Origin of the sequence: Plectonema cf. radiosum LEGE 06105 (assembly GCF_015207665.1) — a bacterium.
Classification (GTDB): Bacteria; Cyanobacteriota; Cyanobacteriia; order Cyanobacteriales; family Nostocaceae; genus Rivularia; species Rivularia radiosa_A.
In genome coordinates this window covers 1-57,671 of sequence record NZ_JADEWL010000028.1, presented here as the reverse complement: position 1 = coordinate 57,671, position 57,671 = coordinate 1, and the positions used below count along the sequence as shown (strand labels likewise).

At 37.3% G+C, this 57,671-nt stretch carries 41 protein-coding genes, 1 tRNA gene, 2 pseudogenes and 1 CRISPR repeat array; of the genes and pseudogenes, 10 read left to right on the top strand and 34 right to left on the bottom strand.

Annotation, left to right across the window (positions count from 1 at the left end; all coding sequences use genetic code 11):
• Window positions 1-3: 3 nt before the first annotated feature.
• Entirely contained in the window at window positions 4-4,086 is a 4,083-nt protein-coding gene (locus IQ247_RS11425; protein ID WP_193919991.1) for a substrate-binding domain-containing protein, read from the top strand.
• A gap of 302 nt (window positions 4,087-4,388) precedes the next feature.
• On the opposite strand, the gene IQ247_RS11420 is transcribed toward IQ247_RS11425, so the two are convergent.
• Together IQ247_RS11420 and IQ247_RS11415 are read right to left on the bottom strand one after the other, a co-directional pair.
• A complete protein-coding gene (locus tag IQ247_RS11420) occupies window positions 4,389-4,916 on the bottom strand; it encodes a hypothetical protein (RefSeq protein WP_193919989.1) in 528 nt (175 codons plus the stop codon).
• 88 nt (window positions 4,917-5,004) lie between these two features.
• Window positions 5,005-6,612 carry an adenylate/guanylate cyclase domain-containing protein gene (locus IQ247_RS11415; protein WP_193919987.1) on the bottom strand — a complete coding sequence of 536 codons (1,608 nt, stop codon included), beginning with the start codon at window positions 6,610-6,612 and terminating at the stop codon, window positions 5,005-5,007.
• A 398-nt stretch (window positions 6,613-7,010) separates the two neighbouring features.
• Here IQ247_RS11415 and IQ247_RS11410 point away from each other — a divergent pair, with 398 nt between their 5' ends.
• Window positions 7,011-8,513, top strand: coding sequence for a VanZ family protein (locus IQ247_RS11410; RefSeq protein WP_193919985.1), 1,503 nt, complete (start codon window positions 7,011-7,013; stop codon window positions 8,511-8,513).
• A gap of 23 nt (window positions 8,514-8,536) precedes the next feature.
• Here the strand turns inward: IQ247_RS11410 and ylqF are convergent, their stop codons facing one another.
• A complete protein-coding gene (ylqF, locus tag IQ247_RS11405) occupies window positions 8,537-9,427 on the bottom strand; it encodes a ribosome biogenesis GTPase YlqF (RefSeq protein ID WP_193919983.1) in 891 nt (296 codons plus the stop codon).
• A gap of 107 nt (window positions 9,428-9,534) precedes the next feature.
• Entirely contained in the window at window positions 9,535-9,915 is a 381-nt protein-coding gene (locus IQ247_RS11400; protein WP_193919981.1) for a VOC family protein, read from the bottom strand.
• A gap of 168 nt (window positions 9,916-10,083) precedes the next feature.
• Here IQ247_RS11400 and IQ247_RS11395 point away from each other — a divergent pair, with 168 nt between their 5' ends.
• The 3 genes from IQ247_RS11395 to IQ247_RS11385 all read left to right on the top strand — a co-directional run bounded on the left by IQ247_RS11395 (window position 10,084) and on the right by IQ247_RS11385 (window position 13,627).
• On the top strand, window positions 10,084-11,226 hold the full coding sequence (locus IQ247_RS11395; protein WP_193920000.1) for an AAA-like domain-containing protein: 1,143 nt from the start codon (window positions 10,084-10,086) through the stop codon (window positions 11,224-11,226).
• Between the two features lie 261 nt (window positions 11,227-11,487).
• Window positions 11,488-12,570: a class I fructose-bisphosphate aldolase gene (locus tag IQ247_RS11390; RefSeq protein ID WP_193919979.1), complete on the top strand. Its 1,083-nt coding sequence runs from the start codon at window positions 11,488-11,490 to the stop codon at window positions 12,568-12,570.
• A 349-nt stretch (window positions 12,571-12,919) separates the two neighbouring features.
• On the top strand, window positions 12,920-13,627 hold the full coding sequence (locus IQ247_RS11385) for a CAP domain-containing protein (protein WP_228059654.1): 708 nt from the start codon (window positions 12,920-12,922) through the stop codon (window positions 13,625-13,627).
• A gap of 64 nt (window positions 13,628-13,691) precedes the next feature.
• On the opposite strand, the gene IQ247_RS11380 is transcribed toward IQ247_RS11385, so the two are convergent.
• A complete protein-coding gene (locus IQ247_RS11380; RefSeq protein WP_193919977.1) occupies window positions 13,692-15,323 on the bottom strand; it encodes a sensor histidine kinase in 1,632 nt (543 codons plus the stop codon).
• Between the two features lie 214 nt (window positions 15,324-15,537).
• Here IQ247_RS11380 and IQ247_RS11375 point away from each other — a divergent pair, with 214 nt between their 5' ends.
• Entirely contained in the window at window positions 15,538-16,707 is a 1,170-nt protein-coding gene (locus IQ247_RS11375) for a pyridoxal phosphate-dependent aminotransferase (RefSeq protein WP_193919975.1), read from the top strand.
• A gap of 356 nt (window positions 16,708-17,063) precedes the next feature.
• On the opposite strand, the gene IQ247_RS11365 is transcribed toward IQ247_RS11375, so the two are convergent.
• Together IQ247_RS11365 and IQ247_RS11360 are read right to left on the bottom strand one after the other, a co-directional pair.
• Entirely contained in the window at window positions 17,064-17,546 is a 483-nt protein-coding gene (locus IQ247_RS11365; protein ID WP_193919971.1) for an AAC(3)-I family aminoglycoside N-acetyltransferase, read from the bottom strand.
• A 307-nt stretch (window positions 17,547-17,853) separates the two neighbouring features.
• Complete coding sequence (locus tag IQ247_RS11360) at window positions 17,854-19,053, bottom strand: glycosyltransferase (protein WP_193919969.1); 1,200 nt, start codon at window positions 19,051-19,053, stop codon at window positions 17,854-17,856.
• A 370-nt stretch (window positions 19,054-19,423) separates the two neighbouring features.
• Between IQ247_RS11360 and IQ247_RS11355 the strand changes: the two are divergent.
• Window positions 19,424-20,809: pseudogene (locus IQ247_RS11355) on the top strand (IS701 family transposase).
• A 342-nt stretch (window positions 20,810-21,151) separates the two neighbouring features.
• A CRISPR array of direct repeats spans window positions 21,152-23,348; the repeat unit is 37 nt; unit sequence GTTTCAATCCCTAATAGGGATTAGTTTGAATTGCAAT.
• A gap of 263 nt (window positions 23,349-23,611) precedes the next feature.
• Here the strand turns inward: IQ247_RS11355 and cas2 are convergent.
• From cas2 to cas3, 12 genes and pseudogenes are all read right to left on the bottom strand, one after another.
• Window positions 23,612-23,884, bottom strand: a complete 273-nt coding sequence (gene cas2 / locus IQ247_RS11350) for a CRISPR-associated endonuclease Cas2 (protein ID WP_193919967.1) — start codon at window positions 23,882-23,884, stop codon at window positions 23,612-23,614.
• 84 nt (window positions 23,885-23,968) lie between these two features.
• Window positions 23,969-24,973 carry a type I-D CRISPR-associated endonuclease Cas1d gene (cas1d, locus tag IQ247_RS11345; RefSeq protein WP_193919957.1) on the bottom strand — a complete coding sequence of 335 codons (1,005 nt, stop codon included), beginning with the start codon at window positions 24,971-24,973 and terminating at the stop codon, window positions 23,969-23,971.
• A 102-nt stretch (window positions 24,974-25,075) separates the two neighbouring features.
• A complete protein-coding gene (gene cas4 / locus IQ247_RS11340) occupies window positions 25,076-25,669 on the bottom strand; it encodes a CRISPR-associated protein Cas4 (RefSeq protein WP_193919955.1) in 594 nt (197 codons plus the stop codon).
• A gap of 339 nt (window positions 25,670-26,008) precedes the next feature.
• A complete protein-coding gene (cas6, locus tag IQ247_RS11335; RefSeq protein WP_193919953.1) occupies window positions 26,009-26,851 on the bottom strand; it encodes a CRISPR-associated endoribonuclease Cas6 in 843 nt (280 codons plus the stop codon).
• A 216-nt stretch (window positions 26,852-27,067) separates the two neighbouring features.
• Window positions 27,068-27,784 (bottom strand): type I-D CRISPR-associated protein Cas5/Csc1, encoded by a 717-nt coding sequence (cas5d, locus tag IQ247_RS11330; RefSeq protein WP_193919951.1) that lies wholly within the window; start codon window positions 27,782-27,784, stop codon window positions 27,068-27,070.
• A gap of 80 nt (window positions 27,785-27,864) precedes the next feature.
• Complete coding sequence (gene cas7d, locus IQ247_RS11325; RefSeq protein ID WP_193919949.1) at window positions 27,865-28,902, bottom strand: type I-D CRISPR-associated protein Cas7/Csc2; 1,038 nt, start codon at window positions 28,900-28,902, stop codon at window positions 27,865-27,867.
• 112 nt (window positions 28,903-29,014) lie between these two features.
• Window positions 29,015-32,371 (bottom strand): type I-D CRISPR-associated protein Cas10d/Csc3, encoded by a 3,357-nt coding sequence (cas10d, locus tag IQ247_RS11320; protein WP_193919947.1) that lies wholly within the window; start codon window positions 32,369-32,371, stop codon window positions 29,015-29,017.
• 17 nt (window positions 32,372-32,388) lie between these two features.
• Window positions 32,389-32,922, bottom strand: a pseudogene (locus tag IQ247_RS11315) (PDDEXK nuclease domain-containing protein).
• 154 nt (window positions 32,923-33,076) lie between these two features.
• Entirely contained in the window at window positions 33,077-33,436 is a 360-nt protein-coding gene (locus IQ247_RS11305; protein ID WP_193919945.1) for a DUF5615 family PIN-like protein, read from the bottom strand.
• A gap of 3 nt (window positions 33,437-33,439) precedes the next feature.
• Window positions 33,440-33,685, bottom strand: a complete 246-nt coding sequence (locus IQ247_RS11300; protein WP_193919943.1) for a DUF433 domain-containing protein — start codon at window positions 33,683-33,685, stop codon at window positions 33,440-33,442.
• Between the two features lie 13 nt (window positions 33,686-33,698).
• The gene (locus IQ247_RS11295) at window positions 33,699-33,926 is read right to left on the bottom strand and encodes a hypothetical protein (RefSeq protein ID WP_228059653.1); all 228 of its coding nucleotides are present in this window, start codon (window positions 33,924-33,926) and stop codon (window positions 33,699-33,701) included.
• 313 nt (window positions 33,927-34,239) lie between these two features.
• Entirely contained in the window at window positions 34,240-36,417 is a 2,178-nt protein-coding gene (gene cas3, locus IQ247_RS11290) for a type I-D CRISPR-associated helicase Cas3' (protein ID WP_193919939.1), read from the bottom strand.
• Between the two features lie 108 nt (window positions 36,418-36,525).
• On the opposite strand from cas3, the gene IQ247_RS11285 reads away from it, so the two are divergent.
• Complete coding sequence (locus tag IQ247_RS11285) at window positions 36,526-37,392, top strand: WYL domain-containing protein (protein ID WP_193919937.1); 867 nt, start codon at window positions 36,526-36,528, stop codon at window positions 37,390-37,392.
• A gap of 290 nt (window positions 37,393-37,682) precedes the next feature.
• Here the strand turns inward: IQ247_RS11285 and IQ247_RS11280 are convergent, their stop codons facing one another.
• The gene (locus IQ247_RS11280) at window positions 37,683-38,549 is read right to left on the bottom strand and encodes a fructosamine kinase family protein (protein ID WP_193919996.1); all 867 of its coding nucleotides are present in this window, start codon (window positions 38,547-38,549) and stop codon (window positions 37,683-37,685) included.
• Between the two features lie 281 nt (window positions 38,550-38,830).
• On the bottom strand, window positions 38,831-40,120 hold the full coding sequence (locus tag IQ247_RS11275) for a M16 family metallopeptidase (RefSeq protein WP_193919935.1): 1,290 nt from the start codon (window positions 40,118-40,120) through the stop codon (window positions 38,831-38,833).
• A gap of 320 nt (window positions 40,121-40,440) precedes the next feature.
• Between IQ247_RS11275 and crtD the strand changes: the two genes are divergently transcribed.
• Window positions 40,441-41,940: a C-3',4' desaturase CrtD gene (gene crtD / locus IQ247_RS11270; protein ID WP_193919933.1), complete on the top strand. Its 1,500-nt coding sequence runs from the start codon at window positions 40,441-40,443 to the stop codon at window positions 41,938-41,940.
• A 275-nt stretch (window positions 41,941-42,215) separates the two neighbouring features.
• Here the strand turns inward: crtD and IQ247_RS32525 are convergent, their stop codons facing one another.
• The 5 genes from IQ247_RS32525 to hslO form a co-directional block, all read right to left on the bottom strand.
• Window positions 42,216-42,941 (bottom strand): hypothetical protein, encoded by a 726-nt coding sequence (locus IQ247_RS32525; RefSeq protein ID WP_228059652.1) that lies wholly within the window; start codon window positions 42,939-42,941, stop codon window positions 42,216-42,218.
• Window positions 42,942-43,171: 230 nt separating this feature from the next.
• Entirely contained in the window at window positions 43,172-43,615 is a 444-nt protein-coding gene (locus IQ247_RS32520; protein WP_228059651.1) for a hypothetical protein, read from the bottom strand.
• A 54-nt stretch (window positions 43,616-43,669) separates the two neighbouring features.
• On the bottom strand, window positions 43,670-44,518 hold the full coding sequence (locus IQ247_RS11260; RefSeq protein WP_193919931.1) for a hypothetical protein: 849 nt from the start codon (window positions 44,516-44,518) through the stop codon (window positions 43,670-43,672).
• Window positions 44,519-44,810: 292 nt separating this feature from the next.
• Window positions 44,811-46,877 carry a chromosome segregation ATPase gene (locus IQ247_RS11255; protein WP_193919929.1) on the bottom strand — a complete coding sequence of 689 codons (2,067 nt, stop codon included), beginning with the start codon at window positions 46,875-46,877 and terminating at the stop codon, window positions 44,811-44,813.
• A gap of 178 nt (window positions 46,878-47,055) precedes the next feature.
• Window positions 47,056-47,961 carry an Hsp33 family molecular chaperone HslO gene (gene hslO, locus IQ247_RS11250; protein ID WP_193919927.1) on the bottom strand — a complete coding sequence of 302 codons (906 nt, stop codon included), beginning with the start codon at window positions 47,959-47,961 and terminating at the stop codon, window positions 47,056-47,058.
• A 194-nt stretch (window positions 47,962-48,155) separates the two neighbouring features.
• On the opposite strand from hslO, the gene IQ247_RS11245 reads away from it, so the two are divergent.
• Window positions 48,156-48,548: a hypothetical protein gene (locus IQ247_RS11245; protein WP_193919925.1), complete on the top strand. Its 393-nt coding sequence runs from the start codon at window positions 48,156-48,158 to the stop codon at window positions 48,546-48,548.
• A 117-nt stretch (window positions 48,549-48,665) separates the two neighbouring features.
• Here IQ247_RS11245 and nblB read toward each other — a convergent pair whose 3' ends face one another.
• From nblB to glyQ, 8 genes are all read right to left on the bottom strand, one after another.
• On the bottom strand, window positions 48,666-49,319 hold the full coding sequence (nblB, locus tag IQ247_RS11240; protein WP_193919923.1) for a phycobilisome degradation protein NblB: 654 nt from the start codon (window positions 49,317-49,319) through the stop codon (window positions 48,666-48,668).
• Between the two features lie 133 nt (window positions 49,320-49,452).
• Window positions 49,453-49,917 carry a CBS domain-containing protein gene (locus IQ247_RS11235; RefSeq protein ID WP_193919921.1) on the bottom strand — a complete coding sequence of 155 codons (465 nt, stop codon included), beginning with the start codon at window positions 49,915-49,917 and terminating at the stop codon, window positions 49,453-49,455.
• Window positions 49,918-50,028: 111 nt separating this feature from the next.
• Complete coding sequence (locus tag IQ247_RS11230) at window positions 50,029-51,072, bottom strand: M42 family metallopeptidase (RefSeq protein ID WP_193919919.1); 1,044 nt, start codon at window positions 51,070-51,072, stop codon at window positions 50,029-50,031.
• Between the two features lie 240 nt (window positions 51,073-51,312).
• Window positions 51,313-52,344: an SGNH/GDSL hydrolase family protein gene (locus tag IQ247_RS11225; RefSeq protein ID WP_193919917.1), complete on the bottom strand. Its 1,032-nt coding sequence runs from the start codon at window positions 52,342-52,344 to the stop codon at window positions 51,313-51,315.
• A 199-nt stretch (window positions 52,345-52,543) separates the two neighbouring features.
• Window positions 52,544-52,630, bottom strand: a tRNA-Ser gene (locus IQ247_RS11220).
• A gap of 72 nt (window positions 52,631-52,702) precedes the next feature.
• Window positions 52,703-55,087 (bottom strand): ComEC/Rec2 family competence protein, encoded by a 2,385-nt coding sequence (locus IQ247_RS11215; RefSeq protein ID WP_193919915.1) that lies wholly within the window; start codon window positions 55,085-55,087, stop codon window positions 52,703-52,705.
• Between the two features lie 126 nt (window positions 55,088-55,213).
• Complete coding sequence (locus IQ247_RS11210; protein ID WP_193919913.1) at window positions 55,214-55,693, bottom strand: DUF4079 domain-containing protein; 480 nt, start codon at window positions 55,691-55,693, stop codon at window positions 55,214-55,216.
• A gap of 719 nt (window positions 55,694-56,412) precedes the next feature.
• The gene (gene glyQ / locus IQ247_RS11205) at window positions 56,413-57,291 is read right to left on the bottom strand and encodes a glycine--tRNA ligase subunit alpha (RefSeq protein ID WP_193919994.1); all 879 of its coding nucleotides are present in this window, start codon (window positions 57,289-57,291) and stop codon (window positions 56,413-56,415) included.
• Window positions 57,292-57,671: the final 380 nt, after the last annotated feature.

Sequence of the window (57,671 nt, the reverse complement as noted above, 5' to 3'; positions counted from 1 at the left end):
CATATGTGGCATAAACAAAAAAGCAAAAATCCAATAGTTCGTTTGGCTTTATTACTAGCGTTGACATCAACACCAGTAATGATTAATTTTCTCAAATCGGACTATGTAGTGGCACAATCAGCAACTGAAACTCCATCTTTTGGGCTACCAACTGCGGTACCTCAAGGGACTACAATTCGGGTAGATGGTTCTACTAGCATGAGCGGAGCGAATCAAGCATTAAAACAGCGTTTTGAGAAAGAGTATTCCGGTACCAACGTTGAACTTGCTAGTAATGGAACTGATGATGCACTCAAAGCTTTACAAGAAGGTAAGATAGATATTGCCGCGATTGGACGCGGTTTAACCGCCGAAGAAGAACAACAGGGTTTAGAACAGCAACGTTTACGACGAGAAAAAATTGCGATCGTTGTTGGTAAGGATAATCCTTTTAAAGGCGATTTAACCAATCAACAGTTTACCAGAATTTATCGCGGAGAAATCACCGACTGGTCGGAACTCGGCGCACCTTCAGGTAAAATTCGGGTTGTTGATCGTCCCGATATTAGCGATACTCGCCAAGCTTTTCGCAACTATCCACTTTTCCAGGGCAATTTATTTAAAACTGGTTCTAATGCGATTCAATTAGTTAGCGATGATCCAGCCGAAGTTGTCAAGGAATTGGGTAATGATGGCATCGGTTTTGTGTTAGCCAATCAGGTATCGAAACTAGATAATGTGCGTATTTTAAGTATGCACAAAACTTTACCAGATGATGCCAGATATCCTTACTCGCAACCCCTAGTTTACGTTTTCCGGAGAAATCCCTCAGAAGCAGTGAAAAACTTTGTTGGTTTTGCAACAGCAGCACCAGGGCAGGAAGCTTTACAAGCAGCTAGAGAACAAGAAGCCTTCTCGGTTGCTCAAACTGTTGCTCAAGCAATTTCCGGTGATGCAAATACCACAGCTACAATTACTCCGGGTGCAGTAACAACTCCGGGAAATACTCAAGCTACTACTGATAACACTACTAATAACAACAGTACAGCAACCGGAGATGTGGGAAACGCAACCAATACATCCACTTCCAGTAGCGTTAATAATAACAACCAAGCATTTGTACCGGGAGAGAACGCGGGTGTTTCTACTGAAGCTGCTGAAGCAAGAACAATACCTTGGTGGTGGATTTTATTTCCTGTGGGAGTTCTCGGTGCATTGCTGCTGTGGTGGTTGTTGGGAAGACGCAGGTCTCAGGAAGATGATACTGTTGCTAGGGGTGTATTACCAGACAATTCTCCCCCTCCCTTCACTCCCCAGACTACAAGTGCGAGCAGTGCTGTAGCAGAACCGATTGCAACTACACCTGTTGAACCTAGTACGTCAGGGATGAATACAGCAGGATTGGGGTTAGGAGCATTGGGAATCGCTGGATTAGGAGCCGCAGCAGCTTCGAGAAATCAGCAAGATACATCTGAAGTTGAATCTAGTTCCGAATTGTCTTTGGATACACCGGATTTACAACAACCGGATATTCCCGATACTGGATTAGATTTAGAAGCACCAGCTGCTGTGGTTAATAGTTCTTATCATTCATTACCGCGAATTTCTACCCCAATTGACGAGGAAATACCGCCGACACAGCCAGATAATACGGCTGAGGTTGATAATGTTGATCATAATGTTTCTGCTCAAGAATTACCGAGTAGTTCCACAAGTAACTGGTTGGGTAATTTTGCTCTTGGTGGTGCGGCTGCGGCTGGTGCGGCTAGAATCAAATCGAAACTAACTGGTAAGGATGTTTCAGAATCAGCCGTTGATGAAACATTGCCTTCTGATAATTCGGCTGTTGTAGGAGATCAAGCCGCAGAAGTTGAGCCAAGAACTGAGTATTCTCAATTACCAGATGTTTGGCAGACACCGGAAACTGAACAACCGTCAGGTCTAACAGAAGTATCGGTAAATGATGAGACTCTTGATAATAGTAATCTTACGGAAGAGAATCAAGAAACTTTACCTGCCGATTTGTGGGGAAATCCGGAAACCGAGCAATCCACATCTTTTCCTACAGGTGTTGTAGCTGGTGGAGCAGCAGCATTAGGAGGGATTGCCGCAGTCAGTTCGGGATTGTGGAATAATCAACAAACATCCGATGACGATAATCACAATTTACAAGTAGATCAAGAAACTTCACCTGCGGATTTGTGGGAAGAACCCCAAACCGAACAATCTGCATCTTTTCCTACAGATGTTGTAGAAGCGTCTGTAAATGATAATAATATCGAAGAAAGTAATATTACTGAAGTAAATCAAGAAACTTCACCTGCGGATTTGTGGGAAGAACCCCAAACCGAACAATCTACATCTTTTCCTACAGATGTTGCAGAAGCGTCTGTAAATGATAATAATATCGAAGAAAGTAATATTACTGAAGTAAATCAAGAAACTTCACCTGCGGATTTGTGGGAAGAACCCCAAACCGAACAATCTGCATCTTTTCCTACAGATGTTGTAGCAGCATCTGTAAATGATAATACTATCGAAGAGAGTAATATTACTGAAGTAAATCAAGAAACTTCACCTGCGGATTTGTGGGAAGAACCCCAAACCGAACAATCTGCATCTTTTCCTACAGATGTTGCAGAAGCATCTGTAAATGATAATAATATCGAAGAAAGTAATATTACTGAAGTAAATCAAGAAACTTCACCTGCGGATTTGTGGGAAGAACCCCAAACCGAACAATCTACATCTTTTCCTACAGATGTTGTAGCAGCAGGAGCCGCAGCATTAGGAGGAATTGCCGCAGTCAGTTCGGGGTTGTGGAATAATCAAGAGACATCGGAGAACGATAATAACAATGTAGAAGCACAAGTAGATCAAGAAACTTTACCAGCGGATTTGTGGGAAGACTCCCAAACCGAAAAACCCCAAACCGATCAGCAAGAAAATCTACCAAACATAACCGATATTAGCGATCGCGATCAAGAACAGCTGCAAGTAACCGAAGAAGCGCAATTATCGACTCCCGATTTACCTGAAGTTCGCATTATAGGTTTCAACGAGCAGTCAGCAGATGCTCAAATAACACCACCCCAAGAGCAAAAGCGAACTGATGCCGATGGTTTACCAAATGTTTGGATAACCCAACCGACAACCCCAACAGAAACAGTCTCCGAAGAAGAATCGCAGCAACCATCCGAAGAACAAATTACACAATTTGGTATTTCGTCTAACTCCGAGGATAACCCTGCATCTGCGGTTGCTGCTACGGTATTAGGAGCGGGTGCATTTGCGCTTGGTTCTCAAATGCTTGATGACAATGAAGAATCTCAAGAGCAAGATGAAAATCCCGCAATTAGCGAGCCTTCAGCATCTCAATTATCCTTTAGTGAAGATGTTGCTTTAGATCGAATCGCAGACGAAGCCGAAGTTGATGTAGATGTAGATACTAAAATGTCTTCATCCGAGCCAGATTTAGATGAAGCAGATACAGCATGGGACAGAATCTACGGTATCCATCATCAGGGGGGTACGGGAGTACCCGGTGAAAGCAATATATTGTTAGCAAGTCGTACTCCTAAATGGGCTTATGCTTCTTGGAATATTTCTGCTGATTCTAGAGAAGCAATGCAACATCTAGGTGCGACTCAATTAGTATTGCGACTGTATGATGTAACCAATGTTGACTTGAGTTATCAAGATGCTAAATTAGTTCAACAGTACGAATGTGAAACTACAGTTAGTCATCGTTACGTAGCTATACCCAATACCGATCGCGATTATATTGCTGAAATCGGTTATTTAACCAAAGACAAAGAATGGTCATTAATATCGCGATCGCCAATTGTCCGAGTATTTAGTCGTCCCCATAAAGACTTCTGGTTTGAAGCGGATGCAGAACTAATCATTCATGGTGCCACTGAACCCGGTTCAACTGTAACTATTGAAGGACAAAATATCAAAGTCAAGCAAGATGGTACTTTCCATCTACGGGTTCCCTTTACCGAAAGCACAATTAACTACTTGATTACCGCTGTTGCACCAAATAGTGAAGAAGCGAGAACTATTCATATGCAATTTTCCCAGAAGGAACCGAAGAATAGTTAGGAGTTGGGAGTTAGGAGTTAGGAGTTGGGAGTTAGGAGTTAGGAATTAGGAGTTAGGAGTTTTGAGTTTTGAGTTAGGAATTTTGAGCTATTAGGACTTACGCAACCGGCACAATTTTTTGCAACGGGTGTGTAGTTTAGAATAAATTTGAACGTAGCGATAAGACTTAACTACGCACCAACCAACGATTGTGACACGCAGCCTTAGTCCTGGTTTTGAATTAACTAATTTTGCTATTCATCCTCACACGCCTATGCGGTGGGGATGAATAGCGACGGGCGCGAGATTCCAACGCCCCTTTTTTAACCGGATAATTCCCAAGATTGATGACAAGTCCAACTAGCATCAGAATGTCGCTGATAAAAACGCAATTCCCATGTTACTGATGCTCGATGATTAATTGTTTGTTTTGCGATTTTTTTCAACTGTTCTTGTTGTTTCGCTGGGAATTCGTAAGCAAGACTTAAATGCAGCCAATTTTTTAAGCGTAAATCTTGATTGCGAGTCGGAGATTTAGCTGTTTTAGCAAAATCAATAACTAATTGCTTTAACATCGGTGAATATAATTCTAAACCATGCCATTCAGGTTTAAATGTTATATTCAAGACGCTAATTTCTGGATTGGTAAATTTTAATAAAGCCTGATTTAAAGCTTTGATATAAATAGGAATAGATGTTAACTCATCTTCAAAAAATCCGGTTAAAGTACAGTGAGGCATATATTTATGAGCTGCATTTTTACCGCATTCAATTTCACTGATTTCAAAATACAATTCCAACTGCGAATTTAATTCACCAACTGGACAAGCATAAACAATAAATTTTTCCATTTACTGATAATTGTATGTCATAAACGACACGCTTCACTGATAACTGATAACTGATAACTGATAACTGATAACTGATAACTGTCAACTGTCAACTGTTACGATTTTGATAAACTTTAATTAATCGATCAATACCTTTAAAGCGATATTTCCCCATTGGTTGAAACATATGAGGTTTGGAAAGCAGTTGGTAAGTCTGTTCGCTAACGACACATTCACCGGGATTGCAAACTCCTTCCATACGTGATGCTAAATTAATTGTTGCACCCAAAGCTGTGTACTCTACTCTTTGGGAACTACCGACATCACCGACTACAGCTTTACCACTGTTGATAGCAATTCTTAATTCTAATGGTTCTTGCCAAAAATGATTGAAATTTAAGTTTTCTAAGCGCGTTAACATTCCCATTGCAGCTGCTACAGCTCTATCTGCATGGTCTGCTTGCGGTTCTGGTGCGCCGAAAAATGCCATAATACAATCGCCTATATATTTATCCAAAGTACCACCGCAAGCAAATACTTCTTGCAACATTTCTTCAAATAATTTATTGAGTAATTCAGCGATTTCTGAAGGGGTAAAACGTTCCGACATTGGTGTAAATCCCACAACATCGGCAAATAAAATGCTAATTTCGCATTCTTTTGGAGGTAAACGTCCGTCGGGTAAAGTTCCCAAAGCTATCAACTGTTGTACAACCGCTGGTGAGTGATAGCGTTCCAATCTTTGGCGGATTATTTCTTCACTTTTAAGCTTTTCTAATAATAGCCAACGTTGGACACTAGAAGAAACTAAATTTCCTAAAGTTGAAAAGAAACTTAAATCTTCCGAACCTTCTTTTACCCAATGATAAGAAGAAAAACTGGCATCAGCATACAGTACACCTACAACCTTGTTTTCATCCCATAAAGGTACTGCGATCGCGCTGCGAATTCCCTTGAGAAAAACACTGTGTTCTTCAGCAAATCGTTCATCTTGATGAGTATCTGCTGATTGGATGGCAACTTTTTCTGCAAATACTTGCTGACATATACTCTGACTGATCCAGCTATCATCAGCCATTAATTGCTGTTTATGATTAACATTTCTAGTTGCAGCATTCATTAATATCAATTTACCGCAACTTTGGACATCTATTAACAGTGCCAAACGGTCAATACTATTAAGATAACGAAATACAACTTGCTGTACTTGAGAAAATATTTCTTCGATAGAAGTAGCCCCGGATAGATTTTTAGCTATATCTACCAAATCCTTAAGACGAGCGATTGTTTTATCCTTATTGCTGATATTACCATCTTTACTATCAGCATCTATCCATTGCTCTTGTAATTGTTTAACATTGCGAAGTATTGTTTTACCTTCAGAAAAATCTGTATATTTACTCGCAATTACTTGAGGAGGAAGGCTCAAAAGCACCACCAGAGAAATATCTCCGACCCAGATTATATCACCATCAGAAATTACAGTAGGGGAAGTTACGGGTTGTTCATTTAATATTGTACCGTTTTTGCTACCCAAATCTTCTATGATCCACAGGCCATTCTTCCTTTTAGTAAAACGGGTATGACTGCGAGAAACACCCCTAAAAGGTAGACATAGATTACATTCTTGCAACCTACCAACGATAAAAATATCTTGATCTACCGTCACCTTTTTTTGGGTATTTCCCCGTTGGAGAAGCAGTTTCAACTCGATCATGGCTGGGCTTAATTAATTCTCGAAGCAAGGATTAAACGGGTACAGAAAACCGGATACTACCGTCAAATCTTTAAAAATGAGGTTTATACAGCAATGTTAAAACCAACACATTTCATTTATGACACTGCATACGGTACTCCGACAACTATAACTCTTGTACGAGAAATCATTTAATTAAGGTTTTAGGGATTCAGTAATCGAGGGGGGATTTGACTTCCCCCTCCCGCGCGTTTAACTCCGTTTGCGTTTGGTTTACAAGCTACGGGAAAATTGTAGAATCACTCAAAGGAGAGTACAATCGATAGAACCGTTATTCAATAGTCGATTATTGGGTGTATTTTTACCTGAAAGCAAAGTTAAAATTAACGCATTCTTAACTATTTCTTTATCAAACATAAATGAAACGTCACTATACTTCTTCTTTACCTTCAAACTTAAATCAACGCAGAATTCCGATATTTTTGATTCTAGTCATTTTCAGTGTCTTAGCAGTATTAATAGCAACTCTCTATCCGTTTAACTTTTCATTACCAGATAGTGTTTCACGGCGAGAATTAGTTGATAGTTTTGATAACAATAGTTTTTTTAAAGACCAAGTAAATAATGTTTTGTTATTTTTACCTTTAGGATTTGGCTTGACAGGTTTATTGCAAAAAAGAAAATTTAAATTAGCTTCACAGATTATTACGGTAATTTTAGCTAGTGCGGGTTTATCTTTAACAGTCGAATTACTACAAATATTATTACCTTCAAGAGCGCCAACACCTGCGGATATTTTTAATAATACTTGCGGGGGATTTTTAGGATTAATTGGTTTTTATGTGTGGAATTCTCAAAGTTTCAAAGCTATATTACAAAAAGTTGAAACTAGTGAAGCGAGTAACTCACGTAGCAAAATAACCTTATTTTTTACAGGTTACATCATCCTGACATTTTTAATTACAATTCCTTGGCAAGCTACAACTAATTTAAGTGGTTGGAATTCTAATTTTCCATTAATTCTAGGCAACGAGACAACTGCTGATAGAGGTTGGGAAGGTTATATTTCCGAGCTTAATATTACCAATCAAGCTTTTACCAAAAATGAAGTAAACCAAATTTTTTCTCCAGGTAATAATTTTCTTCGTGGAGAAAATTCTCTGCTTGCTTCCTATGAATTTACCGGAAAAGCTCCATATCGAGATCGAACGGGGAAACAGCCGGATTTACAATGGTATGGGGAATCAACAATTCAAAATGAAAAAGGAGTTTTATTAAGTCCTAACCATTGGCTAAAAACAGCAACTCCCGTTACCTCATTGAGCGAAAGTATCAGAAAAACTTCCTCTTTTACTATTAGCACTACAGTTAATAGTAGTAAAAAAGAACAAACTGGACCAGCGCGAATTATCTCGCTTTCTCAGGATTCTTATCTTCGTAATTTTACCTTGGGACAACAAGGAAGCGACTTAGTATTTCGGGTTAGAACTCCTCTTACCGGCGCAAATGCTTCTGATGTAAAACTTGAAGTTCCTCATATCTTTGACGATTTAAAACCCCATCAAATAGTTATCACCTACTCAAAATCATTGCTAACAATTTATGTGGATAAAGTCGCTAATATTCATACATTAAATTTACTCGACCTCATACCCAAAGAAAAAAGATTTTTCTATTACGGACTCACATTTATTCCTTTAGGACTCTGCTTAGCGTTGTTAACAGCATTAGCCAAAAGAAAATTAAATTTTTACCGTTGGCTGCTTCCCACGGGAATATTATTACCTTCCTTGATATTAGAAGGAATTTTGGTACAGGAAAGCGGTAAAAGTATTAGTCCAAAAAACTTATTTCTCGGTATATTATTTACAGCCGGTACAATGCTAATCTTGAAAGTAAGAACAATCAACAATGAACAGTGAAAAGTTAACAATACCGATAATTGTTAATTAATAATTGATTCTGGAAGTTCTAAAGGAAATTGTCCTAAAAGTCCTTTACGAAAATCGTTTAAAATATGTCTGGCACTACGTTCTACATCACCTTGATATTTATGTTCGGCTAAAGCGTACAGGTATTCTTCCCCGCTGTATGGTGTTGATTCGAGGTTGTAGCGCGACAAAAAAGGATTTTCTGGTAATATATCGGCAGCGGTTTCCTGTAACTCCCCGACTAAATCGACGAATGCTGCTGCTACTTTTTGATTGTCGTAGGATGCTTCCCCAATATCGTCGCAAATCGCTAATTTTAAAGCTACTTCCTGATTGTCTAACCTCAGAGGTATAATACCAGGAGCATCTAATAATTCTAATTCTTTGGAAATTCTTACCCACCGTAGAGAACGAGTTACACCGGCACGAGCTGCACTTTGTACTATACGTCTTCCCAACAAACGATTTATCAAAGCTGATTTTCCCACATTCGGAAAACCGATAACTACAGCACGGATCGGACGAGGTAACATTCCCCGCTCTTTACGTCGTTGATTAACCGCACTTCCAGCTGATTGTGCTGCTTTAGAAACAGCAATTATGCCTTTTCCTTCTTGAGCATTAGTATAAAAGGGAATTTCATGGTGGGTTCTGAAGTAATCACTCCACAATTCCCTAGCTTCTGGCGAAATCATATCTAACCGATTGAGTATCAACAACCGAGCTTTATTTCCTATCCATTCAGAAACTTGGGGATGATGAGTGGATATGGGAATTCGAGCATCTCTTACTTCTAAGACTACATCAACTAGCTTGAGTTGTTCTTTAAGTTGTCTTTCAGCTTTAGCAATATGACCAGGATACCATTGAATTAGATTTAATTTATAGTTTTGAGTTATAGCCATTATTTTTGTTCGTTAACTAAATATAGTAATTAAATTAAATTATATAGCGTTATAATAATCTGCATCTAAATAAATAAGATAGAAATTCAACCTTTGACCTTTTACCTTTAACCTGTTTTATGGGACTGATGTAAAATAATTCGATTTCCATCAATATCATAAGCGTAAATTTCTCTACCGTGAGAAGTATTGATAATTTCACCAAAAGGTGGATGACCTAATTTTTCGAGGTGATACATTACACTTTCTAAATCATTTACTTCCAAACATAAACTCATATAACTTCGGAAAGAATCATTGAATTCGGAAGTGTGGGATAGTTTGGGTTGAAAAATGCCTAATTTCAAGCTAGAAAGTTCAAATTCCGCGTAAACATTAGGAATATAGTTAGTAGGATTTTGACTCAGAAATTTTAGATAAAAATCAACTAATTTTTCCAAATTAACAGTTGCGATCGCGACAAATGCATTAGTATATTGAAAAGACATATCAGTGTATAGGTTCAAGGTTCAAGGTTATAGCTCAAAGGTTTAAGGCAAGTTAATATTTTTTGCTCAAATTTAATTGTTTGGTTTCAACTTTTCTACTTTACAATTTTTAAGACCATAAATACAGATTTCAATTGTGTAAATCAATGACTTATATAAACGATGTTGATGATTCCAAAGAGGAGCAATTATCAGTATCAAGTTGGTGGGAGCTTAGAAAATGATGCTGGTAGTTATGTGATACGTCAAGCTGATAAAGAGTTATATCAAGCTTTAAAAGCTGGAGAGTTTTGCTACGTGCTTAACTCTCGACAAATGGGTAAGTCTTCCATGATAGTACGCACTAGTAACATATTAAGACAAGAAAGATATCAATTTACTACTATCGATCTAAGTTGTGTTAGTAGTGAACAAATTAGTCGTACTCAATGGTACAAAGGGATTATTGCTCAATTGTGGCGAGGATTTAACTTAAAAGAAAATAACTTAAAATCTTGGTGGCAGAAAGAAAAAGATTTTTCTGTACTTGAGCGCTTGAGTCATTTTATTCAAGATGTGCTATTAGTTCAATTTCCCAAAGATAAAATAATCATTTTTATTGATGAAATTGATAGTATTCTAAATCTAGATTTTCCTGTAGATGATTTATTTGCTTTAATTTGCTTTTGTTATCACCAAAGAGCCTTAAACCCGGAGTATTATCGTCTAACTTTTGCTCTGTTTGGAGTAGCTACACCCAGGGATTTAATTGCCGATAGAAACTTGACTTTATTTAATATTGGCAAGTCGATACAGTTACAGGGATTTAATTTACGAGAAGCGCAACCTTTAGTTAAAGGATTAGAAAATAAAGTAAGCAATCCCCAAGCAATTTTAAAAGAAATATTAGCTTGGACAAACGGACAACCATTCCTGACTCAAAAGCTTTGTCAAATAATCAGAAATGACGAATTTATGCTTATAAAATCAGAAAATGAAGCTAAACTTAAACTTGATAGTTTAATCAAAAGCAAAATTATTCATAACTGGAAATGCCAAGACGAACCCGAACATCTACGAACAATACAAAATAGAATTATTCAACAACCAAAAGCGGAAATATTACTCGGTATCTATCAACAAATTTTGCAAAGTTTAGCGATTGAAACAGATATTAATATCGAACAAACAGAATTATTTTTATCTGGTTTAGTTATCAAAAGAAATAATTTATTCAAAGTAAAGAACCGGATTTACGCAAAAGTCTTTAATTTAAACTGGATAGCAAAAACATTAAATCAATTAAATAAAAATAATCCCGTCATCCTATGAAATGTAGCACAAGTTGTTGACAGCAAAAAAGTATTCACCTACCCTGAGTTAGCCCAGAAGATTATCGATTCAAAAACCGCCCAGATACGTCCAATAGCAAAAAAGTTTATTATTATAGAGCGATATGAAAATATTTGTCAAGATAGGCATTTATACGACGAACTAAAAAAATCAAAAAATGGTTATTGTCAAACTTTCGATATACATTCATTCCCCTTAGCATAGCTACCATCAAAGATGTAACTCAATAAATAAAATATCATGACTAACATCAAATCTGTACCCGATTTTATCGAATCTCTGTTAGGTAACGAAGCCAAAGACTTACTTACCTACAAAGCAAAAGTTCCTCAAAATATGCTACACCTACCGGGAAGCGATTTTGTTGATAGAGTCTGGAGTCTAAGCGATAGAAACCCCCAAGTATTACGTAATCTGCAAGCAATGTACTCCACAGGAAGACTTGCTAATACAGGTTATCTATCAATTTTACCTGTAGACCAAGGTATCGAACATTCCGCAGGGGCTTCCTTTGCTCCCAACCCGATGTACTTCGATCCGGAAAATATTGTTAAACTAGCCATCGAAGCTGGTTGTAATGCTGTCGCTTCAACTTTGGGAGTTTTGGCAATAGTTTCCCGTAAATATGCTCACAAAATTCCTTTTATTGTAAAAATAAATCACAACGAATTACTGAGTGTTCCTAATAACTATGACCAAGTTATGTTTGGTGATGTAGAACAAGCTTGGAATTTAGGTGCTGCTGCTGTCGGTGCCACCATATACTTTGGTTCTGACAATTCAACTAGACAAATTCAAGAAGTAAGCAAAGCTTTTAAACGCGCTCACGAGTTGGGAATGGTAACTATATTATGGTGCTATCTGCGTAATAATGCTTTCAAACAAGATAAAGATTATCATCTCTCTGCTGATTTATCATCCCAAGCCAATCATTTGGGTGTAACCATCGAGGCTGACATTATCAAGCAAAAATTACCCGAAAATAACAACGGATACGGTGCAGTCACGAAGGCGATCGCCAAAACCTATGGTAAAACCCATGATAAAGTTTATACCGAATTAACCACAGACCATCCTATCGATTTAACTCGCTATCAAGTACTTAATTGTTACTGTGGACGTGCCGGTTTAATTAATTCCGGTGGTGCAGCGGGTGAAAACGACTTTGCAGAAGCAATACGTACCGCTATCATTAACAAACGTGCTGGTGGTACTGGGTTAATTTCCGGACGCAAGGCTTTTCAAAGGCCCTTCGCTGAAGGTGTGAAATTATTCCACGCTATTCAGGATGTTTACTTAAGTAAAGATGTGACTGTGGCTTAGTTTTTTACATTAATCCCCCCTAGTAAAGGGGGGATGCAGGAATTTAATTTTTCTAAGCATTTAATATCAAAAGTTATATAACTGAGCAATAAATCTATAAATAACCAAGGCTTGACTACTTAGCGATACAAGTAGGGAGCGAGATGCTCCAAGTAGAGAGTCTGGATTAATAGACATCTCCGAAAAAGAATGTAGAGACGCGAAATTTCGCGTCTCTACAAGGTTTCTGGATGACGCATAATTAATTTCCACCAGATGTCTAATAAAAATATTTATCGGAAAAGCAGCCAATAGGCTTAATACATCGTAAAGTTTTGTACTTGCAATCAGAGATTTTCGAGTAAAATTTATGACAAGTAACAAAACTATTTTTAATAATCAGCTTTTACACAGACTAATGAAAACTAAAAAGAAAACTGGGGCATGGTGGAAATATGTTCTTTTATTTACATTACTGTTAACATTTAGACCAGTTACATATTTTATCAGACAAGCACAAAATGGTTATCCAGTAGACCCAAATTACTTTTGGACTGAATTTTCACCATTTGGGTTATTCCAACATTGTTACAACGGTAACGGTGGCAAGGATTGGAAAATTGGTGAATGTAAAGTAACAGTTTTGAATGCAGATAAATTACGTAGTTTACCAGAATTAAGCAAGTTTGCACTCAAAGTTGTAAATAGAGACCGTAACATAAATAATTTATCATTGTTGCAAGAAGATTCCTTACTTTCTCAAACAGCACAACTTCATGCACAAGATATGCTTTTGAGAGGATATTTTAGTCATTATTCTCCCGAAGGAAAAACTCCCCGTCAGCGTTATTTAGCAGCGGGAGGTAATTCTCGCTTAGGAGTTGGAGAAAACATTGCTAAAGGCACCGTCAAAGGTTTAGCGTTAACTTATGGTCAAACAGAAAAATGGCAGCGTGGTTGGATGTACAGTGACGGACATCGTGCTAATATCCTGACTTCCCAGTACAAAAAATTTGGTTACGGTATTGCGGCTGGTGCTGATGGACGGATTTACGCAGTGCAAATGTTTGCTGATTAACAAATGAAAATATGAAGAGATTATAACCTCTATTCTGTTACCCCTCTTCATAACTGAAATTTTGTTATTGAGTTATCGGAATTTCAATTACAAATTCCGTTCCTTGTCCCAGTATTGAATTAAAAGATAATTTGCCGTTATGTTTGCCAACTATAATTTTATAAGCAATAGATAAACCCAATCCAGTTCCCTTACCAACTGGTTTGGTTGTAAAAAATGGATCGAATAATTTTGAACTTATTTCTTCTGCTATTCCACAACCATTATCAGTAATCCGAATGATTATATGCTCACGATCAGATAATTCCGTACTAATACAAATTTGAGGAATAAAAGATTGATTATTTTTATTATTTATTTTCGTTTCTAAAGCATCAATAGCATTAGAAATAATACTCATCAAAGCTTGATTTAATTGACCAGGATAACATTTAACTAATGGAAGTTGATTATATTGTTTAATAATGGTAATTTCCGGATAATTTGCTTTTGACTGCAAACTATGTTGCAGAATCATCAAAGTACTATTGATACCTTCATGAATATCTACCTGTTTAAAATCCGCTTCATCGAGACGAGAAAAATTACGCAGAGACACCACAATATTTTGAATGCGTTGGGTACCTACTTTTATTGACTGATAAATTTTAAAGATATCTTCCTTGATAAAATCAAATTCTACAGCTTGGATTAGGTTTTTAATTTCTATGGGAGGAGAAGGAAAGTATTTTTGATAAAGCTCTAAAACTTGTAATAAATTTTGAGCATATTGCTCCGCAAACCCAATATTTCCATCAATAAAAGTCACAGGATTATTAATTTCGTGAGCGACACCTCCAACTAACTGACCCAAACCAGACATTTTTTCCGTATGAATTAGCTGCATTTGAGTATCCTGAAGTTGTTTTAAAGTTTCTTGTATATGAATATTTTTATAGCTTAATTCTTGGGTTCTTTCTTCTACTCTAAGTTCCAGTTGCTGATTAGTTTTTTGTAAAGCAGCTTCAGCCATTTGACGCTGTTTTAAATACTGATTTAATAACCCTAGAACTATTAACCATGCTGGAATCAACATCACCAAACTAAAACCCGAAAAAAAACTGGTAAATAATAACTCTTTGCGATACATAATCACTTTTTCACTAACTTGTTTGGAGATAGCAAGATTGATTTTTTTAACCCCATCATTATATTTTTCTTTTTCAGCTTGATATTGATTACTGAATAACAGCGCTTGTGCTGCTTGCTTTTTTCCATTGTTTACCAAATCAAAAGATTGGTATTCCATTTTCACTAATCTTTGATTTGCTACATCAGTTTGCTTTGCATTCTCAGTCGAATATACTCTTGGTGCTAATTTAATTGATTTTTTGATCGTAATATCTAACTTTGGTTCAAATTTTCGATATCTTTTCTCCCACATCTGATTACCTGTAGCAGCATTCATACGTGCTGACATTGTTAACACTTCATCAAGATAGACAATTTCATTACTTAAGTTTTGAAGTTGCAATTCGTACACTATGATATTTTTAAATTTATTATGCGCTCGCCAAGTTAGTATAATTTGCGGAACAAATAACAATGCAGTTAGTAGTGCTGTTGCTTTGATAGTCCGGGATGGAGTCTGAGTAAGAAAACGGTAAAAATTTGCTGAATACTGGCTAATATATTGTTTATCTCTAGCCAAGCTCATAAAAAATTTAGTTATCACTTTTTTACACGGTTTTACTAGCAATTATATTTATAGATTTCCCAAAATTTTTACTCAGGTAACAACATAAGGGGAGATGGAAGTAGACAAGGGAAAAGTCATTTCTAACTCTGGTGGTTCTAACTCCTCACTGTTAACTGCTAAGGAAGTAATAATAATGGGATATTCTTAAAGAACAAAGAAGTGTGAAGTAAAGATGAAGCTGGCAGCAAGAATTAGTCAAGTATCGCCTTCTCTAACTTTGGCGATCGCCGCGAAAGCAAAAGCCATGAAGGCAGAAGGTATTGATGTTTGTAGTTTTAGCGCTGGAGAACCGGATTTTGATTCCCCAGCCCATGTTAAGGCTGCTGCACAAAAAGCGCTGGATCAAGGGAAGACAAAATATGGTCCCGCAGCTGGGGAACCCGAATTAAGAAGGGCGATCGCCAACAAGTTAAAATCGGAAAATCACCTCGATTATCAAGCAGAAAATATCATCGTGACTAACGGTGGTAAGCATTCTCTGTTTAATTTAATGCAGGCATTGATTGAACCGGGTGATGAGGTAATTATTCCCGCACCTTATTGGGTTAGCTATCCAGAAATGGTTAAGTTGGTGGGCGGGAATCCCGTAATTGTGATGACTGATCAAAAAACTGGGTATAAGATTGAGCCAGAAATTTTACGAAGTGCCATTACATCGAAGACTAAATTATTCGTGCTGAATTCACCATCCAACCCTACAGGGATGGTGTACACACCTGAAGAAATCAAAGCTTTAGCGCAAGTGATTGTAGAGAAAGATATTTTAGTTGTTTCCGACGAAATTTACGAAAAAATCCTTTACGACGGTGCAAAGCATTTGAGTATTGGTTCCTTAAACGACGAAATTTTTGCCCGCACTATTGTCAGTAACGGTTTTGCTAAAGGTTACTCAATGACAGGATGGCGTTTGGGTTATTTAGCGGCACCTGTGGAGTTAATTAAAGCCGCTACAACCGTTCAAGGTCATAGTACATCAAACGTGTGTACCTTTGCTCAATATGGCGCGATCGCAGCTTTGGAAGGTTCACAAGAATGCGTCGAGGAAATGCGTCAAGCTTTCGCAAAACGTCGCGAAGTCATGTTAGAAAGAATCAACGCGATTCCCGGATTAAAATGTTCTCAACCCGATGGAGCATTTTATTTATTTCCAGATATTAGCAAAACTGGTTTAACATCCTTGGAATTCTGCAATGCTTTATTAGAAGAGCATCAAGTAGCAGTAATTCCTGGTGTCGCTTTTGGTGCAGATAATAATATTCGTTTATCTTACGCTACCGATATGGCAACGATTGAAAAAGGTATGGATCGGTTAGAGAAATTTGTGAAATCAGTGAACAGTTAACAGTGAGCAGTTATCAGTTATTGCTGGTAACTGTTTTTTCAGCCTCGGAACATGGAGTTAAAATCAGCAGAGATTAAAATTACAAAACAGTCAAATAAGTGTCTTTCTCTTGTTATGATAAAACTCGTAATTAACGATTGCGGCTTCAATGATGTCGCATTGAGTGAGCGATTTTTTTTTGATGGGACGATCCATAGCAAACTCGACTATTTAGTTTCCAAGCATATTGCGATCGCCTCGCCACTCCATCAATTTCATAATAAACGGCATCCTAGAGAAATAGGTGGAAGAGAAATTGAAGAATTTTCACCAAGACCACATGGTTTTCAGGTTGGGAGCATCTAGATTGAAACCCCTTATGCAGTACCATCATCACCTGCAACTGAGATGTCGAAGTGCAGCACTTCTTCACGGACTCCCAACTTCGTATAGAGCGCGATCGCAGGTGCATCTCCGATGTCTGCCTGCACGAATATGACATAGGCTGCCCGCTTTGCAGCAATCTTTTTAAGTTCTTGGATTAACGCTGTGGCGATGCCTTCGCGCCGATGTGCTTCCGCAACGGCTAGATCGTAAATGTAGATTTCACTGCGCTCCTGCTCGAACTTATGAAGTTCATAGGCAGCAATTCCGCCCACTACCGAACCATTCTTTAATGCTACTAGAGCGATGAAGTAATCGCTGGCGAGTAAGCGCTCAAGGTAAGCTTTACTTGGACGAGCCGCTGTATAGGTTTCCGTCTCGTCGAATGCCTTGCCGAAGGTTGTCATCATGGCATCCATTAGCGCCAAGTCTTCAGATGTAAGCTGACGAATACTGAATGAAGGTAAAAACGACATCGTTAAGTAGTTCACCAACTATAGATAAGTTTTTGAGAATTACAGGTTTAGTTGTAAACCCTGTGATATCTTAACGTATGCAGAGTTACCGTATCCAAGATGTGGCGTGATATTGGTTTTTATTGGATTGTGCGAGCATCGCATCTAACTTGAAATTTGTAACGGATCAAATTAGATCGGCGGCGGCAAGAAGCCTTAAACTCAGCACCAGTGATTTACCACCGCATTTGTAACCTTAGCCCTCCGGTAGCCAATCTTCCGCCAATCAATTTATTTAAAAAATACATAACTCCTAACTCCGGTGGTACTAACTCCTAACCTCCAAACCCATCTCCTTCAACCCCTTACGTAACTGTTGTGCTTCAACCAGATTATTCTGTTTCTCATACAAATTAATAGCTTCTTTAAATGCCGTCAAACTATCTTTTACATAACCAGCTTTCAACAATACAACGCCCAAATTTTGATAAGCTTGAGCATATTGTGGATTTAGATCGATCGCTTTAACATAACAGCCGATAGCATCTTTTAATAAACCCATCGTTTTGAATGTCATTCCTAAATTGTAATATCCGGTAATAAAAGCGGGGTCAATTTTTAAAGTTGTTTCGTAAGCTGTTTTCGCACCGTTTAAATCTCCGATAGCTTTGAGTATATTACCGAGATTGTTGTATGCTCCTAACTTAAGTAGGGGATAAATTGGCAGTTTAATTGCAGCTTTGTAATGGGAAATAGCCTGGTGAGAATTTTTTAACCGAGTATAAGCGATGCCCAAATGATAGTACAGTTCGTACAAAATCTCATAATTTTCATCTGCAAGGGTAACTCCCTTCGATAATAACTGGATGCCTTGAGGAATTTCCCCCAAATCAATATACAATGCACCTAATTTACTACAAACATAAGCATCCGAAGGATGAGTTGCGAAAAACTCTTCCATTGCTGCTTTGGCTCTAGCAAATTTATCTTTCTTATTAATTTCGCTTTGTTGATAACCCGAATGTAGAATTGCTATACCTGGTATATAACCTATCTGCCAATGGGGTTCTTTAAGTATAATTTCGGAAACACTGTCATCAACTAAAGCGTGATAGGGACGAGAAAAATGAATATTGGGATGATTGCGAAACAACCTAGAAACCATAGAGTAAGGAGATTGCACCGCACCAATTTCGTCACGTACCAAGTTAATTAGCAGATATTCCTCTCTTTGTATCGCTTCTCGCAACTGCGGAATAATTTCCGGTGCTAAAGTTTCATCAGCATCTAAAACCAAAACCCAATCACCAGTAACATATTTTAAAGCTTGATTACGAGCAGCGCTAAAGTCATTACACCATTCAAAATGATGTACCTTAGCACCAAATCCTTGGGCAATATTTATAGTTTTATCAGTTGAACCAGTATCTAATATAACTATTTCATTGACAAACTTTTTGGCACTACTCAAACACTTTGATAGCGTTGATTCTTCGTTCTTGACAATTGTACACAGGCTGATTTTCATAAATAACAGATATTTTTGAGACTTTTTGCGAATAATTGTTTATTCTTTGGTAGTTAGCGATTAATATATATTATTTATTTTAAATTAGCTTGTGCTGGGTACTACAGAGTATATTGAACTGACATATAATTAAAGCTTATTCTGGTATTTGGGCGATGAAATTTTCCGCAGTACCGATGATTTTAGCGAACTTATCTTTTAAAAGGTTAATTAACCACAGAGACGCTGAGACCGTGAAGAAAGAGAAGAAGAGGAATTAAAGTGGGGCAGTCTTTTAATTCATATCTTGCACCATAGCCCTCTTCTGTCACTTTCCGATTATTATTATTAAAGGAATAAAAATAAAAAACTCTACAAGTAAGGTATAGCAATGGATGTAGAGCTACAAATTATTAAACATTTGGCGAGAGACGCGCATTCAACCGTGTGCGTAATAGATGAATATTGTGATGAGTATAAAGACTTATTTAAAGAAGTAAGAAATTATGAATGTTTTAAATATTTACCTGACGGAATAATATCTCCAATTAAGAGAAAGTCATTGCCTGAAATAGCGGGCATTTGTTGGAATTAATTCAGCACAGTCGCTACATCATTTTATTGCTAATTCACCTTGGTCAGTTAATAAATTAAAAGAGAAAAGATTAGCTAAAATTAATAAAGCATTAAATGGAAATGCAATTACTGTAGTAATTGATGAAACGGGAGATAGAAAAAAAGGTAAAAAAACAGATTATGTCGCGAGACAATACTTAGGCAGTGTAGGCAAAATAGACAATGGAATAGTTTCAGCTTTCTGCTTATGGAATTTATTCTAATATAACTTTTCCACTAATTACTAAAATATTTAAACCAAAAGGTACTTTAAAAGAAGATGATAAATACAAAACAAAAATAGAGTTGGCTTCTGAAATTATTACAGAGTTGATTGCTCACGGTTTTAAAATTGAACTAGTATTGGCGGATAGTTTATATGGTGAAGCTAGCCAATTTATTAGAACTTTAGAAAAATATAAATTACTCTATGTCGTCGCAATTTCGTTGTAATCATGGAGTCTGGATGTCTTCTGAACAAAGGATTAGAGCTAACAAGTGGTGTAAATTTAAAAGAACATTTAGCAACAATCAATCTGAAACTAGATATATAAGAGAAATCATTTATGGCAAGAGAAAAGCAGTAACTTACTGGGAAATTACTACTGACCCAGAAACTTTACCTGAAAATACAACCTCATTTGTAATGACTAATATTGCAGGTAAAATCAAAAAAAATTTGGGTAACCTTTATGGATTAAGAACATGGGTAGAATACGGATTTCGACAATGCAAGCAAGAATTGGGTTGGACAGATTACCGCTTCACTAATTTTAAAGATATTGAAAAGTGGTGAGCCAGCGCGTTGCGGGGGAACACAGCCGTTGTAGCGACTGGCGAACCCGAAGGGTGGGAGATAATTTTTTGCGTTTACACCATGATTAGTTTAAAATCTCAAGCTTTTTTATTCTTAAATCAAAAAGATACAACCAAAAATCAAACTATCAACCATTCTACTGATTTTTCTCACCACCAACAGTGGAATTCTGAAGGTGGATGGAAAAATACTTTAAATAATCTTCGTTTAATTATTCAACCTACCCTACTCCTGTGGTTAATTTATCCTTGGCTAGATATTTTTCCAAATTCTAATTTGTTGCTTGGATTTAACCATTTAATTGCTGCAATCAATCAATGTAAACCATTTTATTCTTCTGGATAAACTGGCTTATTTATTATTACTTTAATCCGGAGAGTGACAGAAAAGGGATAGAAAGCTATCGTCAAAATAATTACTAATTGTTTGACTTCGTTTTTACCCGCCTGGGACTGCAAGTCCCAGTCTGATACCAGAAGTCCATTAAAATTGACTAAAAATATTACAGCTTTACGTTAGTTATATTTTTATTTATATTTTTTATCATGTAGTTAATTATGCCTAAAGTACAAGATATAAGTTAACCCACATTCTACACCCTAGGTGTCACAAAGCTTTCAATCTCGGTGGAGGGATTAGTTTGAATTGCAATAAGAGTAAGGCGATCGCGTCATCCCAAATACATAGATTTCAATCCCTAATAGGGATTAGTTTGAATTGCAATAGGCAAACTACGCTAAGTCGGAAGTTTCTCGCAGTTTCAATCCCTAATAGGGATTAGTTTGAATTGCAATCAAAAGGAATATTGATGTATTCTTCAAAGTAAGGATGGTTTCAATCCCTAATAGGGATTAGTTTGAATTGCAATCCTGATGAACGGGGTAATAAGTGGAAAGTAAGCGTTTCAATCCCTAATAGGGATTAGTTTGAATTGCAATCAAAAGGAATATTGATGTATTCTTCAAAGTAAGGATGGTTTCAATCCCTAATAGGGATTAGTTTGAATTGCAATCCTGATGAACGGGGTAATAAGTGGAAAGTAAGCGTTTCAATCCCTAATAGGGATTAGTTTGAATTGCAATATGCAGACATTATCAATTTACCGTCTGTGATTCTCGTTTCAATCCCTAATAGGGATTAGTTTGAATTGCAATTTCAAAAATTTGATAGGTAGTGGTGGATTATTCAGTTTCAATCCCTAATAGGGATTAGTTTGAATTGCAATTACACGGCTCAAACAAAAGCTTGTGAAACCGGTTTCAATGTTTCAATCCCTAATAGGGATTAGTTTGAATTGCAATAAAAACAGGAGCAACGTTATCGATATAAAGTTGAGTTTCAATCCCTAATAGGGATTAGTTTGAATTGCAATGAAAAAAGTTAACCACTGGTACAGCTTAAAATCGTTTCAATCCCTAATAGGGATTAGTTTGAATTGCAATATAAACAAATGTCTGAATTAATTTTAAGAGAGTTTGTTTCAATCCCTAATAGGGATTAGTTTGAATTGCAATTATATTTTATCCAATCAGGTAATTTTTCTATTGCGGGGTTTCAATCCCTAATAGGGATTAGTTTGAATTGCAATTAATCGTCGCTGATTACTTGGCTAAAATCGACGAGTTTCAATCCCTAATAGGGATTAGTTTGAATTGCAATGCGACCAAAAAAGCTTGCTAGTGATTAGATGCATTGGTTTCAATCCCTAATAGGGATTAGTTTGAATTGCAATCAGTGGATTAACTTGTGGGCGGTCACTGATAAAGGGTTTCAATCCCTAATAGGGATTAGTTTGAATTGCAATGATTAATCGGTGGAATACTTCCTGTAGATATGTTGGTTTCAATCCCTAATAGGGATTAGTTTGAATTGCAATTAACAATACTTTTAGCAATAGATATTTGTTTCTCGTTTCAATCCCTAATAGGGATTAGTTTGAATTGCAATCGAAGATATCCTCAAGCAACTCAAAGAACGTGATAGTTTCAATCCCTAATAGGGATTAGTTTGAATTGCAATAAGCAAACGTCCGATTTTAATTTTTTTCGGTTTGGTTTCAATCCCTAATAGGGATTAGTTTGAATTGCAATAATCTTGATTATGTCCTGATACTTTCAACTTTACAGGTTTCAATCCCTAATAGGGATTAGTTTGAATTGCAATCATATACGTTTCAAGCTTAAGTTAAGGAAAGGTTGTTTCAATCCCTAATAGGGATTAGTTTGAATTGCAATTATAAATCAGGGGTATCTAAGTGATTATGATTTAGTTTCAATCCCTAATAGGGATTAGTTTGAATTGCAATAAATCGTAAGTTAGTTTTTCAAAGCGTCCATCTTGGTTTCAATCCCTAATAGGGATTAGTTTGAATTGCAATTTTTGGAGTACATTAGTCAAGAATTAAAGTTAACTAACGTTTCAATCCCTAATAGGGATTAGTTTGAATTGCAATTAGTAGACTCGTCAGCGGTACTGCAAGTATAAGTAGTTTCAATCCCTAATAGGGATTAGTTTGAATTGCAATTCTTTAGGAGGAGGTATCCTCCCACACGCAAATGGTTTCAATCCCTAATAGGGATTAGTTTGAATTGCAATAATTATTTTCGGTTCACTGTAAAGCTACATCTTCATGGTTTCAATCCCTAATAGGGATTAGTTTGAATTGCAATTCACCATTACACAATTTTCGATATCGTTCCAAGAGTTTCAATCCCTAATAGGGATTAGTTTGAATTGCAATATGACCTTTATACTCGGTAAAGTTAGCGGGTATTTTGTTTCAATCCCTAATAGGGATTAGTTTGAATTGCAATTTACCTTGGGCAACTTTGGCGGCTAAACCAGATTGTTTCAATCCCTAATAGGGATTAGTTTGAATTGCAATGACCTAGATGTGAAAGCCTTACTATATTTAGTTTTCAAGGTGCAAAAGTGCGAATCTTTAATAATATAGTGTTTCAACCACTGACCTGTCAAGGAGCAGATTGAATTAAATCGCTCAAAACCAATTACAGAAAGACTTTCAGCCACGGTGCGGAACTCCCAACTCATAAAAAACCCTCAAATACTTACCCAGCAAGCAATTCCAGCCCAAAAATCACTCATCTTTTTTCTACACCCCCAGGTTCGCACCCAAACCATCAAAAATCAAACAAAAAATATAGTATCGTCTCGTGGTATTTCACCACCTATACGTTCTACTTTACCTTGACAGCAGGCACAAAGGAAGTAAAAACGCACACTATCTTCATCTGGTTTAATCAATTTATAAAGACGCGATCGCAATTTTGCATACTGAGTATCGGTTAAATCGCACTCAAACACCGAATACTGCATCCACTGTCCATAGGATTTGAGAATCTGATGAATCTTAGTACGACGCTTATCTTCGGGAATATCGTAAGAAACAACTACAAACATAATTGAAACAAGGGCAAAAAGGGAAAAAAGTTATAGCGATTAGCTATTAAATAACAGCCAACCGCTAACAGCCTCAACAGCTAATTACTTCATAACCAAAGGAGGATATTTATCAATTTCTCCCATCAAATACTTACCCAATAAACGAGCTTGTATTTCAAAGCTTTCTTGGTAAGTTTTTTGAATTCCCAAAACAGGATGCTTGAATTTTGTAAGTTTTTTCTCCTGATACAATTTGAGAAAACTGTGTAAACCTTCTTTAGTCAGTGAAACCGCATTACTCGCAGGTTCAGTAATAAAATCTGAAGGTTTTAAAATCTTTTTATTAATTGCATAGAGAACAACAGCATCAACAATTAAAGGACGAAATTCTTCCATTAAATCTAAAGCTAAAGATGGTCTACCATAACGTTCGGTGTGTAAATATCCCAAATATGGATCAAAACCAACTATATTTAAAGCCCCTTGAATATCATGACGTAATAATGAATATCCCAAGCTTAAAAGAGAATTAACAGAGTCAACAGGTGGACGACGATTACGAGTTTTAAAGCTGAAGTTATCATTCCTGATTAATTGATTGAAACAACCAAAATAAGCCGCACTCCCAGCACCTTCATAACCGCGAATCGAATCAATATTTTTACCATGTTCCAAAGATGCGATCGCGTTTCCTAATTCGATTAATTTTTGACTGATATCAACATCAGAATAACTGCGTTGAACCTTTAATAAAGCATAACGATAATTCTTGAGTTTCCCTCTCACAAAACCTTTCGTTACATGAATTGATTGAATTGACTCCCCAGCAGCTTTCCATTGAGCATTACGCAAAAATATATTCTTACTCATTTCCGGTTCCAAACGAGCTATATATTTACCATTTTGAGTTAAAAAAGTTAACGGAATTTTATGATTAATTAATTCCGAAATAGCCATCGGCGAAATAGTTGCTCTTCCCATAATAACCACACCATCAACTTTAATCAAAGGCACATCTAAAATTGATTTTTTATCAAATTTGACATTCAATCTTTCATCAACTTTAGCGATAAAAGCATCTTCTTGTGTAACATAAATAGTACCCATTTAATTCCTCCAAAAATTAACTAATAAAAACCTCTGTGAAACTCCGCGTTAACTTTGCGAGCCTCCGCGTTCAAATATTAAAAAAAAGTTTAAAACATCCTCTTAATCAACCTCACAATATTTCCTCATTTTCTCCACAACTTTTGGTAAACATTGCTCATACAAGCTACAACCTTTACAGCGCTGACTATAAACAGCTTGCGGCATTTTTCCAGTTTCCAATAACCTTGTAACATCTTGAATTGTCTCAATAGTACGCTGACGTAATTCATCGTTAATTTCTATTAATTGTCGTTGATGAGTTTGAGCATAATAAACATACCCAACATTAACAACTTTTCCCGTCATTTCTTCCAAACATAAAGCTTGAGCGCAAACTTGTAATTCATCATTATCCCATTCACCTTTTTTCCCTCGTTTATATTCCACTGGATACCATTCGCCATTTTCCAATTCAATTAAATCTGATTTACCGATTAATTTGTATTGCTCTGACTTCAACCAAATAGCGCGAACTTGCCAAGTTTCTTCCCTATTCCCATCACTAACAGTGTGAACTCTTTCATGTAAACTAGTCCCCTCGATTGTGTATTGATTCTCGGTAAAATCTCCCAAACAATGCATTCTCCAACACCGATGAGAACAATAAGAATATTGATTTAAAGAAGCGATTGTAATGTAATCTGTGTTGTTCATGATTTTAATTAATGTTGATAAAAATGATTTTTTGGTAAACGAATCCTATCCGGAAATCAATTTCCGGACTAATACAGAACCAACTTACGCGATTGTCACAATTGCTCTATGGTGTGTGATGCTACAAGTCTTATTGCTACGTTCAAATTATCTCGTAGCGTCACATACCCTACAATTAAAAATATGCCAATTGCGCTTTATTACAGTCCACCTGCATGGACTTAATTAAACCCGTGCAGACGGGTTTCGTTTGTGTAGCTGCGGTTTTAACCGCCGGACTTTTCTCTTCTTCCGAACTTATCTAAACAATCTTGAAACCACTTCAAACATCCTCTTAAACTAACTCCTAACTCTTCTCCCCATCCCCATTCCCATAGTAGTTTTTCTACCAATTCCTGCAAATAAAGCAAAGTCAGCTAAAGCATTAATTTGCTTAATTTGAACTGTTTCAATATCCCCCATAATCCGATAACTAACTTCACCAACAATGCCAATAAATTTGCTGCGAGAATCGGGAACTATTTCCGTATGAATGTGAATAAAACTAGGAAAAATTGCATCAAAATTTAAATTTTCAAATTCAATTCCGCTGTATTTATTCCACCGAGAAACTAGAGAATTAAAAACAGATTCCCTAGTAGGAAGCGTGTTATCGTATTTACCTTGACGGAAAGCTGTAGGAGTCGCAAAATTGATCGAAATAACTCGCTCCGAATCACTCGCTTGGTCGTATAATTGGGCATAAGTACAAGCATTAGCCCAAGGTTGAGTAGATTGGGGAGTACCTTGAATGCTGGTAATATATAAATCAGCAGAACCCAAATGCCAAGGATGTTCTGGGTTAAGATTTAACCACAGTTGCGTCAATTTACCAAACAGCGCATCATCGAGTAGAGAAATTCTCCACCAACAAGATGTACCTGTGGGAATTGCTTCTTGATGTTGGGATTGTAATTGATATCCTCTTTTACTTCCGTTTTGAATCGGAAGATTTTTTTTCGCGATTTGTAGAGGGGAGAGTGTGAAAGCTTTATCGGCTTGAGAGTCGTGTAAGTAGGTTCCTAATTCTTGATCAACGTAACTTACAAGAGTGAGGAATAAAGCGTGTAGATGTCTCCCGGTGAGGAATTGCGGGTAGATAGGGGATTTTGGTGTCAGGTTGAGGATTAGACTGTGGGGCATATTCAATTTTGGATTTTAAATTTTGGATTTTGGATTTGGCATCTGTAGAGACGTTGCACTGCAACGTCTCAAAATCTAAATTAATACCGATATTCGATCTAGAATACATTAAATACTGCAACGTCTCAAAATCTAAATTCTCATCTAGATTCAGCAACGGTAATAATGTAGAGACGTGATACATCACGTCTTCATCATATAGTCTACATATTATTTTCAACCACGAAAACGGTACAACATATTCACAGGTAATCTAACATCTTTAACATCTTTAACATCATGAAAGTAGTAGTATTGTCCCCGCATTTGCACATTTTGAATTAAGCTGACAGGAGGCATATTAATTACATCGTAACTGATGACTTGATTGGTAAACATGACATCTAAAGGATTTAATGGGTGATTACAGATAAATAAATCAGTCTTCGTTTTTGGTTGTGGTAATTCTTCCATCGTCACCTCAGCTTTACTCATCCACTTACCCAAACGAATCCATTTTGCTAATTTAATTTCCTTTTGAGAAATAATAAAAAACTCAAACTGACTCTCAGGTGCAATTTCTTTTGCTCTGCCAAAACTCGGAATATTTTTTTGGGTTTTCTCCATTTCAACATGATAGTTATTGTTTGCATATTTCCAGGTATTAAGAACAGATGTGTGCTTAACTGAATGTGCTGGAGTAACGTAAATTCCTTGTTGATTTAGTGGTGTTAAATGCTCCTCGTATCTGGGAACTTGCTCAGGGCAAAAATAGCGATAGGAATGTTCTTCGGGGACATTGGTTGCATATTTTTCGCTATCTATTAATCCCAGTGCGTAGCAGAGTGCGTAATTGTGGATTATGGGTTCAGTTTCGTAGAGTCTACCGATTTCGCGGGTGGCAAAATAAATGCTATCGTGTAACTCTAATTCGCAACGGTAAATTATCGTCATCGGATTTTAGATTTTAGATTTTGGATTTATCCACAGGATAAATCCGGGGTATTATACTAGCAAGGAACTATCAGTGATGGTTATGATTTCGCTGCTATTTTTTCTTCTTTGTCTTTATTCTTATCTTTGTCTTTACCTTTGATGTGAACTTTCGCATAAGCTTTAGCTTCATCATCAGCTTTTTTCAGCATTTTTTTGAGTTCTTCTTCATTTGCAGTAATTGCTTTTACTTCTTTTAACAATGCAGCAAATTTTTCACCCACAAAATCTTTATGAACAATAAATTCTTCTTCCATTAATGTTGAAATAGAAGTATTTGCTGCTGCAAATACCTCATCTTCATTTAATGGATCGGGTGAATGTAGGGTATTATTATTCTTCATATAGTCATAAATTGCCTGAGTCCAACGTAAGTTACTAACTATTTCTCCATCGGCAAAGATTACCCCAATTAATTCATTTCTTACCCTTCCAGTGCGGGTAGTTTGCGCTCCATAATGACGAGTTCGCAAGATATTATTAAACACATATAAAAAGCTTGCTTCTGTGGGGTCTTTTAATGTGACAATACTAGGGAAGAAAACTTGCGGTCTGATATGGTCTTGCTGATTAATTCTACTCGTAATTTCTCCAGGTTTAGAACCATTTTCACCCTTAGATGCCATTGTACCATTTTCAAAAGGTGCATTAAGGGTAAATGTTTCGTGGGATTCATCGAAGGATTTAATTGAAAATGCAGTGTCAACAATTACTTTGGATTTTTCTGAACCTGAATCACCAATTGCAAATCCATAGATAATGCAATCGGGGTTATTCATCGCAAATTTGACATTATATTCACATTCGTCAGCAGTCATTAAGCCATAATTACGCAGCAATTCCCTACCAACTAAACGCTCTGGTGTAGATTGCTTGCGTTTGAACATTGAAAGTCTACTTATTGTTGTTTTATCTACAATCCCTGCTCTCACCCGTGCTTTATTCAGTTCACTATCAGTTTGAAATAAGGGATAGGATTCTGTAACTCGAACTGTCAAAAAATGAACATATTTACCCATTGGTTTGTAGGGAATTTCAGTATGGAAAAACTTTCCGTCAACGGTTTTTAAAAATGACATGGCTTGTCTCCTGAAATAATTGATAAAAAGCTTGAATTTGTAGTAGGTTGGGTATAGCAAAGCGGAACCCAACATTCATGAGATTGAAATACAACTATTATTTATCAAATAATCAATCTTCACTTTTTTCATTTTCTTCCTCTTTAACATCTTTATTAGCATTTTCCTTATCATCTTCTAAGCGATATAAAAACTCACAGGTATCTTTAATTAAATTCAATTGTCTACCTGCTAAACGTGCGCGATCGCCAGCAAATGATTGTTCAAAAACATTCATCACAAAATACCTCGCAAAATCTAAAACTGCTTGTCTTTCTTCTTCCCGTTTGCTCATTACCCAGCGTCCATCCGCAGTATTCGCATGAACTCTATCCATTAACTTAAATACTTCTGCTGCGACTGCTACAACTAATGTTTCTCCTGAAAAAACACTTGTTTCTGCTTTAAGAATAGTTTCTGCGGCAATATCAATTGGTTTTAATACTGCATTGGATTTAGGATTATAACGTTTATTTGCACGATAAAATTTACGGTACAAATCAGTTAATTTCTTGGGATGATTTAATGGGGACTCTGACATTAATTTCCATTCCTTTGATTCAAAATTATATTGAGCATAGGGGTCAAAACAGGGATAAAATTGATAAGCATAAAGCCTAATTTTTTCAATCCGTGCTGTTTCTACTCCTTGATTTCTTACCCAGCGATTGAGATAAGAAAAAACATAAAGAGGACTTGTTTCAAAATCCTTTGCTAGCTCTGTAAATTTACCCCAGTTTGCATCATAACCGGACTTTCCTGTTTTGGCATTCACATCTAAATGGATTGCATAAGCAGCAGTAAGAACATTCAGTGGTGCGGGGTAGAATTTATCATTTTCATTCCATCCTTGGAGAATATAATCGAGTCGAAATCTATCCCTTCCTACTAAACTTCGGAAAGCATGAGGTGCGCTATCAAGAAACACGCTTTCTTCAAATTCTGCACCATCATTAAAAGGTGGAATTGGTGATTCGGAAACGACTGTTTTGACATCCAAAATCATCGGAAAAGCAAATGCTAGCCAACTTGGCATTACCCATGATTCGGTGTCACTGCTGTCCTTTACTGGGGGAATTGCCATGAAGTAAAATGTCAAAGGTTGGTCATCTGGATAAGAAAGTTTAAAAGTTCTATCTTTATCAGAATCTAAATTTTCATCAATTAAAAAAGCATCAACATTTTGATATTTTTCCTTGTTAAAATCAGCTTGTAAATCTTTACTAATAAAATGATTGCGGATGCTGGTATCAAAGCGAGTTTGAGCAATTCCACTATAAGCTTTTTGCAAAAACTTATTAGTCTCCGGGGTAAAATAATAAGTAGGATAAAAATAGAGATAACGATATTTTCCATCCTCAAATTTTTTACCAACAGCTTGAGTTTGATTCATCAAAATTTGTCGCAACATCATTTCTAATCCAGCAATACTAGAAATATTACGCTTAGCATTAGAACCATTCAACATTTGTTTATTGGTGTAAACTTGCGGAGTAAATAATACTGCTGATTCCATTTGTTCGGTAACTGTATAAGCCGAATGAGAAATCGAACAGATTAATTGTCTTCCTCTTCCCGATTTTTTCGCAGCATTATAGTTAGTAAGCTCGTTCAACAAGTTATCAGATGATTGTGTTTCTTGATTTCCTGGTAACATGACAACTTGTTTTACCCAGAGTCGTAAATCATTCCAACCATCAGGTAATTCATATTGAGAAATAATTGGATGAATTAAGTTATTAACATACTCAATAACTTGCTGACAGCTTTCTCTAACATTTTCAATTCCAGGATGCTTTTCTAGATATTTAGCTGCTAGATAATACCATTCGTAAGGAACACCCCCAGTATTACCTTTTAATTTATTTTCTTTGAGACTTTCATTAATGCGTTGAATTTCTCTAATTTGGGGTAAATATTCTGTTAGATTCCAAAATTCTGCAACTTTGTGAGTTAAATCAATCTGCGTTAATTTGGGGAGTTTTTTATCTTTTTTACAAGCAGCTTCAATTTTATTTACAGTCTCATCCCAAATTTTGCGACTAATTAAATCCCCAAACTCTGCAATTTGGTCAATACGAATATCATCGGTGAACTTAAAGTTATAATCCGCAGATAATACATTTTGCTGTTGAAATTTAACTAAATTATCACTACGGCTTTTTGCGACTGAATTCTTGTTAGAATTTAGTACTCTTAATGTAGCATCTAAAGCTACTTTCATCAAGCCAATTTCATCGAAAAATAAGTTGTAATATTCAGCATATTTCATCCCTTTGCCATCACGACCAAATCCTGTTTGTCTGAGTTTTAATTGTCCAGAACATAGAAATTTAATATTTTCAATCACTTTCCACGGAACATCTGTTAATGAAATTGTTGGAGCATCTCTTCGAGCTAGATAAATTACTCCTGTTGGTAGATATAACAGAGGTTCGTAATAGATATTCTCATCTGTATTCAGTTGTGTATGTACTTGAATCAAAGCATTATTAACCACATTTGTTAATACACCTCGGTTTTCAGAAATGCGGTGATAAGTGAATTTTAGTTGTCCATCACTCAAACTATGAATAATCTCATTCAACCTAGGATTTTCCGCATCTTGAGGATGTTTAACAATTGAAGCTAGCGAATCTGCAAGACAAGTTAAATCCGATAAACTGCGAAGAGTTCTATCTTTGAGAACGGGATTTAAACCAAATTCAGAAAAATTCCAGTTAGTATCCCAACGTCGTTGTGCATTGTAAGCCATACACAACAAATCATCGATATACTCTTGATAAGCTTCTGGATTTTCGGAATCGATGAATTTATCCAGTCCTAATTGTCTAACTTTCTCATCAATAATTTGCCGATGTTCTGCTAAAGGTAACTTGCGACAATCATTCGGGATATCGGGGAATTTCTCAAAATCGTGGAGAATAAATCCAGCAATTACCAATCTTCTTTCTCTTTCCCGAACTACTCTTTGAACCGTAGTATCAAGCTTTTCCAAACGTTGCTCGATTAAATTTGCAGGAAATAATCCATTTAGTAAATGGGTATTTAAAGATTGATCAGCAGCATTATCCCGTCGAACTTTCGCTTTACCTTCAGCTTCATTTTTTCTATCTAGCTCATCAAAGAATTTACCTCCTTTCGCTGTCACACCAATCGTAATACTGAGTAAATTTGGTAATACAAATTCCGAAAAATCTGCCATTACTTGGTCATTTATATTTTGAGATTTAATCGCTTCCCGTAATAACTTAAGGGTTAATAATTCACTTTTACTTTCTATAATTCTCTCAGAATCACCATCGAAACCAAAATCCCCTTTTAACCAGTTATCATCTGCTTCATCTGTGATTTCTGAGCTAGCATCAAATGTGTTATCAAATAATGAAAGTTGCTTAGAATCCTGAGAATCTTTTGTTTTTTTAGCCATTTTGTGTCCCTAATTTTTTACTCTATTCCCTGTAAAAGTTTTGGTACCTGTTCTGGTGCGGGAAGCTGATTTTTTAATTCTTGTGGAACTGTAGAAACTATTTGATAAGTTGCTACACCAATTGGTTTATTTGATTCCCTCAATGCATACTCAACTATAATTTTATTTTTTGATTTACAAAGAATAATTTCAATCGATGGATTTTCGTCAGTTTGTCTTACTTTGTCATCCAATGCTGCCAAATAAAACTGCATTTTGCCAACATATTCAGGTAAAAACTTACCAATTTTTAACTCAACCGCAACCAGACATTTGAGAATCCGATGATATAATAAAATATCGATGAAATATTCCTCATCATCTATTTCAAGCCGATATTGACTACCAATAAAAGCAAACATTCCACCCATTTATTGTAAGAATGGTTCCACTCTCGTTAAAATTGTAGTTTCTAATTGTCGCTCGCTATGTTCGTCTGTTAATTCTAAAAAATCAAAGGTATATTCGTCTTTGACAATTTGTGTGCGTTTCTCCTGTCGCTCTCGAACCAAATAAAACTAACATTTTCAGATAAGGAATTTTCTTTGGAATTTGTTGAGCAAGTTGTTTAAGTTCTTCGATTGTTGGTGTGTTCACTGTTGTGTTCTGTGTGAAAATTTATTCAGTGGTGGGTTATGCGATTGCACTATACACATCCAACACTAATTAACTTTTATTTGTAGGTGGTCTAATTCTGACTCTTCCCAATTCAGCAGTAATAATTGAACCCGATAATAATTCATTTCCATAGTTAGAAAGAACCTGTAAACACACGGTTGATTGTTGTTTTGTTGTGAGATTAACTAAACGTAATATCCCACAATGAGGAATTTCTCTCACGATTGCTAATTCCCCAAAATCTTTGTCATTGGTGACTAAAATTCGACCTTCACGGTAAGCTGTTGCTAAAATTTCTTCGTCTCCTGGATCTTCTTCCCAATCTCCAGTCCACACCACATCAAAACCAGCAGCTAATAAACTATCTCGCACCCCAAACCAGATGCAAGTATCCAGAAGTATCTTCACTCATTAAAACTCCATTGGTAACAATTCGATACGTTCATGACTAACTAACTTCCGTGCATAAATTAAACAAGCTTGTATGTCTTCTCGTTCCAACCAGGGATATGCTTCGAGTAAGGTTTCTGTTGTGTCTCCTGCTGCTAACATTCCTAAAATATGTTCGACTGCAAGACGACGATCGCGGATTATTGGTTTACCTCCAAATATTTTGGGGTTGACTGTAATTCGTTCTAAAAGTTTTTGCTCGTTCATTGTTGACTCTTGTTTAATCAGGTGGACAATAAAAATCTACAAGATTCTGCAATTCTTCGCTGCGAGTAACGATGTGTCTAAGATAAGTAATCTCTTCATAAATACTTTCCAATTTGTCAATTCTTTGTGATATTTCTTGATTTTGTGACTTTAGAGTATCGATATGATGCTTAAAACCGGAATTTTCAGCCATTAGTCGAAGAATTAAAATTCGGTAAATCTCCCCAAGATCAGCATTCATTAATAGATCGACCAAGTGGGAGTCGCCGGTACTCCGCCGATTCTCGGCAGAGCCGTAGTGCACCGACGTTCCCCGGTCAGGATTATTACTGAGCATTAACACACCTCCAATGGCTAGCGCTGTTTATATTGAATACCTCGTAACCATTATAAATTTTAGTTCAATATTTTGCTATCCTTTTTTGTAGGGAGAGAAAAGCTCAGTCAAACCTTAATCCCTATCAGGGATTGAAACACGAGCTATTCTATAGTGATTGGCTTCTCCCTCGCTTGTATAAAACGCAAGTCGCTAATCCCTATCAGGGATTCTCACGCTAAACCACCCATATTTCATCCCCCTTACTCTTAAAGGTGTAAGCCAAAGTATCCAGCAATAACGCAGACTGACCAAACGCGATCGCATAAGGCGCACTACTATCATGTAAACTAAGCTCATCGCATATCGAGTAGAGTTGAAAATGCATTGGTAAGCGTAATCTATTTCTCACCTCTGCTACAGGACGACGCAACACATAACAAACCAAAGCTTGTTTTTTCAAGCGCTTGTTAATTTCCCTGATATAAGTATTGTCCGGTTGCCAAACTTCAATCCCCGTCAACACTTGCACTTTCCATGTGTCTGCAATTGCTTGCAAGTCTCCGGGATAGACGAATTTCCAATTTAATCTTTCCTCCCGGTAGTTACGCAACTTCATAAATCCCAAGCAATGCTCATACTTACCTTTAGGAATTGCTTCTCCGGTACGTTGTGCGGTTTCTTTGAGTGTCCGTATAAATCCTGCTTCTGTCCACATTTCGATATCTAAATTACCCAATATTCCCGGTAAATCATAGGTTTTAAACCTGTCTACTTCGTTTTCCTCTGTTAAATCGTACAAACCACATTGCAAAGAACTTGAACCCCGAAAACTAGAAGCATCTTCAGCAATGGGATTACCAGATTTACCGGAAATATTTTTCCAATCTTTTGCCCAACTTAATACACGTCCTGCAATAGATTTTAAACTAGTATTAAATACACTTTCGCAAGCTTGACTAAATGCTTTTAAACTACCTAAATACCGCTGCTCAATAGTTTTATGCTTTAGTTCCCAACAAATTTTAACTGACTGTACCGCACCCCAACGCTGGTAATATCCACGAAAATCGTTTATTTGGCGATATTTGTCTTTGATTGTGGTGTTGAGAAATGCGCGATCGCAATTTTGACTATTTTCTAAAGGTGGATTATCTCCTAAAAATAAGCGCTCGACTAAGAAATTCGGTACTAGTGCATAAGCTGTATATTTCTCAAACTTAATTTTCTCACCATCTTTTTCGTAACCATCATGTCTTCCCAATCTTCCCAAACGCTGAATAAAATTACCTGCATCAGAAGACTCAAATAATAAAAGATTAATTTTAAAATCCACACCGACATCAATAGTACTAGTACCAAAAACCAAGTCAGCTAAAAGTGATTTTTCTCTTGTTTCTTTTCCTGATAAACCAGTATTTTCTCCTACTGTTAACTGATGTGCTTGAAAAATATCTTGGAAGAATGGTACAAGCCTTTTAACAGCAGCTATAGAATTAAGAATAATTGCACCTTTACTACCTGGATTATTTTGAAAATATTCCAAAATCAGATTACTATTTTCTTTTAACCAAGTTTCCGATGCTTTAAAAGATGGTTCTAAAGAAATAAAATTTAGGTTGATAGAACGTGATACCTGCCGCCAATTTTGTTGTTTTAATTCTTCTTCTTGCTCTAAATTCTCAGAGAATTCGTATTTATGATTATCTAGAGGATTAATTTCTTTGCAACGAAAACCTGCTTTTTTTAACTTATTAATAAACTCTGTATCTGGTGTGGCTGAAAGAAACAGAAATTTTTTGCGCCGATTAGTACAGTTAATCAACAACATCGTATTAATTACACTAGCAATTTGTGGTGCTGCAAAAATATGAAACTCATCAAAAATAAATAAATCAAAATCTTTGTCAATTCTTCCCCATAATTTATCAGGACTATCACCAGGAATTAAATAAGCACCACGATGTAAATAATGTAAAATATCAGGATTAGTAAGTATTATTTCTCTTTGGTTTGTCAAAGTTGAAATAGCCGCACTTTTTCTCAATCCTTCATTTTCAGCATAAATTTCTAATTCTGCACTGCTCAACCTGGCAATCCGAGGATTATTGATAGGTTTAAATATATCAATATATCCTTTAATTTGTATTTCTTGGTCGCGAGCAAGTTCATTCGTAGGATACAATCCAATCGCTGAGAATTCTCCTTGGAGAACTTCTAAATATGCTGCTAAACTTTTACCATCACCCGTCATCGCTGTATTGATAATTACGTCAATATTAGGATCACGTAATGCTTTTAAAGTTTCTAATTGATGCCAAGAAAGCGACCAACCACTTGGTAAATTTACACCCTGTAGTATCTCCGAAGCACGACAAGAATATACAGATTTGAGTTTAATGCTAAATTCGGACATATTCCTTTATTCCTTAAACAGTGTCCGTAACTTGTTGTTAATCCCCATATTGCCATGCAAAATAGAGATTGACAAGAGATATCCGTATAAAAATGTCCGTACAAATAAATGAGTAGAAAAGGTCAGTCGATAACACTATCAATTTCAGATAGAGATAAAGCCGAATTAGAAAACCTAGCGCTAGAGTTTGGGTGTAACTGGGGCGATCGCCCTAACATCTCAAAGCTAGTCGAATCAATAGCGCGTCGTCAGTTAATTATTGCCCCTAACAACAATTGGACAAACGAACGCATCAAAGCATTAGAAACAGCCCGTAAAGCCTTGATAGACTTGGGTAAAACCGATGAGGCAAAGCAAATAGCCCAGTTATTACAATCTAGAAGCGAATTAACTCTTCCTTTCCGTGAAGAAATCGAAACCTTTCTTGATAATCCTTTACCAGCTTGGAGGCAACAAATAGATAACTTGATTCACCGACAGCAACCATTTCGGCTTTCCTACCGAGATGCAGCAGACCGTTTATGGAGTTACACTGTTTTACACGCTCAAATTGTTTCTATAGAAAAGCGTCAGTATTTGATGTGTCGAGCAGAAGAATCTGAAGGTAATCAGGATGTGGAAGGATTGCGCCATAATTGGACATTACGTTTAGATAGAATTCAAGAAGCTGCGGTGGTTTCAATTAATAAAGCTTGGTTAAATGATTTAGAAACAATACCAGTAGAATTTCATGTTTATGGTGGTTTAGCCTTCGCTTACGAACGCAAAACAGAAGATATATTTGTCAGCGAATTGGAAAGAGAACCACCTATAAAAAGAATTGTCAGAAATATATCAGGTACATTTTGGTTTTTCCGTGAAATTACTAGATACGGCAAAGACTGCGTAATCGTATCACCAGAAGAAGTGCGATCGCGCTTTCGAGAAAACCTTAAATCCCTGTGTCAAGCCTATGATTTGGAAATTATGATGTAGAGACGTAGCAGTGCTACGTCTCCAAGTCTTTGTTTGTCACCAGTCAATTCCATAGAAGTCGGGTTTTTAGGATATATCCGTAAAACCAAAAAACACTCATAAAAACCCGACTTCTTAGCCCACCTGCTACGTCTCTCCAAAGCGTTATTTGTCACAAGTCAATTCGCAAAAAGCAGGTAAAGTTGCTCGTAGAAATTAAAATATAAGGAGACGTTGCACTGCAACGTCTCTACATAGATGCATATCACGATTAAAATAAAACGGTATCAAAAATCTGGTTTTTATTCTCCTCAACCCCGCAAAATTCGCTCAATCATCCCATTGGCTTGTGAACCATATCCACCACCAAACAAATTGAAGTGATTCAAGATATGATACAAATTATACAAAGTCTTCCGTTGTTCGTAGCCATCATCCAACGGAAAAACCTCATTATAACCGTGGTAAAAACTTGCTGAGAAACCACCGAAAACTTCCGTCATTGCAATATCAACTTCGCGATCGCCATAATAAGTAGCGGGGTCAAAAATTACAGGTTCCCCATCTACTGTAAACCCAGCATTACCTCCCCACAAATCACCATGTACCAGAGAAGGCTGCACTTTATGTCCTGTTAATAATTCTGGAATTGCACACAACAATTCCTCTGCTTGAGGAAAACTACCACCACGACGCTTAGCTAATTGAAATTGATATCCCAAACGATGCTGAGTAAAAAATTCCACCCAATCATCAGTCCAAGTATTAATTTGTGGAGTTGAACCGATGGTATTATTCATATCCCAACCAAATTTCTGACTAAGGGATTTTCGATGCAATTGGGCTAATTTCCTACCCATTTCTTCTGAGGATTTATTATTACCTCTACCCATTTCCAACCATTCCAATACTATATAGCAGGAACTTCCCGCAACACCATGACAAATTGGTTTGGGAACGCGGATAGTATTAGTATCGTACATTTGTTGTAAACCCAAAGCTTCCGCTGCAAACATTGCTACTTGAGAAGCTTGATTTAACTTCACAAAATAAGTTTTTGTACCATCACTAAGAGAATAACCTTGATTGATGCACCCACCAGAAACACTTCGTCGCTGCTGAGTTTGGAATAGTTCACCAGTCGCTTGGCTAATTTGAGCGTCAATTTCAGTCCACATCATTTGAAAAAGTTAGGAGTGAGGAGTTATGAGTTAGAAGTAATGAATTGTCAATTTACAGTATTTTACAATCACATAAAACATAATATTTAATCTAAAAATCTTGTGGTAAGTTAATTTTGCCTGTCTAATCGCAATTAATTAACATGAAATAATTATGCTGTAATATGAAAAATTAGAAATAATTCATAACTCATAATAATAAAATCCTAATTGATATTAGACCCAACTCCCAACTCCCAACTCCCAACTCCCAACTCCTAACTCCTAACTCCTAACTCCTAACTCTCTTTCGGTTTCAACACCACCACTCCATAAGCATCAGTAGATAAATATGTTTTTGCAGCTTGCATTAAAGTATCTGCATTTTGTGATTGGATATGATAAGGGAAATCAAAAGCTGGTTCTAAATCGCCGACTAAAGTTTGATAATATCCATATAAATTAGCGCGATCGCTCGGTCTTTCATTACCAAAAATAAACCTGTTCGCTACACGTTTGCGAACTCGGCTGATTTCTGATTCTTCTATTTCTATTTGAATTTTGCGAATATGTTCAACTATTGCTTGTTCAACGGAAGCTAAATTTTCTACCTCACAATGGGCTGCAATGTAAAAAGTTCCCTGTAACTGATTAGTCATATTACTTACAGATATATAGTGAACCAGTTCCCGTTCTTCCCGTAAATCCTGCCATAATCTAGATGTACGTCCGTGTCCTAAAATAGCGGAAAGTACGTCTAGCGCATAAGTTTGACTTAGCTGCATTAACCCAGGAACCCGCCACATCATGATTAATCTTGCTTGTTGAAGACTTTCGTCAACATATTCTCTGCGAACAATTTCTGTAAATGCTGGTTCTGGCTGTAAAGAAGTTATATCTTGAGTTTCTATATTACCATTATCTCGCATTTCAACATTAGCAAAGCTTTCAGCGATAATATCAATCAACTCCTCTTCTGGTAAATTACCGACAGCAACAGCAGTAATCGACTTTGGTTGATAATTTTGAGCGTGAAAACAACGCATTTGCTCTACTTTGAGTTGAGAAATTACTGCTTCAGGTCCCAACACCGGACGACGATATGGTAACTTGGAAAAAGCAGTTTCCATTGCTCTGGCAAAATTACGACGTTGGGGATTATCTTCACTACGTCTGATTTCTTCAAGCACTACCAAACGTTCCCGTTCAAAAGCATCATCGGGAATACAAGCATTCATTACTACATCAATTTGCAGAGGTGCAAGTTTTGCAAAATCTTGAGGAGCAGTAGTTACATAATAATGAGTATAATCTTGACTAGTAGCAGCATTCATCACGGCACCACGCTCTTCAATTCTACGTTCAAATTCTCCGCTTGCTAGTCGTTTAGTTCCTTTAAAAATCATATGCTCTAAAAAGTGAGCCATACCATTAATCGCATCACTTTCGGCAATAGAACCCACATTAACCCATAAATTGAGGTTAATTGCTTCTACTGGCATTTGCTCTGCTACTATCGTCAAACCATTGGGTAAGTGCTGTAGCTTCGGGGCATTTAGACGAGAAAATTCTAGCAGAGTTGAGGACATTTGTAGTTATTAATCAAAGCGTCTTACTTCTTTATCATAACTAGAACTTATTTAAATACCAAAAATATTCTTTCCCTAAGAGATTTTACGGAATAAGTTCTAAATTACTTTCTTCTCGGCAAAAAATTACCCATTAAAAAACTGCCCCAGACTATAGACATCTCGGAAAAAGAATGTAGAGACACGTTAGCGAAGCGTGCCTGTTAGCAAAGCGTGACGCGATAGCGTCATAAGGCATTACATCGCGTCTTCAGTTAATTACATCTCCAAAAGCTATAAAATAATAAATATAAATATTAAAATATGTAAACTAACTATCAATGTCAAATGGTTCGGGGAAATCCCGTGTAATCGTTATCGGTGCTGGAATTGGCGGACTTACCGCTGGGGCTTTATTAGCACGCAGAGGTTATGAAGTATTGATTTTCGATCAAGCACTTGTACCGGGGGGTTGTGCTTCTACTTTCAAACGTAAGGGTTTTACTTTTGATGTCGGTGCAACTCAAGTAGCAGGTTTGGAACCGGGAGGAATTCATCACCGGATTTTCTCCGAATTAGAAATAGAGTTACCACAGGCTACACCTTGCGACCCTGCTTGTGCGGTATACTTACCCGGAGAAACTACTCCGATTAACGTTTGGCGCAATCCCCAGAAATGGCAAGAAGAACGATCGCGACAGTTCCGGGGTAGTGAACCTTTTTGGAATTTACTCTCAACTTTATTTAAAGCAAGTTGGAAATTTCAAGCCCGCGACCCCGTATTACCACCACGTAATTGGTGGGATTTATTACAATTAACCACAGCCGTGCGTCTGGATACTTTAGTTACGGTTCCCTATACTTTGTTTACTGTTGGGGATGCTTTACGTTTTACCGGACAAGGAAATAATCACCGCTTACGGACATTTTTAGATTTGCAATTAAAGCTGTATTCCCAGGTAAATGCAGAGGAAACAGCCCTACTTTATGCCGCAACTGCATTGAGCGTATCCCAGGAACCGCAAGGATTGTACCACCTGGAAGCAAGTATGCAGGTATTGAGCGATCGCCTTGTAGAATCCTTGGAAAGGGACGGTGGTAAATTATTAATGCGTCATACAGTAGAACATATCAAAGTAGAAAATAATCGAGTTAGTGGAGTAGTTATTCGTAACCAAAAAACTGGAGAATCCTGGACTGAACCGGCAGACCATGTAGTTGCTAATGTCACAGTACAAAATTTAGTACAGTTGCTTGGAGAAAAAGCTCCTAGGGGTTATAAAAAGCGAGTTAAAAACTTAGCTCCCGCATCAGGAGCGTTTGTCATTTATTTAGGGGTTGATGAGAGTGCAATTCCCCCCGAATGTCCGCCACATTTACAGTTTCTCTACGATGCAAATGGTCCGATTGGGGAAAATAATTCCTTATTTGTTTCAGTGAGTCGTCCTGGTGATGGTCGTGCTGCTGCGGGCAAAGCCACAATTATTGCTTCTTCTTTTGTAGATGTAGATAGATGGTTTAATCAGGATAATTACGAGGATTTAAAGCAGTCTTTTACACAACAAGCTATATCTCATCTGAGTAAATTCTTCTACTTAAAACCAGAAACGATTATTCATGTAGAAGCAGCGACACCGCGTACTTTTTATAATTTTACAGCTAGAGATCAAGGAATTGTCGGTGGAATTGGTCAACGAATCCCGACTTTTGGTCCTTTTGGTTTTGCTAATCGTACACCGATCAAGAATTTGTGGTTAGTAGGTGATTCTACTCATCCCGGTGAAGGTACTGCGGGAGTCAGTTATTCAGCTTTGACGGTGGTAAGGCAGATTGAAAGTTAAAAAACTTGTAAAACCTTAATTTTTCGTGGGGTAAGAAGTCGGGTTTTTATGAGTATTTTATGATGTTACCAATATTGTTGTAAAAACCCGACTTCTGTAATTATGATTAGTAAGATTAGTAATTAGAAAAATTTAAGGCGTTACTGAATCCAAGTATGAATTTTAAATGTAGAGACGTGATACAATGCCCTCCGGGCAAGCTTCGCTAACACGTCTCCCAAGGTTTTCAAAATCACGCAAAATCATTTTCATACATCAAATCAGCAATGCAAAATTTAAGATAACATAAAAGCATCAAGTTCATTAATATTCCGAATAATTTTGGCATCTGAAACCTCATAAGCTTCTGCCAATTCAATACTAGCTTGAAGCCTTAGCGTTATGTTTTTACTTATATCAAATGCTGCTTTTGTTAAATCGCCAAGCTTTTCATATTCAGCAATTATTCTCGACACTACTGCTTGGTAAGTTTGATCAATTTTAGTAAGGCACTGATTGTAGTATTCTTCCATGCGATGTTTCAAGCCTTCAGTTTGCTTAACAAAATATTTTTTACTAAAATTTATAACCATACGACCAGCAATTGTTCCCAGAACCGCGCCTAGAATTGGAACTGGAATAACAGCCTGTCCAAGAGCAGAAGCTAAACCGACTGCGGCTGATTCTATACAAACTAACTGACTCATCTCAGTAAATTGATCAAAGGAAATTTCCCCTGAATTGAGACTTTTGACGAGACTGGCAACTGACTGACTTGCACTAACAAAAGAAGCAGTTAAAGGAGCTGACAAACTTGCATAATTAGTCAAAGCATAGATGGTAGCAGCAGCAATTCCACCAACAGTTGCTCCCTTGGCAGTATCAATTCCCAATTCCTGCCAATCTTCCATGGTGTAATTTCCTTGAAAAGGATTCTTGCCCTGCTTATACTTTTCATACAATTTGAAAGCTAACCGAATTCCACCACCAATGAGAGCGCCTTTGGCAGCTACCTGAGCCATATCTCCTAAATTTGGTTGTGTATCAGTTTGTATATTTTCCTTAATCCGTTTGTTTTCTCCACTGAGTTCTTGCTCATGGCTATCTAATGTATCGTGAATTTTACCTTGCTGAACTTCGCTGTATTGGGAATTACTAGGTTTAACAACGCTATCAAAGGATTTGCCAGAAAGCTTTTCAATTTTTTGTACGTTCTGCTGAATTTTACCTACTGTACGGTCAGTTAGCCCTTCTACAGACTCACCACTGAGAACTTTTTTGATTGTGTCATAGTAGTCTTCTGGAATGTGGTAGTAGGAACCATCTCTGCCGAAGTTTCATACTTTCTCATGTGATCTAACACATGATCTAAATTCTTATTAACGCCATTGATAAACTTAGACTGAACTTGAATACCGTCAATTAAATAGTCTTCAGATGCTGTTCGACCAACACCATCAAAAGTAGCACTTGGGGCTTGCTGTCGCAGATAGTCCCTGGCATTACGGATACCTACTTCAACTTGCTCGGCAATCTCACCATGTTTGGTTTGGTTGTTACCTAAAATATGCTCTGGACTTCCAATAAAATCTCGTACTTGATCAATTTGTTCAATTGCTTTTGTAAAAGCAGAATCTTGTCTTTCTAGAGCAGCTTTGAGATGTTCTGTATGGTGGAGATTTTCACCTGCCACCATCCCACCAATTATCTGGTTTGTCTGATGAATATTTTCTTTCATCGATACTTTTGGTTAACTTAATTTCTTGTTGAGCAGTTGGGAAAGTGCCTGAATATTGTTAATTAAAGCTGCTAATTTTATCTTGTGGTTATCGCTAAAGTCTAGATAATTACTAGGAGCTTCTTGTTTGAGAAAATTTAACTGTCTGTTTACACCATCAGCGTGTTCCTGAGTTAACTTAAACAATTTGGCTATTTCTTCCTTAGCTGCGTTTAAAACCGCAGTTTTTGACTTAATTTTTGCTGTTTCCTGATTAGCCTTTTGAGCAATTTCTTCATTTTTGTGTCCCGCCCAAAGTACACTACCCACTAGAGCCGTACCGCCAATAGCCCAGCCAACAGGTCCAGCCATTGCTAGTAGAGCGTTACCTGCTGCCATGCCACCACCACCAGCAACAACAGCACCACCACCGAGCCACGCCAAAGCCGCATTTGTTGCTGCTGCTCCTGAAAGAGCAGAAATAGCTGTGCCGGTTGAAGCAGTACCAAAGGTAGTAGCAATAGCCATCGCAGCAGTTGGAGCAAAAGCTGCAACACCAACACCAGTTGTCGTTCCAGCACCTGCCATTAAGCCGCTCACCTTGGCAGCTTTATCTGCCTCAAATTTAATTTGCTGGATTACCTGAGAAAACTTAGTAAACTCTACCTTAAATTCAGAAACTGACTTATCGAACTCTTTAGGTGAGTTGGCAAGGGTATTAATATACTTTTCGCAAGCCGGAATAATTTGTTCAGCAGTTGCTTTGCGTTTTTCATATAGTTCAGATGCTTTTTTGGTAACGTCTGCTGCAATAATTTGATATTCTTGATCAGCAGCTTTCAACTTGGCTATAGCTTTTTTCTTAAGATTGCTGTTTAACATTATTTTTAACCAGTATTTTTAATTAATTAATAATTTTGCTCTAGCAATTAAAAATTATCTTTTTTATGAAATTTTTATAGGCATAAGACATTTTTACTCTGAGAATGAGGGCTGGCACATTCGAGAAGTTACTGAAATCAATTGTGAAGGGATTTTAATGGTAAATATTATTAACAAAAAACCCTCCATAAAAGAGGGCTTCAATTAAGATTTAAACAAGTAGAACAAATATTTTCTACCAATTCCCAATTACCTATTACCAATTACCTATTACCAATTCCCAATTACCTAATTACAAAGTATTACCAGTTCCTGGTTCGGGTTCAGGAATTGTTGGCTCAATTAGTTGTGGTTCTGGTTGGGGAGGATTGAGAAAATCGCGCCAAGTACGGATTTGGTCTTGCGCTGCATTATAAGCTTGTGTACCTTGGGGAACCAATTTAGCTGTTTCAATGGCACGAATAATATCGGATTGACCTTGAGTGCGAGCTATGTCTAATAATTGCTGACTCCACTGATCCATGGCAATTCTAGCATCAGAACGTAATGCCGTACCTCTAGGTACACGCCGCGCTAAGGCAATTGCTTGGGATAAAGCGTTGGGAGTTCCACGTAATGCGACTTCTCGCGCTCTTGTCCAACTGTCTCTAGCAGTTACTTCAGCTTGCCATTCATTTATATCTCTTTGAGCTTGTCGCGAGAGTACTCTTCCCGACCTAATTTGTCTAGCGGTGTTAATTGCTGCATTCAAATCACCGCTATTAGCAAGCGATCGCGCTTGGTCTAAGTAAGGCTGGTCTTCTGTTTGCTGAACTTTACTGTTCCAACTCACTATTTTTTTCTGTGCTTCTCGATACAACGCACGTCCTCGACCAATTCTACTTGCTTCGGCGATCGCTGCTCTTAAGGAGGAAGTATCTCCAAATAATGCGAGTTCTTCAGCACGTTCTAAAAACGGTCGATCTTCAATAGTCTGTACTTGAGTTGACCAATCGTTAATTTCTTTCCTCGCTTCTTGAGCGCGGGGGTTGTTTTGAGGAATCAATCTTGCTTCTGCAATTGCAGCGGATAAATCTCCGATAGTTCCTTGAGAAGCCAGGGTTCGCGCTTTTTCCAAACGAGAAACATCTTCTATTTCCAATTGCCAACTAGCAATCAGTTTCTGTGCTTTTTGATAAATTGGTCGATTAGAATCAATTTGCTGTGCAGAAACAATTGCAGCTTCTAAACCAGAAATTGTCCCAGTCCAAGCATTTCGTTGCGCTTCAGCCAAAGATATAAAATCTGTTGTTTCCGCTTCTATTCCAGAAATCGGCGGAATTTTTTGAGCAATGTAAATAGCTTCGTCTGCATCCCTTTGCTCTAATTTCCTCTCTGCTAATTCCAGTATATTAAGTCCAAATTCTGGAATCGCTTCTTGAGCTTTTTGATAAATGTAGCTGTTTTTTGCAATCGATTGCGCTAGTTTAATCGCTTTAAGTATTTGATCTACATTGTTACTTTTAGCTAAACTTTCAGCTTGTGCTAATTTTTCACCATCTTCTCTGGCTGTAACAATCAAGTTATTTAATTCATCGTACTTGACACTAGACCAAAATCTATTATCTAAACGTAGCAATTTTGCCGACACCATGAAAGCTTGATTCCAGCGCTGTTCGCGCATTTCCTCTTCTGCTTCTTTGTAAATATCCTCAGCTTTTGACCAAGTTAACCTCCAGCTGTTAATTTGGTCATCTACCAATTTAGAAACAGAAACATCTGTAGGTAACTTACGCGCAATCTCAATCGCTTCCTCTAATTTACCTTCTTGGAAACTTTCCGAGGCTAAGTCTAGTACTCTGCGAGACCATTCTTCCATAGAACGGTCAATTTCGGCACGTAATGGATGATTCTCTGGCAAATTCTTGACCAAATCAATTGCTTGTAGCAAATCTTTGACCGTTTCTTTAGAAGCTGCTACTTCAGCGCAGTGCATTCGTACTGAAGCACTAGCCAAAGGCCAGAAAATTGAAGGACAGTTGGGTGCTGAGGGCAACTTTAACAGAATTGCCATTGCCATAAATCCGATTGTACCAGGAATGAAAGCTAATAAAAACGCCCACAAAACCCAACTTGTAAGCCATTTCGGCAATTTTCTCGAATCACTATTTGCCGGAATACTTTCTTTTGAATGACTTTTAAAAGCCAATTTTTTTGAATTGCTTTTGTTTTTACTTGACACTGAATTAGCGCTAGAACCAGTAGTCGGGACACCAGACTTATGACTAGCCAATTGTTCCGTGTTGAATAATCGAGTCACTTCATCTGACTGCGTTCTCCTCGCTGATGACCAGTCTTCTGGAATATCCCGTTCTGCCATCTCTCACACCACATTATATTAACAAGGGTTTGTTGATTAGAGGAAGCGAAGTAGTTGCTATAATAACTTTTAATTTATAAAAAAAATTGTAATTTTTTATAAAAAAAGCTATCTTTACAGCGCAATATCTTCATAGATACCATTACTTCCTACTTTTTATTAAGACTTTTTTATACCTTTACTGCGATACAGAGGAGTCTGCTTGTAAATCGGCGATTAGCTGGGCTAATTGGTCGCTATTGGCAAGGTATACCTCGCCACAAAAATCACAAGTAGCTTCTGCACCATCATCTTTGGCAATCATATCCTCTAGTTCTGCTTCTCCCAAAATTTTTAACGCTCCTAACATTCTGTCAAAAGAGCAACTACAATGAAACCGTAACATTTGGGTTTCTGGAAAAATATGCAGCCCCATGTCCCCTAAAATATCTTGAAAAATTTCCGTGAGATTTTTTCCAGATTGTAGCAGAGGCGTAAATCCCTGAAGGGCTGATACACGCGATTCTAAGGTTTCTATTAAAGCTTCATCTCTTGCAGCTTTAGGTAAAATTTGCAATAGTAAACCTCCCGCTGCTGTCACTCCTTGCGCTCCCACAAATACGCCTAAGACGACAGCTGAAGGTGTTTGCTCCGAAGTTACTAAATAATGAGCTACATCTTCTCCCACTTCACCAGAAACTAGTTCTACCGTACTTGAATAAGGGTAGCCGTAACCGACATCGCGCACTACATACAAAAATCCGTTGCCAACTGCACCTCCAACGTCTAATTTTCCTTGAGCATTAGGAGGCAATTCAACACTTGGATTTCCTACATAACCGCGTACAGTCCCATCTAACCCTGCATCTACCAATATACCACCCAAGGGTCCATCGCCTTTAATTCGGATATTGACCCTTGAGTCAACACGCTTCATACTAGAAGCCATCAATAAACCTGCCGTCATAGTCCTACCTAATGCAGCTGTAGCTACATAAGAAAGTTTATGACGCTCTCGTGCAACTGCGGTTAACTTTGTAGTAATAGCACCTACTGCACGAATTCCACCGTCTGCTGCTGTAGCGCGAATTAATTGATCCGCCATTGACTAACCTTACATTTCTTAAAATACAAACTTTATCTATTGTAAGATGTTTATTTTGAGAGATTTCAAGATTATAAAAATGCTTGTTAATTGAATTAGGGGAAAAACAATCAAGACATAATTTTTTTAATGGGCAAACATTAACCAAATTTTCGCCATACTATAAATTATCAACTCAAATATTTTGGTAAAAAATGCTTGGTAGTTTTCAAAAGAGTCAACTGCGAATTGAAATAGATGCGTCGCAACAGCTAATTAGTGAAAGCCTTTTACACCCAACCCAATTAGGAAAATGGTTACCTACTGCCAGCCTTCCTTCTGGAATGCCAGAAGAACTCTCCACTGGATTTGAGTTTACCACTCGTATTGGACTCGTATCAATTCATCATCAAGTAGATGTCGCAACTCCTAATACCTTACGTTTACTACTAAGTCAAGGAATTGACGGATTTCATGAGTGGTATTGGGGAGACGGTTGGGTACAGTCTCGACTAGAAGGGATATCTATGTTACCATTGTCTTTAGGTCAGTCAGTAAATTTATTTAGCTTGCGTCAATATTTGAAATCGAAGCAAAGTGGTGGTTGAATTGTTGGTTGATAGTTGTTAGTTGATGGTTGATAGTTGTTGGTTGTTGGTTATCAATTCTTACAGTAATTACTATCGACTATCGACCATCCACTGCCAACTGTCAACTGTCAACTGTCAACTACTTTTCTTGGCTTCTTCTGCAACTGCTTCAACTTGATCATTTGCCAAATTTTCTAACACAGATTTAGCTGCTGGGGTACCTAAGCGATTTAAAGCTTGAGCAACTCTGTAGCGGATTTGCCAATCTGAGTTAGTAGCATAAGGTGTTAATACTGATACTGCTTCGGAGTTCCCTAATTCTCCCATAGAACTAATAGCAGCAGTTTTCACCAAATCATTTTCCTCAGAAAGTGCTTGCTTAAGCATTTCAAAACCCCGTGGTTCACCTAATTCTCCCAACGCTGCAATAACGCTTAATTTGACAATCCATTCACTTGTCGATTGATAAAGTTGTTGTAAATCGTCAAAAGCAGCGACTAATTTTAAACCTCCCAAACAATCTGCTGCTGCTGCTTGTACGTCTGCTTCTGGATCTTCAAGTAATTCTCGTAATATCTGAAGGGATTTATCTAAATCTTGTCCTCCTAAAGTATCGAACTGACTTACAGCAGAGTATCGCACCCGAGCATTTTTATCTTTAATAGCGCTTTGAACTAGCTCAAAACCAATTGCTGGTTCTAACTGACGAATTTCATTCACTCCACGCAATCGCTCACCCAAATCTTCACTTGCTAGCTTTTGTTTTACGGTTTCGGGAGTAATACTCATTTTGATTATTCTCTCTAATTAAAATGTTATTTGATATTGGATGGTTGTTGGTTGATAGTTGATAATTGATAGTTGTTAATTCTTCTACCATCGACTAACCACTAACCACTAACCACTAACCACTAACTATTAGCTAACCTTGAGATGCTGCCATTTCGCGAATAATGTCGTTTAGTGCCAGAATACCAACTAATTGCCCGGAATCATCAAGAACAGGTAACTGATGAATTTTGCGATCGCGCATTAATTTCGCAGCTTCTCTTAAAGGCTTGTCGGCTGAAATAGTAATGGGTTTTTTACTCATTACTTCTCCGACAATTTGTCCTAAAGCCTTGTGTAACTCGCGTTCGTAATCAACAGGATTTTTTAAATAAATTACGCTATCAAGAATCATAATGTATGCCGGTGGAGTAACACCAGCTTGCTGCCACATCAAATCTGTTTCTGAGATAATGCCGATTAATTGCCCCGCATCATCTACAACAGGTAAGCCGCTAATATTTTTTTCTGCTAGAATTTTAATCGCTTCCCGTAAAGGAGTTTCTACCTTTACTGTTATTGGATTGGGAGTCATTACTTCAGCAACGGTTTTTAGCATTTATTTATTTGATTATTTTTGTATACCCTGCAATTATTGTAAGAAATTGCGGCTCTGAAGCTCGGAGGGTTAATACATCGTTACTTAATTGATAGTTATTGGTTCTAATACTTATTCAAATTCATTTTCGCAAAACTCTTTCAATAAATCTATACAGTTGGCGATCGCCCCTAAATGAGCAATTTCGTATCCGTGAGTATTCTGAGTCGGAAAGCTTAAACAGGCACCACGGGGAACGTGACCGAATTTCATGGCAATTGAAGCATCACTACCAAATTGACTGAGAGTTGCTAATTGTAAGGACATATCTAATTTTTTCGCGCAATTACGAAGTTGTCCGTTGAGATTTTCATCGTAAATTCCGTAGCTATCTTGATAAAGTATTACCGGATTTTTACTGTCTTCTATGGGATATTCCCTAGCAAGCGGACAAATCTCTAGAGCTATCAAGGCATCTAAATGCTGATTTTGAGAAAAATAAAGCGCTCCAACTGCTCCAACTTCTTCTTTTGCTGAAGCAACTAAATATACATCTACTGCTGGCTGTTTTACTTTTTCTGCTAAAGCAAGCAAAATAGCAACTGAAGCTTTATTATCTAATGTGTAGCTGGCAATATGGTCTTTTAAACGAATGGGATGCTTGCGATGTTTGCTGATAACCATTCTGGTTCCCGGACGAATACCAGCATTTTCTAACTCTAAGGTGCTGCATTTTGTTTCAATCCAAGCATCTTCCCATTTGACTGCCACATCTTGCTGAAAGATTTTCTGTGGTGATTCATGAGATACGTGACGGGAACCAAAGCTGAGTACACCGCTAATAGTTTGATTATCTCCGAGTAAATCCACTACACCTTCACCGTAAACCCATGGGTAAGCACCTCCTAGTTTGCGAACTTCAACTTTACCCGCTTCACCAATAGTCTTGACAATTGCGCCAATTTCATCTTTATGAGCAGTTATCGCAATGGGATATTCGTTTGTTTTTCCAGGAATTTTGGCAATAATATTATCGGCTCTATCAAGCCATACTTCTACACCTAAAGCCGTAAATCGCTGCATTAAATATTGGTTAATCTCTGTTTCTGCACCACTCGGAGAATGATGCATAACTAATTCTGCGATTATTTCAAATAATTGCTGGTAATCCCACATTATTAATTTGTAATTAGTAATTACTTTGTAGGTTGGGTTAGACACGAATAGGAATGACGGCAACTGGCATATTCTGCTCGGCTTCTACACTGACTGATTCTTAACGCAATCAGATGAAAGTGAGAGTACGGCATCAACCAGGGTTTTGTGACAACTGCGTAAGTTCTGTCCTCATAAAAACCCGACTTCTTACACCAGGAAAAGTTAAGGTTTTACAGATTCTTTTCGTCTCTAGGTTAATTATGATATTTTTCTACGTTGTCTTAACACTCCTACAGTACCCATAGCACCAATCACTAAACTACTTAACAATGTAGAAGGTTCGGAGACAGTTTCATGCTTAATTGCACTTAATGTTACATCTGCTACTAAACGATGACTTTGTGAACTCGGATGTACAGCGTCGAAGAAGATAAATTCGTCGGGGTTATCGCATACGCTAGTAATATTATTCAAGTCTCCCACCACGCAAGGAATCGCTGGATTTTGTGTAAAACCAAACTCTCCGGGACTGGCTAATATTCTATTAAATAAAGAATTGACATCAATGGGAATGATATTAATATCTGAATTTCCACTCAAACTATTCAAAGCCTGCTCTAATGCTGCATTATGACTAAGGGTGAGTTGAGTTAATTGAGCAGAAGTATTTGTGGCGATCGCAAATGGAAGTTCACCTAAATCTGGTAGATTGAAAACTGCGATATTTTTCGCACCTGCTTGAGTTAATGACTCAATTGCTTGTGATAAATTGCTGACTGTTTGATTGGGGTCTGTAACATTACCAAAGATGTAATCATTAGCACCTCCCCATAAAGTATAAAGTGCATTTGGATCTGCTTTTTGATTATTTGCGATTAAATTTTGGGTAAATAAACCGACTTGTCCTAAAACTCCTGGTAAAGGTGCATCAGGAACCAAAGCATTATTTAAACCACTTGAAGAACCACCAATGGCAAAGTTAATACCTTCTGTGGGAATATTGACTTGTGGTGGAATAAATGTAGTTGGAATTAAACCGATCTCCTTTCCAACAAAATCTACCCATATATTTCCATTAGAAAAACGTCCTGGAGCGTAAGGAGGGTTAGGAGGAATTGCAGTTTCGGGATTTGTTAAACCTTCTGTAGCCGCAAATACATTACCTGTATCTGATAGACTATCGCCAAATACATAAAATTGACTAAATTGACTGAAATTCCCAGCCATTGCTTTCGGCGAGAGCATAAACGAAAATAGAACACATCCTGCGGCTGCAAATACTTTTTTCATCTTATTTTTATTTGCTTATAAGGTAAACAATATAAATCCCGACTCTTGGGAGCAGGAATCAAAGCGAGAAGAGACGGTTTTTAACTTGACCGTTGACTCACTTCCTTGCTTTTCAATATACTGTTTAACTTCTAAATTAAGTATATTCCCCGCAGTCTAAATTAATTAATTTACAGTTTCTTTAAAATTGCTAATTAAACGGAGAGGGGGGGATTCGAACCCCCGATACCTGTGAGGGTATAACGCATTTCGAGTGCGCCGCATTCAACCGCTCTGCCACCTCTCCACAAGGCATATTTTGCCTATCTTGATAAAATATCATATGTTGAGCGAATTTATCAACAAATTAAAGGAAGTATTAGAGTAACGACGTAGCGTTTTCTGTATTTTGAACGAATGTTTCAAATAATCGTTGGGGTGTCCACTGAATTGCACCATCGCGCCCGGTGAAGAACAATTGTGTTTTGCTTTGATTGAGTACCGAGATATCCTTGGCTTCAAGATTAGGATCGGGTGCGATCGCAACTTCTGGCTGTAGGGCAATCACTAGTTCTTTTAGGGATTTAGTCGGACACCAAAGAACTTGTGGACGAGGTAAACTTTGACTTTCGATTAACTGACGCAGCTCGTTTGGTTCGGTATTCCCGACAAATAACCAAGAGCGATACGACGCGGAGCCTGATATCTTCGACATATCGCCAATTTGCATTTGTATTATGGGCAATTTATTGTTAATTAACTGTATGTTTGCCGAACCAGTATTTACTGCTTGACCTAAAGATACAACTTGGTATATTCCTTTATCCTGCTGTATTTCTGCTTGAATGGCTTTTTGAGTCAAAGCACTATTAGGGCTGGGAGAATAGTCATAAAAGTTTTGTATGGATAAACGTTCCATTATTTCTAACCAACCGTTACTACCGTCGTTTTGAAAATCCCCTGCAATTGCCCAGTTGATTAGATTTACACCTTGCTGCTGTAAAAATGGTACTATTGTAAAGCGTGCGATATCTTCATCTGCGCTATTAATTACTGTTACTTTGCCTCGGTCTTGAATGACTAAAACTGGTTCTCTCTCGGCTGCTAATAGGGTAATGCGAAACAAATTATTTGCCGAATGCCAAGCAGGAATAAATACTAAACCCATCGAAATTAAAGCTGCAATAAACCAGCGTTTTTGCCACCAACGTATCTGCCAAGTCACGAAAATTAGTCCATAAATCGTTATTACTTGCCAAATTGCGATCGTACCAATTGCAACTGAATTTCCTGGTAAGTTGCGGAAAAATTCTACTATTTTGATTAATAAATCGGTTGGGTAATGTAAAACACTAGCCAAAACACTTCCTGCAAAAGGTAAAATTAATGCCGCGACAGCACTGAGAATACCACCAATACTAATAATAGAGATTAAAGGTGTGCTGATAATATTCAGCAATATTCCGTAGGATGGTACAACTCCAAATACATATAGTTGTAAAGGTAAAGTCCAAATGGTTGCAGCTAAAGGAACTGCAATCAAAGATGCAATAGTTGGTGGTAGCCATCCCAAACGTTTAGTTATTGATGGTACCGTAGTAATTAAACCCAAGGTTGCTAAAAAACTCAATTGAAATCCTAAATCTTCAATCCAAAGCGGATTAATTAATAATAGTAGAGTTGCTGCAACTATTAATGAGCCTAACTGTTTAATCTTTCGTTTCAATCCGATACCAATTAAAGCTGCAAATCCCATAATTACAGCTCTCAAAACCGAAGGTTGAAAACCAGTCAAGCTTAAAAACACAATTAATGCTAAACAACCGCAAATAAATTGAGTTTTTCTCGTAAAACGTTTCGTTAAACCTAAAACTAAACCTAAAATTAACGAAGTATGAAATCCCGAAGCAGCTATGGAATGAGCTAATCCTGTTTGTACAAATAGATCTCTAGTCGAATAGGGTAAATCAACCGCTTTGCTTCCTAAAACCATAGCACTAACCAGGGGACCTTCTGGAACACCCAGCCATCTAACTTGCGAGCTGATTATTCGCTGTCGTAACTTCCACCATCCCCATTGATGATAGTAGTCAAAATATTTTAATTGTCTTCCACTTAAGCCCGCAAAAGCACCTTGCTTTTGTAAATACTTTTCAAAGTCAAAACCACCAGGATTGAATGCTGAGTTAGGTTTATACAAAACTCCAGTCACTTCAATTTGTTGATTGGGGTATAAAGCAGTGGATTTGAGTATAGGTACTGTTACGTATAACTTTCCCGAAACTCCTCTACTAGTTTTTTGTTCTTGTTGTTTATTTGTAACTTCGGAAAGTTGAGTTGCTTGTAGCCAAAATTGACCTCTTCCAGAACGAGTTAAGCGGGGTATAGTTATTACATCGCCTCGAACAATCACAAGTTGTTCTTGATTTCTGCTATTTCCAACAGGAACAAAATTGCTGATATCTTTAGCTTCAGGTTCTGGAAGACGTAGTTGAAAATATACTGTTGCTAAAAAACCTAATAAACCAGCAATTAACAATATTCTGGGATGAACAGTAGTTTTTAAACTATGCGCTGCTTTCTTTGCTTGTGGAGATTTAGTTTTTTGTAAAGCAATTTTTTTAGAAAGAACACGCTGTCTCTGAAAAATAACTGCCGCAACGACACTTACAGATAATATTAATATTCCACCCCAAGGAGTTGTACTCAAAAGCAACCCTAGAATATAGCTAAGACAGATAATTACACCAGGAGCTTGAATCATTAGGTTTTAAGAAATATTTGAGAAATATTTGAGAAATATTTGAGAAATAATTAATAAAAATTTTATCCCTTCCTCACCAAGGAAGGGTACAAAGTTATTAAAGATAACGGTTAGCCGCGAGATAAATTAAATAGATATACCTAATCTAAAACCAAGTATAGCGTGTAAAAGCATCACACAAAGTGCAGTACTACCTAAGTAAGCATGAAGCGCTCGTAAACCCGGTTGATTGCCTCCAAACTTTGTTAAGGAAATTCCGGCGTTGATTGCTAATAGTATCAATACAATTGAGCTAGTCCAAAAATGAGAGCTTTCTAAAATCGGTTGGTGTTGCATCACTAAAGACAAAACTCCACCAACCGAACCCAGCATCATAAATAGAAACATCCAGGGTGCTAGTTTACGATGACCACTGCGACTTTTAAGGGCAACTTCTTTATCTTCCGTAAGTCGCGATCGCCAACCTGTTACTCCCACAAAGGTACCCATTACAAAGATTACAATCCCCATCATAGCCGGATGTCCCCAATGTACTATTGGTTCGGGAACACCTAAAGAACGAAACCAAGCCGCAATAGGTTCTAATATTTCACTCAGATTAGTCATTATTTAAATAAATTCGTGTTTTGGCAACATTAAAATTATTGCAGAGGATTTAGCTATTAATACTATTAGTACATGAAGCCAGGAAAAAAATCAGGAAGTAGAAGGCGCAAAAGCTTATATTGCAAGCTTACAAGAGTGTTTAAAGGTTTATTCCCGCTGTGCTGTAATCATATTCCACTAGGTTCCTGATTGATTTTTAGTCCTATTCATCGGACTTGTGCTATTGGACTGGGAATTAGATTCCCGGTCGGACTACAATAAAAACCCCGCATAATTACTCCTATCCCGCTGGAAAATTACCTATTTCTATGAAACCTCTTTCCTCTGTGTACTCTGCGTCTCTGCGGTTTTTTTTATCGGTAATCTTCTGCCGGGAAGGGAGTAATGTACTGGAATACTAGTGGTCCACCACATTAATTTTGAGGAGTTAAAATACCTCTTCGTAGGTTGGGTTAAGCGTTGGCGAAGCCTGTCCGACAGGACATAGCGCAACCCAACGCGGGTGCCGAGGCTCCACTACGTTTTGCTTCGCAACGCTTGCGCGAACAGCCCAACCTACAATATTACATTGATTACCCCTCATAACTTATGTGGTGGAGTACTAGTGGTTCTTTTCATTTATTCTGACGGGTTCATTTATCCCCGAAACCATGTAGAGACGCGAAATTTCGCGTCTCTACAACCCCGCATAACTAATGAAATAGACTACTAGTATTTCTTCACGCAACAACTTTGTTCAACAAGGGAAAACCTAATTTTTCTCGCTGCTCTACATAAAGTTGTGCTACTTTTCTTGCTAAACTTCTAATTCGACCAATATAGCGAGTTCTTTCTGTAACTGCAATTACACCCCTCGCGTCCAATAAATTAAAAGTATGGGAACACTTCATAATGTAGTCCAAGCTGGGTAAAACCAAACCTTTTTCGGTTAATTGCTTGGCTTCTTCCTCATACATATTAAATAGTGTCAGCAGCATAGTCGGATTTGAAGCTTCAAAATTGTAGGTACACTGCTCAATTTCTCCGATCAGATGAACGTCACCATATTTAATCTTGTCCGTCCAATCAATCTTGGTAATTGCTTCTACTTCTTGGAGGTACATTACCAATCGTTCCAGTCCATAAGTCATTTCAATCGAAACTGGACGACAATCAATCCCCCCACATTGTTGGAAGTAAGTGAATTGAGTAACTTCCATTCCATCGAGCCAAACTTCCCAACCAGTTCCCCAAGCACCAACCGTTGCATCTTCCCAATTATCTTCTACAAATCTAATATCGTGTTCTTCTGGTCGAATTCCTAAAGCCTTCAACGAATCCAAATAAATTTCTTGGATGTTATCCGGTGAAGGTTTGATTAAAACTTGGTACTGATAATAGTATTGAAAACGATTGGGATTTTCTCCAAAACGTCCGTCTGTAGGACGACGACAAGGTTCTACATATGCCACTGACCACGGTTCTGGCCCCAAAGCCCTTAAAAAAGTGTGCGGATTTTTAGTCCCCGCTCCTTTCTCTATATCGTAGGGCTGAGCAATCAAACAACCTTGACTGCTCCAGAATTCATTTAAAACCGCGATCGCAGATTGAAAATTCATCATTATTCTCCCTTAAGCCAACAATGCATAAACTATTGTTGCTCAAACTTGAAGCGTCAAGAAGACTTTTTCGATTGTTCTGCTTCAATCGCGCCCAGCTTCCAATCAGTTTCAATTAATTTTCAAAGTCCACTCCAACCCCTTGGAGGCAGAATCGGAATCACAAGCACCACCGAAGAAAATTTTTTTAAACTTACAACCCTTGATGCGTATAGGTTTCAAGCTCTGAAATAAAAAAAGATCAAAAAAAATTGAAAAAAGAGTTGACACAAACAAATTCTCTCGATACTATGTATAAGTGCCTGAGAGAGAGAGACGCGAAAGCGACGACAACTCAAGGGTTCCGAACCAAGAAAACTATATATTTGTTTGAAAGCCAG

Bases quoted from the DNA above. Each gene is read 5' to 3' on its own strand.
- IQ247_RS11425 (WP_193919991.1), top strand. From the start codon at position 4: ATGTGGCATAAACAAAAAAGCAAAAATCCAATAGTTCGTTTGGCTTTA.
- IQ247_RS11420 (WP_193919989.1), bottom strand. From the start codon at position 4,916: ATGGAAAAATTTATTGTTTATGCTTGTCCAGTTGGTGAATTAAATTCG.
- IQ247_RS11415 (WP_193919987.1), bottom strand. From the start codon at position 6,612: ATGATCGAGTTGAAACTGCTTCTCCAACGGGGAAATACCCAAAAAAAG.
- IQ247_RS11410 (WP_193919985.1), top strand. From the start codon at position 7,011: ATGAAACGTCACTATACTTCTTCTTTACCTTCAAACTTAAATCAACGC.
- ylqF (WP_193919983.1), bottom strand. From the start codon at position 9,427: ATGGCTATAACTCAAAACTATAAATTAAATCTAATTCAATGGTATCCT.
- IQ247_RS11400 (WP_193919981.1), bottom strand. From the start codon at position 9,915: ATGTCTTTTCAATATACTAATGCATTTGTCGCGATCGCAACTGTTAAT.
- IQ247_RS11395 (WP_193920000.1), top strand. From the start codon at position 10,084: ATGATTCCAAAGAGGAGCAATTATCAGTATCAAGTTGGTGGGAGCTTA.
- IQ247_RS11390 (WP_193919979.1), top strand. From the start codon at position 11,488: ATGACTAACATCAAATCTGTACCCGATTTTATCGAATCTCTGTTAGGT.
- IQ247_RS11385 (WP_228059654.1), top strand. From the start codon at position 12,920: ATGACAAGTAACAAAACTATTTTTAATAATCAGCTTTTACACAGACTA.
- IQ247_RS11380 (WP_193919977.1), bottom strand. From the start codon at position 15,323: ATGAGCTTGGCTAGAGATAAACAATATATTAGCCAGTATTCAGCAAAT.
- IQ247_RS11375 (WP_193919975.1), top strand. From the start codon at position 15,538: ATGAAGCTGGCAGCAAGAATTAGTCAAGTATCGCCTTCTCTAACTTTG.
- IQ247_RS11365 (WP_193919971.1), bottom strand. From the start codon at position 17,546: ATGTCGTTTTTACCTTCATTCAGTATTCGTCAGCTTACATCTGAAGAC.
- IQ247_RS11360 (WP_193919969.1), bottom strand. From the start codon at position 19,053: ATGAAAATCAGCCTGTGTACAATTGTCAAGAACGAAGAATCAACGCTA.
- cas2 (WP_193919967.1), bottom strand. From the start codon at position 23,884: ATGTTTGTAGTTGTTTCTTACGATATTCCCGAAGATAAGCGTCGTACT.
- cas1d (WP_193919957.1), bottom strand. From the start codon at position 24,973: ATGGGTACTATTTATGTTACACAAGAAGATGCTTTTATCGCTAAAGTT.
- cas4 (WP_193919955.1), bottom strand. From the start codon at position 25,669: ATGAACAACACAGATTACATTACAATCGCTTCTTTAAATCAATATTCT.
- cas6 (WP_193919953.1), bottom strand. From the start codon at position 26,851: ATGCCCCACAGTCTAATCCTCAACCTGACACCAAAATCCCCTATCTAC.
- cas5d (WP_193919951.1), bottom strand. From the start codon at position 27,784: ATGACGATAATTTACCGTTGCGAATTAGAGTTACACGATAGCATTTAT.
- cas7d (WP_193919949.1), bottom strand. From the start codon at position 28,902: ATGTCATTTTTAAAAACCGTTGACGGAAAGTTTTTCCATACTGAAATT.
- cas10d (WP_193919947.1), bottom strand. From the start codon at position 32,371: ATGGCTAAAAAAACAAAAGATTCTCAGGATTCTAAGCAACTTTCATTA.
- IQ247_RS11300 (WP_193919943.1), bottom strand. From the start codon at position 33,685: ATGAACGAGCAAAAACTTTTAGAACGAATTACAGTCAACCCCAAAATA.
- IQ247_RS11295 (WP_228059653.1), bottom strand. From the start codon at position 33,926: ATGAATGCTGATCTTGGGGAGATTTACCGAATTTTAATTCTTCGACTA.
- cas3 (WP_193919939.1), bottom strand. From the start codon at position 36,417: ATGTCCGAATTTAGCATTAAACTCAAATCTGTATATTCTTGTCGTGCT.
- IQ247_RS11285 (WP_193919937.1), top strand. From the start codon at position 36,526: ATGAGTAGAAAAGGTCAGTCGATAACACTATCAATTTCAGATAGAGAT.
- IQ247_RS11280 (WP_193919996.1), bottom strand. From the start codon at position 38,549: ATGTGGACTGAAATTGACGCTCAAATTAGCCAAGCGACTGGTGAACTA.
- IQ247_RS11275 (WP_193919935.1), bottom strand. From the start codon at position 40,120: ATGTCCTCAACTCTGCTAGAATTTTCTCGTCTAAATGCCCCGAAGCTA.
- crtD (WP_193919933.1), top strand. From the start codon at position 40,441: ATGTCAAATGGTTCGGGGAAATCCCGTGTAATCGTTATCGGTGCTGGA.
- IQ247_RS32525 (WP_228059652.1), bottom strand. From the start codon at position 42,941: ATGGCTCAGGTAGCTGCCAAAGGCGCTCTCATTGGTGGTGGAATTCGG.
- IQ247_RS32520 (WP_228059651.1), bottom strand. From the start codon at position 43,615: ATGGTGGCAGGTGAAAATCTCCACCATACAGAACATCTCAAAGCTGCT.
- IQ247_RS11260 (WP_193919931.1), bottom strand. From the start codon at position 44,518: ATGTTAAACAGCAATCTTAAGAAAAAAGCTATAGCCAAGTTGAAAGCT.
- IQ247_RS11255 (WP_193919929.1), bottom strand. From the start codon at position 46,877: ATGGCAGAACGGGATATTCCAGAAGACTGGTCATCAGCGAGGAGAACG.
- hslO (WP_193919927.1), bottom strand. From the start codon at position 47,961: ATGGCGGATCAATTAATTCGCGCTACAGCAGCAGACGGTGGAATTCGT.
- IQ247_RS11245 (WP_193919925.1), top strand. From the start codon at position 48,156: ATGCTTGGTAGTTTTCAAAAGAGTCAACTGCGAATTGAAATAGATGCG.
- nblB (WP_193919923.1), bottom strand. From the start codon at position 49,319: ATGAGTATTACTCCCGAAACCGTAAAACAAAAGCTAGCAAGTGAAGAT.
- IQ247_RS11235 (WP_193919921.1), bottom strand. From the start codon at position 49,917: ATGCTAAAAACCGTTGCTGAAGTAATGACTCCCAATCCAATAACAGTA.
- IQ247_RS11230 (WP_193919919.1), bottom strand. From the start codon at position 51,072: ATGTGGGATTACCAGCAATTATTTGAAATAATCGCAGAATTAGTTATG.
- IQ247_RS11225 (WP_193919917.1), bottom strand. From the start codon at position 52,344: ATGAAAAAAGTATTTGCAGCCGCAGGATGTGTTCTATTTTCGTTTATG.
- IQ247_RS11215 (WP_193919915.1), bottom strand. From the start codon at position 55,087: ATGATTCAAGCTCCTGGTGTAATTATCTGTCTTAGCTATATTCTAGGG.
- IQ247_RS11210 (WP_193919913.1), bottom strand. From the start codon at position 55,693: ATGACTAATCTGAGTGAAATATTAGAACCTATTGCGGCTTGGTTTCGT.
- glyQ (WP_193919994.1), bottom strand. From the start codon at position 57,291: ATGAATTTTCAATCTGCGATCGCGGTTTTAAATGAATTCTGGAGCAGT.